Below are 56953 nucleotides of genomic sequence, written 5' to 3' on the forward strand. Positions count from 1 at the left end.
CGGCGGCCTTTGGCGCGAGCGCCGTGTTGCTGGACGCGCCGTCCTGCGACCCGCTTTACCGGAAGGCGATCCGTGTTTCGGCGGGCGCGGCGCTGTGGCTGCCCTTTGCTCATGGCGGCACGGGCGCGGGCCTGATCGAAGCGGCAGAAGCGACTGGACATGAAGTCTGGGCGCTGACCCCGCGCGCGGACGCCGCCCCCCTTCCCGCGCTGAAAGTACCTGACCACGTTGCGCTGCTGATGGGCGCCGAAGGCCCCGGCCTGCCGGCAGACATGATCGCGCGGGCGCGGCCAGTGCGCATTCCGATGACGGACGGGTTTGACAGCGTGAACGTGGCGACGGCGGCGGCGATAGCGCTGGCACATGTGTTTGCGGCGCGGGGCAGCTAGATAGCCCGCCATCCTTCGACTTCGCTCAGGATGAGCTCAGCAGCGGCGCGCCCCACAAGCAAAGCGCAGGCTCAGCAACAGCCGTGAGCAATTCAAATCAGAAAACCCGCGGCCGCTCGTTGCGGTCCACGTGCAGTCCGCACTCGGTCTTTTCCCGGCCGACCCAGCGACCCGAACGCGGATCATTGGGATCAGCGGCGGGCTGCGTGCAGGGCCAGCAGCCGATGGAGGGATAGCCCTGCGCGACCAGCGGGTGGCGCGGCAGGTTTCTCTGCTCGAGGTAGAGATCGACATCCGCCTGCGTCCAGCTGGCGAGCGGGTTCACCTTGTAGCGGCCATCTGCGTATTCAAATACGGGCAGGTTCATGCGGGCGCCGCCATGGAAGCGTTTGCGGCCCGTGATCCAGGCACCGAATCCTTCCAGCGCAGGCTCAAGCGGACGCACTTTGCGCAGGCCGCAGCAGGCGTCCGCGTCGGTTTTCCAGAGCATGTTCTTGGGATCGAGCACTTTGCGCTCGGTCTCGTTCGGCGCAATCGTGCGCACGCCGGTCAGGCCGAGGCGGTCGATCACCTCGTCCTTATAGTCCAGCGTCTGCGGGAAATGCATGCCCGTATCGATGAAGAGGATCGGCAACGAGGGATCAACTTCGGAAATGAGGGAGAGCATCACGACGCTTTCGGCGCCAAAGCTCGACACGTAGGTCAGTTGGCCCGGCCATTCCCGGATGATCGCCGCGCGCAGCACGGTCTGGGCCGAGGCCTGGCGCAGCTCGCCATTGAGGCGTGCCAGCCGGTCTTTCGGCTCTTCGATCGTTTCAGTTTCAAAGGCCATGGGCCGGGCTTTCGTCAGATGTTGCGTCTGCGGAAGGCCGGAACGGCAGCATCAGCGGCGGGCTGGTAAACGACGCTGTATTCGCCCAGGGCTTCCAGCACCTCAGATAGGCCAGCGCGTCGTGTCTCGTAAGCATCGAACCCTGAACGGTTCATGTAGAATATCTGATCCCTAAGCACATGACCGACCGCGCGCAGCTCGCCGGTAAACTGGAAACGTCGGCGCAGGAGCTGGGCATGGCTGTAGCCGCGCCCGTCAGTGTATTTTGGAAAATCGATCTCAATCAGCGACAGCTCGCTCAGGAACGGCTCCAGATCCTCGACATTGTCTGCCGGTTCCAGCCGCACGCCATCGGGCAGCGGGCCGTTCTCCCGCCCCTGCTTCAGGCTGAGGAAACGAGCGAGCGATACAGAAAACCTGCCATTTTCGGGCAACACCGCGCCGTCGGGCACGAAAGTCCAATCGTTGGCGATCTCGGCGCCGTTCTTAATCAGCGGCATAGAGCGCCTCCTGGAAGGGCTGGTGGCCAAGGCGTTCCAGCGTGTCGATGAACTTCTCGTCCTTGGATGTGCGGTTGGCGCGGTAATATTCCACCACGCGGTGGATGGCGCCGGGCACTTCTTCAGCCTTCAGGCCGGGGCCGACGATATTGCCGAGCGCGGCTTTCTCGTCTGCGCGGCCACCGAGAAGGATCTGGTAGAATTCCTCGCCCTTCTTGTCGACGCCGAGGATCCCGATATGGCCGACATGATGGTGGCCACAGGCATTGATACAGCCTGACACATTGATATGCAGGCGGCCGATGTCTTCCTCATAGGCGGGGTCCGCGAACAGCTTGGAAACCTCAAGCGACACCGGAATTGAACGGGCGTTCGCAAGGTTGCAATAGTCGAGGCCGGGGCAGACGATCATGTCCGTGATACGGCTTTCATTTGCCGTGCTGAGGCCAGCAGCGTCCAGCGCGGCATAGATTTCCGGCAGATCGTCCAGCGCCACATGCGGCAGGATCAGGTTCTGCGCATGGCTGACGCGGATGTCGCCATGGCCGAACTTCTCGGCGAGGTCGGCGACCAGCTCCATCTGCGTGTCGGTCGCGTCGCCGGGCGCTACGCCCTGCGGTTTCAGGCTGACCGTGACGGAGGCGTAGCCGGGCGTCTTGTGCGGATGCAGGTTCACGCGCGTCCAGCGGGCAAAGGCCGGGTCTGCAGTCTTCGCCGCTTCGAGGCGTTGGGAAACAGCGGGTTTCCCTGCCAGCTCTGGCGGGGTGAAATAGGCGTGAATGCGCGCAATTTCTTCTGGGGACAGATCGATTTTCTCATGCGGGCGCTGGGCCGCATACTCTTCTTCGACCTGGCGGATGTATTCGGCTTCGCCCAGCTCGGTGACGAGGATCTTGATGCGCGCCTTGTACTTGTTATCGCGGCGGCCATAGCGGTTATAAACCCGCATGATGGCTTCGAGATAATCGAGGATCTGGTTTTCCGGCACGAAGGGATTGACCAGCGTGGCGATGACAGGCGTGCGCCCCTGCCCGCCGCCAACCCAGACTTCAAAGCCGACCACGCCATCCTTCTGGCGAATGTGGAGGCCCACATCATGCACACGGATGGCGGCGCGGTCATGCTCGGCAGCGGTCACGGCAATCTTGAACTTGCGCGGCAGGGCGGCAAACTCCGGATGAAACGTGCTCCACTGGCGGATGATCTCACACCAGGGGCGCGGGTCGAGCAGCTCATCCTGCGCGGCGCCGGAGAAATGATCCGTGGTCGTATTGCGGATACAGTTGCCCGAGGTCTGGATGGCGTGCATCTCCACCTCAGCCAGCTTTTCCAGCACGTCCGGAATGTCTTTCAGCGCCACCCAGTTGAACTGGATATTCTGGCGCGTGGTGAAATGGCCAAAGCCCCGGTCATAATCGCGCGCGACTTCCGCAAGGCGGCGCAGCTGGCGCGGAGAAAGCTGGCCATAGGGAATGGCAATGCGCAGCATATAGGCGTGAAGCTGGAGATAGACGCCGTTCTGCAGGCGCAGCGGCTTGAACTCATCTTCCAGCAGCGCGCCAGACAGGCGGCGGGCCACCTGCCCTCGAAACTGGGCGACACGCTCAGCAACGATGCGGGCGTCGAACTCATCATAGCGATACATCAGGCAAGCTCCTGCGCATGGGGAATACCCAGCGCATCTTCAGTTCTATGCACCCAGTCTGCGACAGACGGATAAAGGCGAATATCAAAACCACCCTCATGCGCAACGCGCGTGTAGGCGACGAGGGCGATGTCAGCGATCGACAGGCTGTCTCCGGCAAACCAGCTGCGCCCGGTGAGGCGCTGATCCATCACGCCGAGCGCATTATTGCCGCGCACCAGAAGGGCGGGGTCGATCTCGGTGTCGGATTTCTTGAGGTAATGCTTTTGGAAGCGGCGCACGGCGATGGCCGTTTCATGCGAATACTGTTCCCAGAACAGCCAGCCAAAAGCCTCTGCGCGCGCGAAACTATCCGCCGGAATGAGGCGGGAGCCTTCGGCAAGATAGAGCATGATGGCGTTGGACTGCGGCAGCACGCGGCCATCTTCCCAGCGCGCCACGGGCACCTGCCCGGCCGGGTTGATCGCCAGGAAATCGGGGGTGCGGGTCTCCCCTTTCACCACATCGACATTTACCCACGTATACGGAATGCCGAGAAGATCGGCCGTCCATTTCGGCTTGAGGCAGTTTCCGGAAACGGGATCGCCATAAAGGGTGAACCCGCCAAGCGAGAGCGCTGGCATCAGGCGGTTTCCTGTTCTCGCTCTGACGGCTCTGCTGCCCCGCGCGAGAAGTGCGCGCGCAGGGATTCGCGCAGCATTTCCCGGCCCGTGATGGCGCCATCTGGCGTCACTTCCATGAAATAGGGATCTGTCACCTGGCCTTCCTGTTTCAGGGCTGTTGCAAGCGCGGCTTCTGCCGCGTCACCCGCGAATACGCCAAGCAGGGAGATATTTTCCGTCCACGTCTTATCAGCCTTCAGCCAGACGGCGCGACCGGTCGCCGTGTCCCAGGCGGTGACGGATTTGGGGGTTTCCGGTTTCAGTTTCGGGCGAACGGAGGTCATGCGGCAGACTCCTCGATTTTCAGCGGGTGGGAAGCGGCGCCAAACCATGGCTGACCGGAGGCTTCAGAAAGAATGGAGGCAATGCGGCCCTGCTCTGCAGGCAGGCCGGCCACTTCGCCGATGATCAGCAAGGCCGGGCCAAGAATGCCTTCTTCCTCGACCAGGAAAGGCAGTTCGGCCAGCGTGCCGAAGACGCGCAGCTCATCAGCGCGCGTACCGTTTTCGATAACGGCGACGGGGGTTTTCCCATCCCGGCCAGCGGCGACCAGCTTCTCGGCAATGGCCGGGGCGGTATCAACGCCCATGAACACGACGACGGTCTGCGCCGGACGCGCCAGCGCGTCCCAGTCCAGGTCGGGCACCCCGCCCTCCTTGGCATGGCCGGTCACGAAGGTCAGCGTCTGGGCATGGTCCCGGTGGGTGAGCGGAATGCCGGCAGAGGCCGCGCAGCCGAGCGCAGACGAAATGCCCGGCACGACATAGGCCTCAATGCCTTCGGCGCGAACCGCTTCCAGCTCCTCGCCGCCGCGGCCGAAGATGAAGGGGTCGCCCCCTTTGAGACGCACGACGCGCAGGCCTTCGCGGGCCGAGGCCACAAGGCGGGCCTGAATCTCCGCCTGCGGAACAGAATGATCGCCCTTTGACTTGCCGACCGGCACGCGCGCCGCGTCCCGGCGGATGAGGGAAAGAATATCGCCGCTGACGAGGCGGTCATAATACACCACATCAGCTTCCTGGATGAGGCGCAGGGCCTTGAGCGTCAGGAGTTCCGGATCACCGGGGCCAGCGCCGACGATATGCACCACGCCGCGCGCGCGCCCGGCCAGTCGGGCCTGCTGGCGCAGAAGGGTTTCGGCGCGGTCCAGATCGCCTGCATAAGCAGCTTCGGCCGCCGGACCGGAGAGCGCGCGCTCCCAATAGCGGCGGCGGGCGGTCTTGTCGGGAATGGCATCGACCACAAAGCCGCGCAGGCTGCGGGCGAGGCCGGCCAGATCGCCAATGCGCTGAGGCAGCAGCGCTTCAAGCTTGGCACGGATGGACTTTGCAATCACGGGCGAGGCGCCGCCTGTGCCGATGGCGGCAACAATCTCGCCCCGGTCGAGGATCGAGGGAACCGTGAAATCGCAATCTTCCGGCTGGTCGACGACATTCACCGGTATGCCGCGCGCACGCACTTCATCAAGCGCTGCGGCCCGAAGCGCAACGTCTTCCTCGGCGATGATCGCCAGCCGCGCGCCCAGCAAGGCCGCGCCAACATCGGCGCGCGCAAACGTCTCCGTCCACGCAAATTCAGCCGCCAGTGCCGCGTCCGCAAAGCCGCCAATCAGGGCGACATCCGCGCCAGACCCGGCAAACAGGCGCAGCTTGCGCGCGGCTTCCTCGCCACCCCCGAAAACGGCGATGCGGGCGCCTTCGAGATTGAAGAAGGCCGGAAACTGGCGCATGGGCGCAAACTCTCTTGTTAGGGACACTACACGAAGAACCACACAAAACCTGCTTGACGGCGCTGCAGCAACGGGCAACCCCTACAGCGATCATTTAGAGAAACTATCGATGAGCGATTCCAACGACCGCCTGCCCCCGCTAAACGCCCTGCGTGCCTTTGAGGCGGCGGCGCGGCGCCTGTCCTTCACTCAGGCGGCCGAGGAACTGAATGTCACGCCGGGCGCCATCTCGCAACAGATCCGCCAGCTGGAAGACTTTGCCGGGACCCCGCTTTTCAAGCGAACGGGCCGTTCCGTTCTACTGACCGACGCCGCGCAGGCGAGCCTGCCGCTGGTGCGCGACGCATTCGAAAAGATCTCAGAAGCCGGCCGCGTGATGCAGGCCCCTGCCCGCAAAGGCCGGGTGATGATCTCGTCTGCGCCCTCTTTCGCCGCCAAATGGCTGGCGCCGCGGCTGGAAAGCTTCCACCGCGCCAATGAGGGCATCGAAGCCTGGATCTCGGCAGACATGTCGCTGACCGACTTCAATACCGCCGATGCCGATATCGCGATCCGCTATGGCCGGGGCAATTATGAAGGCCTGAAATCCGAGAAGCTGCTCGACGAAATGGTCCTGCCGGTCTGCTCGCCGCGCCTGCTGGAAGGGCCCGACGCCATCCGCAAGCCGGAAGACCTGCGCAACCACACACTGCTCCACGATGAAAGCTCCGAGAACGACCCCTCCTGCCCCGACTGGGCAAGCTGGCTGCGTGCCCACGGCGTCAACGGCGTCGATGGGACACGCGGGCCCCGCTTCAACCAGGGAATCCTCGTAATCGAATCCGCCGCCGCTGGGCGCGGCGTTGCTCTCGCCAAACAAGCGATTGCATCCGCTGATCTTGAAGCTGGCCGTCTCGTCGCGCCGTTTGCAAACGGATCGATCCCGATCGATTTCGGCTATTGGCTGGTCTGGCCGAAGGGCCGTCACCTTTCGAGCGATGTGCGCGCCTTCATCAAATGGATCAAGGACGAGGCGATGAACAGCGAGGTGGTTGGCGTCTGACCGGCTGCCCCTTGCCCGCACTGCTTCAGAGCGCGGCATCCAGCAGCAGATAAGCCGCCAGGCGCGGGCTCGCATTGCGGCTCGTGCTTTGGGTCTGCTCCAACGCGGCCAACGCGTCCGTCCGCTCGAACTTTACAAAGTGCTTGGCCATTTCCGACAGCCGAGGATCGCCGCGCAGGCGCTGCACCACCCGGTCGAACTGCTTACCGCCCTGCTCGATCGTCGCGGCGTGGCGATCCTGCTCGCCCCGGCGGGCAGCGTCCGCGATACGGCGCTTGGACTTCGGCTTGAACACATCCGACAACGGAATGCCCGATGACTGCAGGCGGTCGATCACGGCATCGGCAATGGACTCCCGGTCCGCCTGCGGCGGCGCATGGTCCTTGCTGATATCGGAAATGATTTCGCGCCAGGGCGCCGGGCCGCCATTCGGCGCCTGACCATTTCCATTGCCGACACTGAGGCTGCCATTGATGGCAGTGTGGCCATTGGCGCTGCCATTCGGCGCGGGCTGGTAGTCACTGGCGCGGCGGCGCGGATGCTCCGGCGGCTGATCGTCATGCCGGCGGCGAAGGGTCGCTTGCGGCGGCTCCGGATCGCGCGGCGCGGGCGCAGCCGGCGTGCGGCCAAACACCATAGGCTCGTCGTCGAGCAGATCGTGCTCATTGCCCACAGACCGCGCCGCCGCGATCATCGCGTCGGCACTCGCCTCGAAGAGGTCGTCATCCATGTTCTGCCGGGGCGCGGGCGCAGCCGGCGGGTTCGCCGCGCTAGTCCCATAGGCCGAAGGCCGGGCCTGGCTTGGCCCGCTCTGGAAGGGTTGTGCCTGTGGCTGCGGCGCAGAAATTGGTGTGCGGACAGTTGGCGGCGTCAAAGGCGCCGCCGCAGCAGCAGACCCAGCCGGCATATAAGGCCCGGCCAGCCGGTCGAGCGCTTCACTTTCAAGCCGCGCAGCAAGGCCAGCAGCGCGCAGGGCGTAGGCCGCCTGCTCGCCCGTTTCGCGCAGCTTCGTCAGCGCGCGGTTTGCTTCATCGGCGGCCGCGCGGGTCGCGGCATTGATCTCGGCATTCGCCTGACGCGCGCCATCAATGGCAGAGGATACCGCATTCTTCAGCGCGTCGCCGGTCGTTGCGGCGGCGGCGGCGGCCACTTCGCTGGCGCGCACGGCAGCGTCCACCGTGCGGCGGGAATGCTCAAGCTTGTCCTCGACGCGGCTGATCGAGAAGGTCAGCGCGTCCGTGCGGCCCGACGCATCGCGCGCCATCTCGTCGAGCGAAACCATCCGGCGGCTGAGGTCATCGCCCGCTTGCTGCATGGCGATCAGGCGCTGCTCCAGCGCGGCGTCGGCCTTGCCAACTTCGTCGCTCGCGGTGCGGGCGGCAGAGACCATCAGCTGGGCCTGGCGCGGGATCGCCTCGTTCATGGCGGCCACCTGAGTACGCAGGTCGCGGGCGAGCGATTCCAGCGCGTGGCGTTCTTCGCTCAACCGCTCGGCCAGGTCGCGTGCATTGTCGGCGGCGGCATAGGAAACCGATTCCAAACGCAGGCGCTCGTCGCCGATTTCGCCAGCCATTGCCTTCATTGCCGACAGCGCATGGGCCATCGCCGTGTCGATCTCGGAGGCGGATTGTTTCATCTGTTCGGCAAAGGTGATGCCTTCGCTGCCGGCTTCGCGGGCCGGCGCCATCAGGCGGGCGGCCGCAGCCAGAACCAGCGCATTGGCCGCTGCGGCGCGGTGGCTGGCGCGCGCCATGTATCCAGCGGCAACCATCAGGATGGCGGGGATCAGCGCGCCGATACCAACTGCGGCAACAAGCGCAGGATGATACTGGCTGGCTAAACTGATGCCGCCGAGCCCGATGAAAGCTGCCGCAAGTCCACCAAGCCACAGAAGGGCGGAGACAAAAGCGAGGCCAACCATCCAGCCGCCGCTGTGCTGGGCTGCTTCAAAATTCTGCGATGCCTCGTGACGGACGAGGTCGTCCCGGCCTGACCGGCGCGCAGAGGGAGCATCTGTCATGATATGTGTATAACCCGCATTGCGGGTTCCTGCGAGTGCTGATTGCACGGCGTCAGAGCGCTAACACCCTGATTTTTCGAGTCAGGGCAGGACCGACCGGATTACCGATGCGTCACGCTGACCTTCCGGCGCCTTCTCGGGCGCCTGCGGCGCAAATTCCAGACCCAGGATCGCGAAGATCGCTGCCAGCACCACATTGCGGATGAGGATCAGAAAGTTGGTCATGGTCGGTCATTCCGGATAGGGATGAAGGGCCAGATCGCCCAGATTGAGGGTAAATACCAGAAATATGACGCCCCGGCAATGTGCCGCCCCGGAAAGAATCTACCGGTACTTGGGGTTAACGCGGTGCTAACCGCACCCGCGCAGGCTGGCGCGCAAAGTGTGGAGTCCCGCCTGATGCCTTCCGAAAGCCCCCTGCCCGTCCTCGATCTCGCCCACCTCTCAGCCATGACAGGAGGAGACGCGGAGCTGTCACAGGAGGTGATCGGCATCTTCCGGGAACAGGCGCAGATCTGGTCCCGCCTGCTCGATCCACTGAGCGAGGCCCGGCAATGGGCAGATGCGGCCCATACGCTGAAAGGCGCCAGCCTGGGCATCGGCGCGCTGAAACTCGCCGCCGCCTGCGAGCGCGCCGAAAAGGCCGGCCGCGCCGAGACGCCGCCCAGCCCGGCGCATGCCTCGGTCCTCATCAGCGAGATCAAGGATGCCCTGGGCGAAACGCTGGAAGCAGCCGCCCGCGCTGCTTACGACTTGGCTTCAGCGGCCAAACGCAGCGCATCATAGCTTTCAAATTCATAGGCAATGCAGCGGTCGATCAGGGTCCGCCAGACCGGCTCGGCGATCGCAGGCGACAGGCCGCGCCCGGCGCATTCGGCCTTCACCTTGGCAACCACGTCTTCGATCCGGGCCCGGTCGTGCACCGCGGCGCGCGGCCCCTTGATGCGGGCCGCCGCATCCATCATCGACTGGCGCTCCGCCAGGATCTCCACCAGCAGGCGGTCGATCCGGTCGACCTCATAGCGCACATCCGCCATGGTTTCGCAGGTCGCAGCCGTGTTGCGGCGCGGGTCAGAAGTATAGGTCGTCATGCGGCCTCTCTAAGCTTTCGCCTGCCCTATATGGCCCCTCGCCCCTCCGCAAGGGAACAGGGCGCGGCGACGCAGCTCAGCCCTTGAGTTTGGGTAGCCCACACTCGGCCCGCTTCCGGTCGATCATCCTGGGAACGTTGCGCCCGGCGACATAGCCCCACGGGGTTTGCGCCGCATGGCTGCCAATGGCCGTCAGGTGCGGCTTCAGGCGCGCCTTGTCGGCAAACAGCACGAACAGCACCGCAAGGTTGTTGTGCGCGAAAGACGCCTCCGCAAAGCTCAGCTCCGGCCCGTTGTTGAACCGCTGGCGGAATTCATCGTCCAGCGCACCGACTTCGGCCTTGAAGGCATCGGATTTCACCTTCGCGCGGAAGGCGGCGATCTCGTCCGCCTCGTCATTCATGGCAGTCTGGTAGAGCCATTCCTCGATCCAGGCGCGGGCTTTCAGCGCCAGGAAGGAAGCGTTCGGCGCGCCGTCCATTGCCGTTTCGGCGGCGGCATGCATCTCGCCGACGCTGCCATGCCATTTGGGCGCGAGGTAGTTCATCCGCGCCAGCTCTGCCAGCACATTGGCCTCGCCCGAGGCGCGCAGATCGGCGGTCACGGCATCGGCCTCGCCTTCCCGCCCGCCCGTCAGTGTCAGCCGGCGGAAACGAAAGCCATGCAGGGCGCTGTCGCGCGGGGTAAACTCTACGGCGGCGTCCAGCAGGTCCTCGGCGACAGCGGCCATCTCGGCCATGTTCATCACCTGGTCGTGGCTAGTCCGGTCTGCGGTCGCAAAGCCGCGCAGCCGGTGTGCCCACACATAATGCAGGCCCCCCGCAATCGCATATATTGCCGGATGCGAGTCGAGTGCCGGCAGCGGCGCCCCGATTTCCGTTAACTGGCCGACGCCATCCAGGAAGTGCAGCCGGTCAGCCGGCGGCAGGCCTGCATAAAGCTCGCCCAGCCCCTGCCCGTTCCCGGCAGCGACCAGCTCCAGCCCCGGCGCCACATGCCGGTTGCCTTCGGCGACATCAAACGCGGCTTTCTTCTTCCCGAACAGGCCCAGCACGCTCAGCTACCCGCCTGCAGCTTGTCCTGCGTCTTCGTGTCAAAGTCGCTTGCGTCATGGCGTTCCCAAAGCTGGGTTTCCGGCTTGCCGAAGGTGCGGTTCACCATTCGGCCCCGCTGAACCGCCGGACGTTCGGCGACCTGTTTGGTCCAGCGCTGCACGTTCTTGTAGGCCTCGACCTCCAGGAACTCGCCTGCCTCATAGAGGATGCCCTGCGCCATCGCGCCATACCAGGGCCAGATGGCCATGTCGGCGATCGAGTATTCATCGCCCGCCATGAACTCATGCTCGGCCAGATGACGATCCAGCACATCCATCTGACGCTTGGTTTCCATCGCATAGCGGTCGATGGCATATTCGATCTTCAGCGGCGCATAGGCATAGAAATGCCCGAACCCGCCGCCCAGGAACGGCGCAGACCCCATCTGCCAGAACAGCCAGCTCAGCGCTTCGGAGCGCTTGGGATAAGTCTTCGGCAGGAAGGCGCCGAATTTCTCGGCGAGATACATCAGGATCGCGCCGGACTCGAACACCCGCACCGGCGGATTGGCCGACCGGTCCAGCAGCGCCGGGATCTTGGAGTTCGGGTTCACCGACACAAAGCCCGATGAGAACTGGTCGCCCGAGCCGATATTGATCAGCCAGGCGTCATACTCGGCGCCCGAATAGCCCAGCGCCAGCAGCTCTTCGAGCATCACCGTCACTTTGACCCCGTTGGGCGTGCCCAGCGAATAGAGCTGCAGCGGGTGTTTGCCCACTGGCAGTTCCTTGTCATGCGTCGGGCCGGCGATCGGGCGGTTGATATTGGCGAAACGTCCGCCAGAGCCCTGTTTCCAGGTCCAGACTTTCGGCGGGATATAATCGCTATCGCTCATGGCGTTCCTCCGGATGTGTCCGCTTTGTGCGCGTCTAAGGTCTGGTTTAATCGGCATTTTACAAGGCGGAAACACTAAAGCGTACGATCACCTCTTGCCGCGCTCGGGGCGGCATCATAACTGGAAGCTATATCTCGTAACTTTTGGAGCTACATATGCGCCGACCCGCTTCACCAGCCTCCGCTCCGGCGCCGTTCGATGAAGCTCACGCAAAAGTCTATGACGATCAGTTCGCCGCGCTGAACGCGCTGAAGGATTGCTTCCACCTGCTGATGGAGGGCTATTTCAGCGGGCTGCCCGAAGATGCCCGCATCCTGGTGGCGGGCGCCGGCACGGGCGCGGAAGTCCGCTATCTCGCGCCGCGCCATCCGGGCTGGCGCTTCACGCTTGTGGACCCGTCTGCTCCAATGCTGGCGGTTGCCCGGCGCCATGCAGAGGCTGGCGGCTATACTGACCGCTGCGCCTTTCATGCCGATTATGTTTCTGCCACGCCGCTTGCCGCACATGACGCAGCCACCAGCCTGCTGGTCTCACATTTCCTGACAGATGCCGTCGCCCGGCAATCCTATTTCGCCGACATTGCCGCGCGCCTGAAATCCGGCGGTCGGCTGATCAATGTCGATCTCTGCGCGGACGATACAGCCCACTCATTCGAAAGCGTGATGAGCCTCTGGCTCAGCCTCATGGGCCTCAACGGGCAAAGCGAAGACTCCCGCGCGCATTACCGCAAGGCCTATGGCGTCCAGTTCGCCGTGCACGGGCCAGACGCCGTCGCCAAAATGATTGAGGCGGGAGGCTTCTCGCCCCCCGCCCCGGTATTTCAGGCTGCACTAATGCGCGGCTGGACCGCGCAAAAGGCCTAGACCTCGAGCAGCAGGCGCTCAGGATCTTCCAGAGCTTCCTTGACCCGCACAAGGAAGGTCACTGCTTCCTTGCCGTCAACGATGCGGTGGTCATAGCTCAGCGCCAGGTACATCATCGGCTTGATGACGATCTGGCCATTGCGCACGATCGGGCGGTCCTCGATGCGGTGCATGCCCAGCACGCCCGATTGCGGCGGATTGAGGATCGGCGTCGACATCAGTGAGCCATAGATACCGCCATTGGAGATCGTGAAGGTGCCGCCTTGCAGGTCGCCGATGGTGAGGGCGCCGTCACGGGCCTTCTTGCCAAGTTCGGCAATGCCCTTCTCGATGTCAGCCAGCGACATCTCGTCAACGCCGCGAAGCACGGGCGTAACCAGGCCCTTGTCGGTGCCAACAGCGACGCTGATATCGTAATAGTTCTTGTAGATGATGTCCTGACCGTCGATCTCGGCGTTCACTGCCGGGATTTCCTTCAGGGCTTCGCCGACTGCTTTGACGAAGAAGCTCATGAAGCCGAGCTTGATGCCGTGACGGGCAACAAAGGCCTCCTGGTACTTCTTGCGCAGGTCCATGATCGCCGACATGTCGACATCATTGAACGTGGTCAGCATTGCGGCACTGTCCTGAGCTTCCTTCAGGCGGCGGGCAATGGTCTGACGCAGACGCGTCATCCGTACACGTTCTTCACGGGGGCCGGTTTCACGCGGCGGGCGCGAGGCGCTTTCAGACATGGTCGATGTGCTTGCTTTCGGTTGATTGACATAGGCCAGGGCGTCGGCCTTGGTGGCGCGGCCATCACGGCCCGTGCCGGGAATTTCTGCGGGGTTGACGCCGGCTTCGGTCGAGATGCGGCGCACCGACGGGGAAACCGGGCGGTCGCCGGTGGCGGCCGGCTGGGTTGCCTTTGGCGCTTCGGCCTTAGGCTCAGCGGCAGCCTTGGCGGGCGCAGCCCCTGCCCCGCCGATCCGTGCAATGACGGAGCCTGGGGTTACGGCGTCGCCTTCCTTGACCAGCCACTCGACAAGCACGCCGTCTGCTGGCGCGGGCACTTCGAGTGCCACCTTGTCGGTTTCGATCTCGGCGATCGTCTCGTCTTTCTTCACCGCATCGCCGACCTTCTTGGAGAAGTTGGCGATTGTGCCTTCGGCAACGCTTTCGCCCATCACCGGGACTTTAACGTCCGTGGTCGCCCCGCCGGCAGCAGGCGCCGCGGCAGGGGCGGCTGCCGGAGCAGCAGCAGGCTTCGCCGCTTCCTTGGCAGGGGCCGCTTTTGCCGCGCCGCCCGAAGCGTTCAGTCGGCCGAGCACTGCGCCGATGCCGACGGTGTCGCCGGCCTTCGCCACGATTTCCGAGAGAACGCCGTCTTCAGATGCGGAGACTTCGACCGAAACCTTGTCGGTTTCGAGTTCGACGAGCACCTCATCTTTCTTCACGGCGTCGCCGGCCGATTTCAGCCATTGGCCGACGGTGGCTTCAGTGACGCTTTCGCCCAGTGTGGGAACAACGATGTCTGTCATGGGTCCGTGTCCGGCTCTTCTTCTTGGTTATTACGGCGAGACGATCCGGTCATCGACCGGGTCGGGCGAGAGGGCGGTGTTGATCAGCGACTTCTGCTCGGCATTGTGCTTCGACAGGAGGCCCGTTGCGGTCGCCGCAGACGGCGGACGGCCTGCATATTTCGGGCGCGGCTGCTTGCTGCCGGCCTGGCCGGCACACCATTCGAGTTCGTCGCGGATGAAGGTCCAGCCGCCCATGTTGCGGGGCTCTTCCTGACACCACACGATCTCTGCCTGCGGGAAGCGCTTCAGCTCCGTCACCAGCGACTTGCGCGGCACCGGATAGAATTGCTCGACACGCAGCAGGTACACATCGTCCTGGCCGGTGGCTTCGCGCGCTTCGAACAGGTCGTAATAGACCTTGCCCGAGCAGAGCACCACGCGGCGGACCTTGTTGTCCTTGACCAGTTTCACCTTGCCTTCCCGGCCCGGCGTTTCCGCGTCATCCCAGAGGATACGGTGGAAGGTCGATTTCGTGTTCAGGTCGTCCAGCACCGAGGTCGCCAGCTTGTGACGCAGCAACGACTTGGGCGTCATGATGATCAGCGGCTTGCGGAACTCGCGGTGGATCTGACGGCGCAGGACGTGGAAATAGTTCGCCGGGGTCGTCAGGTTGCACACCTGCATGTTGTCTTCCGCACACATCTGCAGGAAGCGCTCAAGGCGGGCCGAAGAGTGTTCCGGACCCTGACCTTCATAGCCGTGCGGCAGAAGGACAACGAGGCCCGACATCCGCAGCCATTTGCGCTCTGCCGACGAGATGAACTGGTCGAAAAACACTTGCGCGCCGTTGGCGAAGTCCCCGAACTGAGCTTCCCAGCAGGTCAGCGTGTTGGGATCGGTCAGCGAATATCCGTATTCGTAACCCAGCACTGCTTCCTCGGAGAGGAGCGAGTCGATCACTTCATACGGCGCCTGGCCGTCGCGAATATTGTTGAGGCCGGTATAGCGGTCACCGGTCGTCTGATCGACGAGGTGGCTGTGGCGCTGCACGAACGTGCCGCGGCCGCAGTCCTGGCCGGAGAGGCGAACCGGGAAGCCTTCATCGAGCAGGCTGGCGAAGGCCAGGTGTTCTGCGCCGCCCCAATCGATGTCCTTGCCGGTCTCGTAGCTTTCGCGGCGGCGCGTGATCACGCGCTCCACGGTCTTGTGCGCATCAAGGCTATCCGGGATCTTGGTGATTGCGTCGCCAAGTTCCTTCAGGCGTGCCTTGGACACGCCGGTCTTGCCCCGGCGATCATCGTCGAGCGGCAGGCCAAAGCCAGACCATTGGCCTTCCAGCCAGTCGGCCTTGTTGGTCTTCAGCGTCTTGCCCGCTTCGAAGGCGCGGTCGAGGAAGTCCTCGAACTCCTTCACCTGCGTGTCGACTTCCTCTGCCGTCAGCAGGCCCTCGGAAACGAGGCGCTGGGCATAGAGTTCACGCGTGGACGGACGATCCTTGATGACGCGGTACATGACCGGTTGCGTCATCGTCGGGTCGTCGCCCTCGTTGTGGCCGAAGCGGCGGTAGCAGAACATGTCGATGACGACATCTTTCGCAAACTTCTGCCGGTATTCGGTCGCCACTTTCGCGGCGTAGACCACAGCTTCCGGATCGTCGCCGTTTATGTGGAAGATCGGCGCCTGCACCATCAGCGCCACATCCGAAGGATAGGGCGAAGAGCGCGAATACATCGGGCTCGTGGTGAAGCCGATCTGGTTGTTGATGATGAAGTGGATCGTACCGCCGGTGCGGTAGCCTTGCAGGCCCGACAGCGCGAAGCACTCGGCCACGACGCCCTGCCCTGCGAAGGCCGCATCCCCGTGCAGCAGCAGGGGCAGCTTGTGGCCGCGGTCCAGGTTGCCGGTCTCGCGGGCTTCCATGAACTGCTTGGCGCGCGTCCGGCCGAGCACGACCGGGTTGACCGCTTCAAGGTGGGACGGGTTGGCGTTCATGGTGAGGTGGACGACATTGCCGTCGAACTCACGGTCGGATGAGGCGCCAAGGTGGTATTTCACATCGCCCGAGCCGAATTCGCCGGCGCCCTGCGTCGAGCCGCCCTGGAATTCGTGGAAGATCTTCTCATAGCCCTTGCCCATCACGGCGGCGAGCATGTTCAGGCGGCCCCGGTGGGGCATGCCAACGACGATCTCGTTCACGCCGAGGGCGCCGCCGCGCTTGATGATCTGCTCCAGCGCCGGCACGGCCGCCTCGCCGCCATCCAGGCCGAAACGCTTCGTGCCCGGATAACGCTTGTGCAGGAAGCGTTCGAAGCTTTCCGCTTCGATCAGCTTACGGAGGATCGCCAGCTTGCCCTCGCGGGTGAAGGCAACGCCCTTGTCGGGGCCTTCCATCCGCTCCTGCAGCCAGGCTTTCTCTGCCGGGTCGGAGATGTGCATGAACTCGATGCCGAGCGTCGAGCAATAGGTCCGGCGCAGGATGTCCAGCATCTGATGCGGCGTTGCGCGTTCGAGGCCCAGATAGCCGTCGATATAGATGCTGCGGTCCATGTCTGCCGGGCCGAAGCCGTAGCTGGCCGGGTCAAGTTCGGGCTGGTCGCCAAAGCTCGAAAGGCCGAGCGGGTCGAGCTGGGCTGCCAGGTGGCCGCGGATGCGGTAGGCGCGGATCATCATCAGCGCGCGGATCGAATCGGTGACCGCGCGGCTGAGGTCTTCGCCACCCATTGCGGGGGCGCCGGCCTTGATCTTCTTCTCGATCTTGGGTTCGAGCAGCGCCCAGTTGCCATCAAAGGCGGCGATCTGCTCATTCTTGGGCGGCAGAGGCCAGCCCTTGCGCTTCCAGCTTGCGCCGTCCGCATTCTTGGTGGCGCTCGCCGCTTCATCGCCGAGCTCGGCGAAAAAGGCGCGCCAGCTTTCCGGCACGGAGGACGGGTCCTTGGCATAGGCCGCCTGCATCTGCTCCAGCCATTGGGCGGAGCCGCCGTAAAGAAACGCAGTTTCCAGCATTGCCGCATTCCCGCTGCTGCGCGGGCCGTTCACCGGGCTGCCATCGTCTGCCATTGAATGTCCATCCTTCCAGAGCTGCCGCCCCCGGCGACTAATATAGGGACGGACTAAACCCCCTGCCCCTACGTGAAGCAGGATATGTTGCAACGCCCGCCCCAGGATATACGCCGGGAGCGGGCGTCACGAATCTATAACACTATAAGGTCTTTCTAACCCTTTAGCACCTCGACAAGTGTCGTACCCAGGCGCGCCGGGCTGGGGCTGACGCGGATACCCGCCGCTTCCATCGCCGCGATCTTGGATTCGGCATCGCCCTTGCCACCGGAAACGATAGCGCCGGCATGGCCCATCGTACGGCCCGGAGGCGCCGTGCGGCCCGCGATGAAGCCCGCCATCGGCTTCTTGCGGCCCTTCTTGGCCTCGTCGATCAGGAACTGGGCAGCCTCTTCTTCCGCAGAGCCGCCGATTTCGCCGATCATGATGATCGATTGGGTTTCGTCGTCAGCCAGGAACATTTCCAGCATGTCGATGAACTCGGTACCCTTCACCGGGTCGCCGCCGATGCCGACAGCCGTGGTCTGGCCAAGGCCTGCGTTCGTGGTCTGGAACACGGCTTCATAGGTCAGCGTGCCCGAGCGCGACACGATACCGACCGAGCCCTTCTTGAAGATGGAGCCCGGCATGATGCCGATCTTGCACTCATTGGCCGTGATGATGCCGGGGCAGTTCGGGCCGATGAGGCGCGACTTGGACTTTTCCAGCTTCGCCTTGACGCGGACCATGTCCATCACAGGCACGCCTTCGGTGATGCAGACGATCAGCGGGATCTCTGCGTCGATGGCTTCCTCGATGGCAGCAGCTGCGCCAGCCGGCGGAACATAGACAACAGACGCGGTGGCGCCGGTCTTTTCCTTGCCTTCGGCGACGGAGGCGAAGATCGGCAGTTCCTGGCCGTTATCGGCCTTCCACATCTCGCCACCCTTCTTCGGGTGAATGCCGCCCACCATCTGGGTGCCGAAATAGGCCAGCGCCTGGTTGGTGTGGAACGAGCCGGTGTTACCGGTCATGCCCTGCGTCAGGACTTTCGTGTTCTTGTCGATCAGAATGGACATGGAACTTAACCCCGCACCGCTTTGACAATTTTCTGGGCTGCATCATCGAGATCGTCGGCCGGGATCACGTTCAGGCCGCTCTCGCGGATGATCTTCTTGCCGAGGTCAACGTTGGTGCCTTCGAGGCGAACCACCAGCGGAACCGCCAGGTTGGTCTCTTTCACGGCGGCGATCACGCCTTCGGCGATGACGTCACATTTCATGATGCCGCCGAAGATGTTCACGAGGATGCCCTTCACGTTGGGGTCCTTCATGATGATCTTGAAGGCCGCTGCCACCTTCTCCTTGCCGGCGCCGCCGCCGACATCGCAGAAGTTGGCTGGCTCTTCGCCATACAGCTTGATGATGTCCATCGTCGCCATGGCCAGGCCTGCGCCGTTGACCATGCAGCCGATGGTGCCATCGAGGGCGATGTAGGCAAGGTCCCACTCAGCCGCTTCGAGTTCCTTGGCGTCCTGTTCGGTTTCGTCCTTCAGGGCCTGGATGTCGGGGTGGCGGAACAGCGCGTTGCCGTCGAAGGAGACCTTCGCGTCGAGAACGCGCAGATGGCCGTCCTTCATGACGATGAGGGGGTTCACCTCCAGCATCGACATGTCTTTCTCGGTGAACGCCTTGTAGAGGATCGGCCAGAGTTTCAGGCCGTCTTCGGCTGCCGTACCGGTCAGCTTCAGGGCGTCGTTGATCTTGGCGGAGTCGTCTGCCGTCACGCCGGTCAGCGGCTCGATGCCGAGGGTCAGGATCTTCTCGGGCGTTGCGTGGGCAACTTCCTCGATGTCCATGCCGCCTTCGGTCGAAACGACGAAGGAAACTTTCGAAGTCGCGCGGTCGACGAGGATCGAGAGGTAGAGTTCTTTCTCGATGTCGGCGCCATCTTCGATGTAGAGGCGGTTGACCTGCTTGCCCGAAGCAGCGGTCTGCGCGGTGACGAGGTGCTTGCCGAGCATCTGCTCAGCGAATTTTTTCACGTCGTCCTTGTTGAAGGCGAGGCGAACGCCCCCCTTCTCGCCGGCTTCCGGCTCGATGAATTTGCCTTTGCCGCGGCCACCTGCGTGGATCTGGCTTTTCACGACCCAGAGCGGGCCGGGAAGTGTATCGACTGCCTTCTGCACATCGGCGAGCGAAAGCACAGGCACGCCTTCTGCCACAGGCGCCCCGAAGGATTTGAGCAGCGCCTTGGCCTGATATTCATGGATGTTCATGGAGTGGTTTCCCTGTCCGGCCTCACGGCCCGCCAGCATCCCTGCTGGTTACCGTTTCCGTTCCTCTTTGACAGGGGGGCTATATACACGCCTGAAGAGAGGCTGCAACAGGCTGAGTACCGGTTGCCGGACTTAGCTTTCTTCGCCTTCCGTGGGGTCACGGGGCACGATTTCAGCGCTGGCCAGCGGGCTTGGCAGGATCGGGCCACGTTCACCCGCCGTCAGAGGCTCGGCCGGCGCCCGCTGGCGCACCCGCACGATCATGTAGGCGGCCAGCAGTCCAAGCACGATACCTGCGAATCCGAAGAGGCCGAGCGCCCCGGCCAGACGCATCGCGAGGCCAGAGATCAGCGGCCCGGCGATCGAGCCGGCAGCCCACACGAATAAAAGTCCGGACATAACCTGTGGAACCTGTCCGGGCGGGGTCCGGTCGATGGCGTGCGACACACAGACGCCATAGAAACAGAGCGCCCCTGCGCCCCAGAGACCGATCAGCGCCAGCACGCCGGCTTCCGGCATCACCTGCCCGAACACGGCGATCAGGATCGCCGCCGCGCCCGCCACGCTGGTCAACCCGGCGATCACCAGGCGCCGGTCGATCGCGTCAGACACCCGGCCCGCCGGCCATTGCACAATCAGCCCACCAAGCCAGGCTATGGCAACGGCAATCGCGGCCGCTGCCGTGCCGCCGCCCGCCAGGTCGAACTTCTCGAAATACACCGGCAACAGCGCCAAAGTGCCGGTATTCACAAGGCCCGCCCCGATCACCCCGACCACCGCCGCAGGCGCAATATCGAAGAGCTGGCTCAGCGGCATCGATTTGCGGTCGGGTGGCGGAGGCTCCTTAAGCGTCGTCAGGCAGGTCGGCACCAGCGCCAGCGCAAGGAATATCCCGGCCCAGACATAAGACCGGCTGTCGAGCGGAGAGAGCCCCGCCAGGAAGAACGGGCCAACAATCAGCGAGAGCTTGGAAGCGGTGTGATAGACACCCATCACATTTCCGCGAGTGCGCGCCGGAACCGCCTCCCCCAGCCAGCTTTCGATGCTGGTGAACATGTAGGCGAAGCTGATTCCCTGCAGAACGCGGATCAGCGCCCAGAAGGGCGGCTCCTGAATAAGCGACAGTGACAGGATGCCCGCCGCGCTCACCCCTGCCCCGGCCGCAAACAGGCGAATGTTCCCCGCCAGTGCCAGCGCCCGGGGCGCCGTCCATGCGCCCAGCATGAACCCGGCTGCATTCATCGCCGCCACGAAGCCGATCAACGAAGCGTCGACGCCCAGCCGTTCGAGCCCGAGCGGTGTCAGGATGCCGGTCAGCCCCCCTGCCAGTTGCAGGATCATCACCGACAGGATCAGCGCAAGAACAGAGCGTGTATCGGTCATGGCCTCGTCCGGGCCGGCCCCGCCGGGCCGCGTCAGTCAGGGTTAGTTGGCAGCCGGCGTCCGGAAAGGCACAACCGTCTCATTCACCGTTTCGCCGGTGTCACCCTTGATGGCAAGACGAACCGTTCCGTTTTCCCAGTCAATCTCGATGGCCCCAAAATTGTCCGGCGCGTAGCCTTCGCCAAGCTGGGCGCTATCGATCTCCGCGTTTGTCTGCGCGAAAGAGACGTTGATAGAGGACGCGGTGATTTCCGACACCGGATAGGGTAGCGCCGTGTCGCTTTGGTAGAGAAAAGCCGTGTGCCTGTCGCCGGATACGAAGACCACACCCTCCGCCTCGGTCTCAGAAATCAGCCCATACAGACGCTCCTGCTCTGCCGGCAGACGGGACCAGGCTTCGAAGCCATGGCCATCGGTCGGCAGGATCTGGATGGAAGAAACGACCAACCGCAGGTCGGCTGGCTGCTGCAGCTGGTTTTCAAGCCAGGTCCACTGGTCATTGCCCAGCATGTCCTGCCCCTCGGAACTAGACGGAACGTACCGCTCCTTACCTTTCTTGCCCCATTCATCGGTCGGCGTAAGGGGTGAGCGGAAGAATCGCGTGTCCAGCATGATCACCTGAACCCGCTGCCCCTCCGGCCCGAAGGTGCGGGCGTAATAAGTACCCGGCCAGGCGCCGACATCCTCGTTCTCGAGGCCCCAGAAGCGTTCATGGATACGCTCTGCCAGCCGGCGGAACGGAAATTCGCGGCCCGCATCATTGGCGCCGTAATCATGGTCGTCCCACGCTACCATCATCGGCAGCCGGGCGCGCACGGCCTGAAAGTCAGCGCGGGCGGCAAGATCTGAAAAACTCTCGCGCAGCTCGTCCAGCGTCGCCTGATTGCTGATATAGCCCTTCCCGTTCATGTCGCCATACACATTGTCGCCGATCATCAGGAAGAGGTCGGCTTGTTCTCCGGCGATGGTCTGCATGACCCGGCTTTCGGGGCGTTCTTCATCAAGGCAAGAGCCGACGAGGATGCGGGTCAGGATGTCCCCCTGCCCTGGCAGCGACACGCCCCTGGGCGCGCGCGGAAAAAAGTCTTCCGGGAGGGTGCGGTAATAGAGTTCGAGGGCCGCTTCCGCGCTCGGGGGCGAGAGCAGTTCAGTGGGGAGCACGGCGACCTGACCAGCAGGATGTTCTGCCTCAGGGTCCGGCGCCGGAGTCGGCGTCTGACAGGCCGCCAGAATGAGAATGGCACCAGAAATAACCCCAAACGCCCCGAACTGTCCCATTCCGTCCTCCTTTTGACACAGAATGACACCCTAACGACACTTCATGACAGGTATATGCCCCGCTTCGCTCATACCGTGAAGAACAGGTGCCACATCAACCGACCCGGCAGGAAGGTGAACAATCCGGCCACCAGCATCGCGCCGATGAACATCTCCGTCATATGCTTCCGATGCACTGCAATCTTCTTCCGACGGGCTGCGGCTACGCCTATCGGCAGCATGATAACAGTCCAGGCCGACAGAGCATGAATAAAGCTGAAGCTGCCGGGATTGATGGTCTTCAGGAAGAATGAGCTGATCGCCGTCACCGCCATCGTCACCACCCAGACATAGCCGAGCGTGCGGTGCATGGTGCGTCCCTTCACGCCCGCCAGCAGGATGCAGCCGATCACAAAGGTGATGATGGCGCCGGCCACATGGGTCTGCAGGATTAGTGGCGATTCCAGCAGCGGCGTGAAATCCACGCGGAACCGAACATCACCCCTTTCCCGCAGGATGATGTGGCTGAGAACCACGTATCCTGTAATGGCCGCAGCAATTGTCAGCTTGTTGCCATGCCGGGTCCGCAGGCGCTTGAACAGGCCTTCACGGTTCGGGGCGGCTGGCAGGGTGTCGGTCGTTGCGGTGTTCATGGGAGGGCTCCTGTTCGGGCATCCGGCCTCGCCCGGCCGGCTCTGATGCCCCCAATTTGCCGAGCCTCAGAAAGCTCGCCACGCAGAGTGCGTGTCCGGTCTGGAATCCTTCGCGAAATGCAGCCAGAACGGCTCACGAAGCGCGAAATGCGAGGGGTTTTTCGTTTGCGAAACGCAGCTGAATGGGCACGGCGCGGCCGGGAAATCGGGATCTACGCCCTGATCGGCGGATTCCTGACAGTAATTCGCCCCTATAACGGGTCCGGCAACCTGCCCCTCTGGGCGGCGTACCTATTCTGGACCGGCCTCGTCATCGCCGGCAGCTACACCGCAGAGATGACCCGGATCACCCTGGAGCGCAGCGGCGCCCGCCTGCCCCTGCCGATCTTGCTCGCGGTGGTCTCGGTGACCTCGGCGCTCACGGTTACGGCGCTGATCATCCTGCTCGAATACATGGTATCAGGACGCCTATTCTCCGCCGGTCAGCTACCACATCTGTTCGGCCTGGTCTGGGTGATCGCCGCCGCCATGACTGCGGTCGGTTTCATGATAGAGCGCACGGTTCTCGCCCCGGTCTCCGAACCCGTGCCGGGCGCCAGCCCGGAGGAGACGTTCCTGTCACGGCTGCCAGTGAAATACCGGACGGCGAAGCTCTACGCGGTTTCCTCCGAAGATCATTACCTCAGGGTCCATACCAGCCATGGCGAGGAGCTGATCCTGATGCGGCTGGCCGATGCGATGCGGGAGCTTGCCGGCGCAGACGGGCTTCAGGTTCACCGGTCCTGGTGGGTGGCAAAGGGCGCCGTTACCGACACGCGCAAACAGGGCGGCAAGCTGAGCCTCGTTCTCGCCTCCGGCAAGGAAGCGCCTGTTTCCAGGACATTCCTGCCCGAGGTAAAAGCTGCGGGCCTCGCGGCCTAGAGGGCGATATCGGTTACCGGCTCGGTCGAGCTGAGCAGTCGCTTCACGAACTCGATATGGCTGCGCAGCTGGTAGAGGTCTTCATTGTAAGACAGCGGCACTTCCAGCTTGCCGACCTCCACTTGCAGCTTTTCCAGTGACCGGAGCACGCCGGAGCGCGCCTCGCCGGGCGCAAGCGCCCTGCCCTTCTCTTCCAGCTCCCGCAGGTCTTCATACCAGACGTATATCTTCCGGCGGACGCGCCAGCGATAGATCGGCGGGGCGGCCCGCACGAGCGGAATAGCGAGCGTCAGCAGCGGGATTGCGAGCACCCAGGCCCGGTCCAGAAAGTTTGCGACGCTGAACGGAAAGTAGCGCCTCAGGAAGGAAGGCCCATCCTGATAATAACGGGCAACCTGCTTGCTGACCGGCAGGTCGACATTGACCATGTTCGGAAACTCGCCGCCCTCGGTGAACACGCTCGGCTCGGAATGAACCAGCACGGCCGAATCCAGCAGCAGGGCCTCAATCGCCGGATGGACATCCTTGCGTACGGTCAGCTGAGCGATCGCGGCCACCAGTGGCACATCCTCAGCCGGAATGTCGGCGCCAACATCAATCACGCCGCGGATCAGCGTTACCGAGGATAGTGCCTCTTCCCGCCGGGCAAGCGCCTCGGCCCGCTCGAATGACAGCAGGCGAACTTCATTCGAACGCATCAGCGCCTGAATGTAGGGCGCATCTGCCGCCGCCGCGAAAGCGGCTGCGTCAATCTCCCCGGCAAACAGGGCTGCCTGGGAATCCGTGCTGCCAAGCTTCTGGCGAGCCGCCTCCGGCCAGGCGCCGCCATATTGCTGCTGGATCGAGAGCGCCAGCGCGCGGGTGCCCGAGCCTTCGGCGCCAATGGAAAGACGCGCGCCCCGAAGGTCTGAAAAGCTCTGCGCAGGATAATCGGCCCGGACGAATATCCAGAAGGGCTCCTCAAAGATACCGCCGGCAGAGCGGAGGATTTCTGCGTCTTCTGAGCGGGCGAGGCCGCCCTGAACGATGGCCACATCGGCCACCCCCTCTTCCAGCAAGCGCAGATTATCGATGGAGCCGGCCGTGTCGACGAGTTCGACTTCAATGCCCTGATCTTCGAGCAGCCGCTGATAGCGCTCCGCATAGGCATGATACGCGCCGCCTGGCGCGCCAGCGGCAAATTTGATCTTTCCGGGAGGCGCCGGGTCCATTGCCGACAAAGCCCATACGAAACCGATGAGCGCGACCACGATCAACGGCCCATAGATTTTCCAGAAGTCCCTGCCCGGCATGCCGCCTCGTCCCTGCTATTGCTGCCCCAGTTCCAGCCGTCGCCATTAGAACTGCCGTGGGCGCAGTTGCAACCGGCGCCGCGGGGAGAATGAGGCTCATGCCTTGTGATAGGGCGTTCCGGCAAGGATTGTCATCGCGCGGTAAATCTGCTCGGCGAGCATCGCGCGCACCAGCCTGTGGGGCCAGGTCTGCACGCCGAAGGCCAACGTTTGGGGCGCCGCAGCGCGCACCTCCTGCGAATATCCTTCAGCCCCACCAATCAGGAAACAGGTGTCGCGCAAGCCATCATCGCGCAGGCGAGAAAGGCGCGACGCGAATGCCCCAGAGGTCAGGTTCTCGCCGCCCTCGTCCAGGCGAATGATGCGGGCGCCGTCCGGGATCCGCGCAAGCAGCCGCGCGCCCTCAGCATCCATGCCGCCGCCACTGGCAACTTCCGCCTCGTCTGGTCCCTTGAACCCCAGACCGCGCGCCATGGCGCCTGCGCGTCGCAGATAATCATCGGTGAGATCGCGTTCCGGCCCGTCCTTAAGGCGGCCGACGCCGAGAATCTGGAGGCGCATGCCTCAGGTCGCGTTGGAGCGATGGGCCGATTTGTCGGACGCCCAGATCTTCTCGAGATTGTAGAATTCACGCACTTCGGGGCGGAACAGGTGAACAATCACATCGCCTGTATCGATCAGCACCCAATCAGCATTGGGCATGCCTTCGACGCTCGGCGTACGCCCGGTCAACTTCTTCACTTCTTGTGCGACATGGTCTGCGAGCGCCGCAACGTGGCGGCCGGAGCGCCCGGATGCGATGATCATGAAGTCAGCAAGGGACGATTTGCCCTGCAGTTCCACAACGATCAGATCCTCGGCCTTGTCGTCTTCGAGGAGTTTGGAGAGCGCGTCAGCAATCGACCTGATCTCGTCGAGCGTGGCGTTTTTCGGGGGTTGGACCCGTGAGGTGGCGGATGACAGGGCAAGGGCTCCTTATTTGGTTGGTCGTTGAAACTACCATGTATGGGCGATTTCAACCAGCAAAAAGCCTTTATCCACCTGCTGACCGGGCAAGATGCAGCCGGTTAACCGCACGGCCACGTTCAGACAGGATACAGGGATTTAAATGTAAGTTGCCAGAAAATCGCCGTATCTTGCAGCGATGTAATAGGTTCCCCGCCTTCCCAAAGTCAGGATCTGTATGATGCGTGCCCCTCTCTTGCTTCTCCCTCTGATTGCTCTCCTGCCGCTTAGCAATTGCGCGGTGGCCGCGATTGGAACGGCAGGCGCCGTCGGGCTCGCCGCCAGCAAGGACCAGACGATCGGCCAATCTCTGGACGACACCGCTGCCTCAAACCAGATCAAGACCTGGCTGCTGACCGAAAGCACCGCGCGTTTCAGCGAAGTGGATGTGGAAGTCGCCGGTGGCCTCGTCCTGCTCACCGGCCGGGTCTACGGGGCCGAGGATCGCACCCTTGCCGAAGGTTTCGCTTGGCGCTCGGCCTACACCCAGGATGTCGCCAATGAGCTGAAGATCGAACAGCCGGGCGGTTTCTTTGCCAACGTCTCGGACGAGGTGATCTCGGGCCGGGTACGCGCGCGCCTGATCGGCTCCAGCAAGGTGAAAAGCGTGAACTACAATGTCGAGACCTATGACGGGGTCGTCTACCTGATGGGCGTTGCTCGCACGTCCGAAGAACTGCGCAAGGCCGCCGAGGAAGCGAGCCTTGTTGGCGGCGTGAAACAGGTGGTCTCCTATGTTCGCGTCGTTGAAGAAGTGCAGCGTCCTGCAGCGCCAACGACGCAGATGCCGCCTGCCCCCTCTTATCAACCGCAGCCAGGCAGCGCATATGAAAGCGAAGCGCTGCCCGAACTTCGCGGCGTAAGTTATTGAGCCGGAAGCGGGCGGGGCCGGTCCCCCTCCACTGACCTTCCGGCAAAGCCGGAAGGAAAGACCGCGTGACGCTTCGTATTGCCATCCAGATGGACCCGCTGGAGCGGGTGAACATCGACGGGGACACCACATTCGCCCTGGCCGAGATCGCACAGGCGCGCGGCGCCGAGATATTTGTCTATGGCCCGGCGGATTTGTCGATGTCGGGCAAAGGCCGCATCACGGCCTGGGCGCGTCCGGCAAAGGTGCAGCGGGTGCGCGAAACCCCCGGTATCTTTGGCGAATATGTCCGCCTTGATCTTGCGAGCGATGTAGATGTCGTCCTGATGCGGCAGGACCCGCCATTCGACCTTGCCTACATCACGGCCTGCCACCTTCTGGAGGCCATCTCCGGACAGACGCTTGTGGTCAACGACCCGGCAGGTGTCCGCTCAAGCCCGGAGAAAATTTTTCCGCTCATGTATCACGATCTGATGCCGCCGACGCAGGTGACGCGGGACAAGGCAGTGATCGATGCGTTTCGCGACGAGTACAGAGACATCATCGTCAAGCCGCTCTACGGGCATGGCGGCGCCGGAGTATTCCGCCTGACGTATGAAGATCCCAATCTCGACTCCCTGTTGGAACTGTTCCTGTCAAAATCGCCTGAGCCGGTGATGGTGCAGGCCTTCCTGCCTGCCGTGTCTGAAGGCGACAAGCGCATCATCTTGATCGATGGCGAGCCGGCTGGCGCCATCAATCGCAAACCGAAATCCGGCCAGGTGCGGTCCAATCTTGTTGTTGGCGGAACGGCGGAAGCCACTGAGCTGTCTCCGGCAGACCTGAGAATCTGCGAGGCGATCGGACCGGAGCTGCGCCGCCGCGGCCTGACCCTTACCGGCATCGATGTGATCGGCGGGCGCCTGACAGAGGTGAATGTGACATCGCCGACGGGACTTCAGGCCCTGAAACGCCTCTCCGGCATTGATGCTGCTGCCAAATTCTGGGACGTTGTGCAGGCAAAGCTTGCTGGCGCCTGACGCCTGATCCATTCTTGGGGAATGCTTATGAAACCGCTGACCGCCCTCCTCTTCCTCACCATCGCCGCAACCGGTGTTGCATGTTCCGATGCCGTGAAATCGAATGCGGAAGCCGCCCCTGCCCCCACCGGCAGCGAGCCGCTTCCCGTCGACACATCGACCGCTACGTCCGAGACTGAACTGGGCGGCACGCTCAACCTGAATATCGGCGGCAGCCAGGCTTCGAGCTCCGGCCGCCTTCTGGGTTCAGGCGGGCTCAGCGGCAGCAGTGATAGCGGGATCGTCCTTGGCTCCGGCGGGCTCGCTGGTGGCAATTTCGGGTCCGGGCCTGATCTGGGCATCGAGCTTGAGGAGGATGATGCCTCTTCGCTCCTGACTGCGCCGGGCGATCAGCCCAAGACCCCGGCTTCTGACGAAGACGACATCGTTCGCCTGCCGAACTGACGCAGCACCGCGTCAGCCGGCGAGGCTCTCGCCTTCCATCCAATCGCTACACACTTTCACCGCCTCGGGCAGAAGCTCGGGGCGTTCGATGTAGTAATGGTCCGCGCCCTTGATATCCTTGTAGACCTTCCGGTCGTGGCTGACGGCATCAAACAGGCGTTGGGCATGGCTGGGTGTGCAGGCCAGATCGGCCGTGTTGTTGAGCACCAGCACCGGGCAGGAAATCCGGCCCGCATTGCCGAGGCCGTCCGCGTTGGTGGTGTCGAAGCCCCATTGCGAGAGCCAGGACCGGAGCGTGGTGAAACGGGCAAGGCCCACAGGGCCGTCATTGGCGATACGTGGCTCCCCCAGATAACAGGTATAGGGTCGCCGGTCTGAAGGCTCCTGCGTCGGATCAGTCCAGCAGACATTCGCCATCGTGCCGTGAACGGTGAAAGCGCGCTCCATGTTATGGTCGCCCTTACGGCGGAAATCTTCCAGCGTCTCCCGAACCCAGGCAGTGATCCGCCGGTTCCGGTCCAGCTGGGCGGCACGAAACTTTGCGACGAATGCCTGCGTATAGGGCGGCTGGTCGGGGCAGGACGGATCGTAGATGTTCAAGGCCGGATCACGATCGAATGGCCGTGTTTCGTCAGTGATGGAGGGATCCATCCATTCGGTCAGCGTCACCGCCCGGCTGACATGCGCCGCGAGCAGCATGATCCCATCCGCGGGCGGTAGGTCCTTCTTGGTGAGATCGTATGGATCGCCTGCTGGCGTCTCCGTCAACGTCGTCTTCTCTGCCTGATCCTGATAAAAAAGCGAAAGCGAACCACCACCAGACCAGCCGCCGAGAATAACACGTTCATATCCGAGTTTCGTGCGCGCATGCGCCACGCATGCCCCCAGGTCAGCAACGCATTTCTCCATGATCAGCGCTGTGTCGTTTCCACGATATCGCGTGTTGCAATAGATCACATGATGGCCAGCATGAGCGAGCGCAGCCACAAGCGGCAGAAAAGAACCGCCGCCGATCGGATGGGAAAAAATGACAACGCTGCGCGCGCTGGTTCCCGCACGGAAGATACGCATGCACTCGACGACAACCCTCTCTCCTGCCCCACCGTAAACATCCTTAAAGCCGGATGTTTCCGAGTGCAGAACCACATAAGGCTCGCGGACCAGTCTGTGCTGGTTTGACATCGGCGCCTTCCTCCTTGCCCCGATTGAAGTTGAGGCACATTATACGTTCGGAGCGCCGGGGCAACGGCGCCGCAAGGTCAAGGCCAAAGCGCCAGGGGAGACAAAGTCATGATCAAGGTGAACGGCATCCATCACATCGCCATCATGGCGGCAGACATTCGCGAGCATATTGCTTTCTTTTCGGATGTTCTTGGCTGCAAGCTGTCGGCAATCTTCGACATGCACGGCGTGCCCGGCGGTGTTCACGCTTTCCTGCACATGGACGATCATTCCTACTTTTCAGTGGTGGAGCTGCCGCAGGTGAAGGACATCCCGATCCAGCTGGGCATCACCCATGCAGGCACGGGCGCGGCTCCCTCTGCCCCCGGAACAATGCAGCATCTTGCCTTCCGGGTGGATACAACCGACGAGCTGCTCGCCATTCGGGACCGCATCCGCAAGAAAGGCGTGAACGTCATTGGGCCCCTGGATCATGCAATGTGCCAATCCATCTATTTTGCGGGCCCCGACCAGCTGACCCTCGAAGTGGCATGTTCGGATGAAGCCATCAATCCGGAAGCCTGGATCGATCCTGCCGTGATTGCGCGCCTTGGAATTTCCGACGCGGATTTGGCACGCTACAAAAGTCCCGATCCCTATGCTGGCGAAGGCGGCAAGGTTGCCCAGCCACCCTTCGACCCGGCAAAGCCACATCAAGCTTATCCCGAGCCAATGTATAAAGCGATGCTGGCCGCGCCGGACGAGATGATCACCAAATCGGCGAAGTTCGAACCACCTGTAAAGGTCGGCGCCTAGCTGCTGCGCGCGATATCTTTCAGGCGGTAGACCAGGTCCAACGCCTCGCGTGGTGTCAGATTGTCCGGGTCCGCCGCGGCAACGGCCTCCGCAAGCGCAGAACTTTCCTGCGAAATTTCCGGGGCCGGATCTTCTGCAACCATGGCAAACAGGGGCAAATTCTCTGAAGCAGAGGGCCCCGCCTCCAGCTTCTTCAGGATCTGGCCCGCGCGGGAAACGGCTGAGCGTGGGAGGCCCGCGAGCTTGGCGACCTGCACCCCGTAAGACCTGTCTGCAGGGCCGGGTTGAACTTCATGCAGGAAGATCAGATCCTGCTTCCATTCCCGCGCCTTGAGCGATGCGTTGGACGCTGCCGACAAACGGCCCGCAAGATCAGTCAGCTCATGATAGTGTGTCGCAAAGATGGCGCGGCACTTGTTCGTGTCGTGAAGATGTTCGGCAGCCGCCCAGGCGATTGCCAGACCATCCCAGGTTGCCGTGCCGCGGCCAACTTCATCCAGAATCACAAAGCTTTCAGGCGTCGCCTGATTGAGGATTGCGGCGGTTTCCACCATTTCGACCATAAAGGTCGACCGCCCGCGCGCCAGATCATCGGACGCGCCGACGCGGGAGAATACCCGGTCAGCAAGGCCGAGCCGGAATGACGAAGCTGGTACGAATGCGCCAGATTGCGCCAGAATGACCGCAAGCGCCGATTGGCGCAGATAGGTCGATTTACCGGCCATGTTCGGTCCGGTAACCAGCAGGAATCGCGGCGCAGATTGACCGTCGGCGTCCAGCACTAGATCGTTTGCGGTAAAGCCCTTGCCATCCCTCCGAAGCGCCGCCTCGACGACCGGGTGGCGCAGCCCCTTAGCCTCGAAAACCGGACGCGCATCGAGTTCCGGACGCACGGCTCCCGATTCATCAGCCCAAACAGCATTGCTCGCGGCCACATCAAGTTCAGCCAGCGCTGCCGCTACGATAGCAAGCGGGCCGGCCAACTCTTCCGTCCGGGAACAGAGCGCTTCAAAGATGGCAATCTCGCGGGCCTTGGCCTCATCATCCGCACGGCTGATCCGCCCGGCGATATCTGCGAGTTCATGAGTAGAGAAACGTACCGCGCCGGCCATGGTCTGGCGATGGATGAAGTCCGAAGACAGCGGCGCCCGCATCATCGGGTCAGCTTTCGCAGCGGGCACCTCGATGAAATAGCCCAGCACGTTGTTGAACTTGACCTTGAGCGCAGCAATACCCGTCTGGTCAGCATACTTAGCCTGCAGCTCCGCAATCACGCGGCGGCTGCCGTCCCTCAGGGAACGGACCTCATCGAGCGACGCGTCCCAGCCTTCGGCCACAAACCCGCCATCCCGGGCGAGCATCGGCGGCGCATCACTGATAGCGCGCGCAATATCTTCCGCCAACGCCCTAACCGACGGCGTATCGGAGAGGCCGAGCGTTCTGGCAACATCGGCAAGGCGCGGCGGCAGGTTGGTGCCCAGAACCCCGGACGCTTCGGCGCCGGAAAGCACCGCCTTCGACAGCGCCAGAAGGTCGCGCGGACCACCCCTGCCGAGATTAAGGCGCATGCACGCGCGCTCAAGATCTGGCGCAGTCTTGAGCTGCAGGCGGACATCTTCCAGCAGACGCATATCTGCCAGCAGGTAAGAGACGGCATCATACCTGGAGGTAATCTCGGCTATGCTGCGCGAGGGCCGACCCAGCCGCGCGCCGAGGAGCCGGGCGCCCGGCGCAGTCACGGTGCGGTCGATCACAGCCAGCAAAGTACCATCCCGGCCTCCGCTGATGCTGCGATCGATTTCAAGGCTGGCGCGCGTCGCAGGATCAATCAGAAGAAGGCCACCTGCTTCAGGTCGCCTCGGCGCCCGCAATCGGATAGGCGCGCCCGCCTGGGTGAGGCGTACATAATCAAGCAGCAGTCCGGCAGCGGCGAGTTCGACGCGGGAAAACTCACCAAGTGAATCAAGCGCAGCGATGCCGAACACGTCTTTCAGGAGCGCTTCGCCCGCTTTTGCCGATGCGGCGCGCCCCGGTCGCTCGGTCACCGGCGCACTGAGGAAACCGCGTGCTTCTTGTACGGCGGGCCGGTCAGCATCTTCCTGCGCCACGACGAGTTCGCTGAGCGGCCAGGCAAGGAGTGCCTCCCCGAGACGGGCGGCGGGGATCGCAGCAAGATCGAATGCGCCGGTCGAGACATCGCAAACTGCAATCGCCGCGTCCCCTGCTCCGGAAAAGGCAATCGCAGCAAGCGCCTGCCCCTGCCTCGCCGGCAGGAGCGCATCCTCGGTCAATGTCCCCGGCGTCACGATACGGACCACGCCGCGCTGCACGATCGACTTCGAGCCGCGCTTCTTCGCTTCGGCCGGAGACTCCATCTGCTCGCAGACGGCGACGCGGCAGCCCGCCTTGATCAGGCGGGCCAGATAGCCCTCTGCCGCATGAAAAGGCACGCCTGCCATAGGAATGGGCTGGCCGTCATGTTCGCCCCGCGCGGTCAAGGTGATGTCGAGGATGCGGGCGGCCTCCACGGCATCTTCGAAGAACAACTCATAGAAATCCCCCATCCGGAAGAACAGGAGCGCATCGGAATGCTGCGATTTGATCGACAGGTACTGCGCCATGAATGGCGTCGGTTCTGCGGCGGCGGGGGGGCGAGCGGTATCTGGCATGGCGCGGCAAGCTAGCCCGGCTGCCGCGGATTCGCAAAGCAGTGCGGCACCTGCGCACGGAATTCGCTGTTGGCAGGGCGTCCGGCGCGGCCTAGACGGGACGGACTAAGATAAACACCGACAAAAACTGTCTGAGCGATCCCGAAATGACCACGCAGCGTCCGAACTTCACCGACCAGGAAGCCCTAGATTTTCACTCCCAGCCGACCGCTGGCAAGATTTCCATGGCGCCGACCAAGCCCATGGGCACCCAGCGAGACCTCTCCCTTGCCTACAGCCCCGGCGTTGCCATTCCGGTGCTGGCGATCGCGGAGAATGCCGACAAGGCGTATGACTATACGTCGAAAGGCAACATGGTGGCCGTCATCTCCAACGGTACGGCGATCCTGGGCCTCGGCAATTTAGGCCCCATGGCATCGAAGCCGGTGATGGAGGGCAAGTCGGTCCTCTTCAAACGCTTCGCCGATATCGACAGTTTTGACATCGAAGTTGACACGACCGACGCCAATGATTTCATCCGTACAGTCCGCAACATCGGCTCCACCTGGGGTGGCATCAACCTCGAAGACATCTCCGCACCAGATTGCTTCATCATCGAGAGCCGCCTGCGCGAAGAACTCGATATCCCGGTTTTCCATGATGACCAGCACGGCACCGCGATCATTGCCGCTGCCGGCCTGATCAACGCTTGCGAGATTACCGGTCGCAAGATGTCGGATGTGAAGGTCGCCGTTTCCGGCGCCGGCGCCGCCGGCCTCTCGGTTGCCGGCCTCATTCGCCATCTCGGCGTGCCCGCCGAGAACATCCTCATCTGCGACACTGCCGGCGTCGTCTATGAAGGCCGCACGGAGAAGATGGACCAGTTCAAGTCCGCCTTCGCCGTGAAAACCAAGAAGCGTACCCTGGCTGAAGCCATGGACGGCGCGGACGTGTTTCTGGGCCTGTCGGTGAAAGGTGCCGTCACAAAGGAAATGGTCAAGGCGATGGCGAAGAACCCCATCATCTTCGCCATGGCCAACCCGGACCCGGAAATCACGCCGGAAGAAATCAAATCGGTCCGCGACGACGCGATCATCGCCACCGGCCGTTCCGACTATCCCAACCAGGTCAACAACGTACTTGGCTTCCCCTATATCTTCCGCGGCGCGCTGGACGTGCGGGCCCGGAGCATCAATGAAGAGATGAAGGTTGCCTGCGCGCGCGCTCTTGCTGAACTTGCGCGCGAAGACGTGCCCGATGAAGTTGCCGCCGCTTATCATGGCGCCCGTCCGAGCTTCGGCCGCGACTACATCATCCCGACGCCGTTTGACCCGCGCCTGATCAGCTTCATTCCGCCCTTCGTCGCGCAAGCCGCAATGGACACCGGCGTTGCCCGCAAGCCTATCGCGGACATGGACGCCTACCGCCGTTCACTGGCGCGCCGCGCCGACCCTTCGGCGTCCTTCCTTCAGGGCGTGCAGGCCCGCGCGCGCGATCTTCAGCGCCGTATAGTCTTTGCCGAAGGCGAAGAACCTGCCGTCGTGCGCGCCGCATTCAGCTTCAAGAACCAGGGCCTCGGCCATCCAATCCTGATCGGCCGGGAAGCACAGGTGGAGCGCGCGATGGAGCAGATGGGCATCCCGCTCGGCTCGCTCGATATCATCAATGCGCGCCTGTCCGACAAGAACCCCGTTTATGTCGACATGCTTTACGAGCGTCTGCAGCGTCAGGGTTATCTGAAGCGCGACGTTCAGCGCCTCGTGAACCAGGACCGCAACATCTTCGGCAGCTGTATGCTGAAGAATGGCGATGCTGACGGCATGGTCACTGGCGTCACGCGCAGCTACGACGCTGCGCTGCAAGACGCGATGATGGTGCTAGACCCCATTCCGGGCCAGGCGGTCATCGGCATGTCGATGGTCATCAATCTCGGCAAGACGATCTTCATCGCCGACACCAGCGTGCACGAGCTTCCTGATGGTCCAACACTGGCTAGCATCGCCATGGAAGCGGCTCGCGCCGTTCGTGGCCTCGGCTTCACACCGCGCGTCGCGTTCCTTTCCTACTCGACCTTCGGCAATCCGATGGGTGAGCGCGGGGACCGTGTGCGCGAAGCCGTCGCCCTCCTCGATCAGCGCACGGACATCGACTTCGAGTATGAAGGCGACGTCAATGCCGATGTGGCGATGAACCCGAACCACCGCCTGCTCTACCCGTTCTCGCGCCTCACAGGCCCGGCGAACGTGCTGGTGATGCCGGCGATCCACTCGGCGTCCATTGCAACCAACCTGCTCGAGGCGATGAGCCGCTCGACGGTAATCGGACCCATGCTGCTCGGCCTCGAAAAGCCCGTTCAGATCGCATCGCTTGGCGCAACCGTCGGCGACATCGTCGACCTCGCAACGATAGCCGCCTACGATACCGATCGCGTCTGAAGCGGCCGACGAATTTGGAACATCAGGCTCCGGCTGCTTCTTCGGCAGCCGGAGTTTTTATTCTGGCCTGCCGCATCCATTCCAGAACGGACAGCAACACAGCGACACCGCCGAGCCAGAATGTGACCAGGAACACCGTGTAAAAGCCCTGGCGCTCAATCATTTCGCCAAGCCAGGGACGACCGAGCGTCCCGATCAGCATACTGAGCGATCCGAGCAGGGCGTACTGGACTGCCGCAAAGCGGGGGTTCACCACGGATGTGAGATAGGCGACAACCGCTACACTGGCAAAACCGCCGGCAAGATTCTCGCCGGCGATTGCCAGCATCAGGCGCGCCATCCGGGCTCCGGCTTCCGCGCCCTGCCCCTCCGGTGAAATGGAAGCCGCCCAGCCTGCAAAGGCGCGGATCGGGTCTGCCAGCATGGTCCACTCAAGGAAGGCATCTATTGCCGCGCCGCCGCGCGAAAGATCGGCAAACAGGAGGTTGGTCGCCGCAGCAAGGATCGCCCCGATGACCAGCACCGGCATACGCCCGATAGCGCTGATGATGACCACGCCAATCGCGGCGCCAGCCATCGTCATCAACACGCCGAAGAATTTCGATGCGACAGCAACATCTGCCATCGAGTGGCCAATCGCGCCATTCTCCGTCCCTAGATAGAACGGATAGGCAAACGCACCCCAGACAGAATCGGTAAAGCGGTAGGTGAGCGCCAGCAACAGGACCAGCAAAGCGCCCCAGCCAAGCCGGCTGATAAGCTCCATCAGAGGATCGAAGATCGCCCGGAACAGGGACCGCAGCACTTTGGGACCAACGCCATCTCCCACTGCATCGGGCAGGCTTGTGCCAGGGGTTCGGCCATGGCGCAGAAGCATGATTGTCGCCAGAAGGGCGGGCAACATTACCGTCAACCCGACGATCAGCGACCCCTGCTCTCGCACGAACGCGCTGCCGCTGGGCGGGGGCACGAACGTCAAGGATGCAAAGACGTGCCAGGCGATCAGCGCGATGGCAATCGCCCAACCAAGTGATACGGCAATCGTGTAGCCCTGCAGCGTCTTGTCCGGAACGGACGATTGGAAACTCTCGCGGGAGCTTGATGGTTCTGCCGACAATTCCGGCTCCGGCGCGATGAAAGTACCAGAAATCGCCAAAACCATCATCAGGGCGATAAGGCCATACACAACAGCCCAGCCGAGCCATTCCGCCAGCAGAAGCGCAAGGAACCCGGTGACAAAGGTCGAAGCGCGATACCCGAACTGGTAAAGCGCTGACATCAAGTCCTTGTCTTCCTCGTTGCGGGCAACTTCGATCCGCCAGGCATCCAGTACCGTGTCATGTGTGGCTGAAAGGAGCGCAACTCCGAGGGCAATGATCGCGATCAGGCCAATGTGGCTGCCAGGGTCGGAGAAGGGAAGAACCAGAAGCAATACGGCAATCGGGACCTGGAGCGTCAGAAGCCAAGTTCGCCGCGGGCCAAGCAATGGTTTGGGATGGCGCGCCGTCTGAAACGCAGGTGACCAGAGGTATTTGAACGCGTAGCCAAGTGTGATCAGCGAAAGCGTACCGATGGTTGAGGGCGTAACCCCCTCAACCGTGAGCCAGGCATTGAGCGTGCCGAGCACGGCGCCATATGGCAAGCCGGCTGCCAGCGCGAGCAGGAGCATCGCAGCCATCCGCCTGTCCCGAAGCGCGCGCATGGCGCGAATGAAGCGCGGGGTTCCCTTGACGGCTTCCGTCTCTGCCGCCCCTGTCATGCAGCGCCCGCTACGGCGCCCGGCCGCCCGGTCCAGCGAAGCGCGAGACGGCGCAAGGCTTCCGCGTCGAGCGGCTTGGCGGCGACACCATCTGCGCCCGCCTCCCGCGCCCGGCGTTCGATCTCGGGATTGATCTCCGCAGACACGGCAATCACCGGTCGGTCAAATCCGCCGGCCCGAAGACGGCGCATGGCTTCAAATCCATCCATGACCGGCATTCTCAGGTCCATCAGCACCAGGTCCGGCTCCATCCGCTCAGTTGCTTCGAGGGCTTCGCTGCCCGTTGCCGCAACTGTTACGGTAAATCCTGCCGATTCCAAGGCGCGCCGTGCAATCAGCGCATTAACGGGATTGTCATCCGCGATCAGCACGCGGCCCACCCCGGCAGAGGCCTCAACCTCGTCAATTGCATCACGTCCGGCCCGGGCGAGTTGGATGCGTTCGGCCACAGAGGTCATCCGCAACGGGCGCACGAGCCAACCGATACAGCCGAGCGCGCGGAACCGCGAAATTGCGCCACGATCTTCCGGCCGCAGCACGACCAGGGAAGGCACACGTCCCGCCATCGCCGCGACCGCCGCTTCGGGCAGATCGGCCCCGATCAGCAACATGTCGATCCCGTCGGGAAGCTGCCCGGTCGCCATATCCACCTGAAGCGCTTCAGCTCCCATCGCCGCCAACCCGGCTGAAAGCGAAAGGCCCGTTCCGGGCGGAAGGCCCGCAAGCCCGACCCGTCCTCCGATCAGCGGCAGCGGATCAGCCGGCGGCTTGGAAGAGCGCTCCAGCGGCAGGTAGACGCTGAAACACGCGCCTTCCCCTGGCGCCGAGGTGACTTCAATACGCCCGCCCAGAAGGTCTGTCAGGCGCTTTACGATAGCCAGCCCGAGGCCAACCCCGCCATCACGGTACGCGTCCCCTGCAGCGGTCTGCCGGAAGGCATCAAACAGGCGGGCCTGATCGGCCGGGGCGATGCCTGGGCCAGTGTCGCGGATGTGGAAGGCAAGCCCCTCCCCTATCGCCACTGCATCAACAAGCACAGCGCCGCGCGTCGTAAACTTAAGGGCGTTACCAACGAGATTGAACAGGATCTGCCGGATGCGGCCTGCATCCCCCATGAATGATGGCATTGGCGTCGGCAAAGCGCGCACGGCAAGGTCCAACCCAGCCGCATGGGCCCGCGGGCTCAGCAGTTCGATCACCTCGCCGCAGAGCCGCGCCGGGCAGAAATTCTCCGCCTCGATCTCAACTGCGGACGCGTCCAGCCGTGCATAGTCCAGAACGTTGTTCAGGAGATCGAGCAGACGGGCGCCGGACAGTCGGATCGTCTCGGCATATTCGCGCTGCGCCGGCGACAGCTCCGTCTCAAGCAACAGCGAAACCGTGCCGAGAATTCCGTTCAGCGGCGTGCGGATTTCATGGCTGGCTGTCGCCAGAAAGGTTTGCTGAGGCGACTCGGGCGCCGGCATGCGTGAAGAATCCTGTGTCATGGCGCCGGAGCCTATCGCAAAGGCTTAAGAAGAGGCTTAACCGCCACACCGTCGGCCTAACCTATCGGGCAAGCGCCCCTTCGCCCGGACGGGATACTTCGCTGGCGGGGCGATGACGGTAACTCAACGCTTCAGCCAGATGCACGCGCCGCACATTCTCAGCGCCATCAAGATCGGCAATTGTTCGGGCCACTTTGAGCACGCGCGTGTAACCGCGCGCCGTCAGACGCAGCTTTTCCGCCGCCTCCGACAGGAGCGCAGCGCCGGCGGCATCAGGCTGGATCATCCGGTCAAGTGCGCCGGAGGGAATATCGGCATTGACCGGCCGCAATCCTTTCTCACCTACCTCCGACAGCCGCTCTGTCTGAATCTCCCGCGCCCTCGCCACGCGCGCGCGCACTTCAGCGGTGCCTTCCGGCGGCGCAGGCAGGGACAGGTCAACCGCCGTCACCGGCGGCGTTTCATAGAAGAGGTCGATCCGATCGAGGAAGGGTCCGGAAATCCGCGCTTGATAATCGGCTGCGCAGCGCGGCCCCCTGGCGCAGGCCGCCGCCCCGGTTCCGCCACCACACCGGCAAGGGTTCATCGCCGCAACCAGCTGGAAGCGCGCAGGGTACCTCACATGCCGGTTTGCCCGTGCAATCATCGCCTCGCCTGCTTCCAATGGTTGGCGCAGGCTGTCGAGCACCGAGCCAGAAAACTCCGGCAACTCGTCTAGAAACAGAACGCCGTGATGGGCCAGCGAGACTTCGCCAGGCTTTGCCTTGATACCCCCGCCCACAAGGGCCGCCATTGAGGCCGAATGGTGCGGCGCGCGGAACGGCCGGCTGCGCGAGAGACGCCCCCTCTGCAATAGTCCGGCAACTGACTGAATTTGGGAGACCTCCAGCAACTCCCGCGCTGAAAGCGGTGGCAGGATACCGGGGAGACGCTGCGCAAGCATCGATTTTCCCGATCCGGGTGGGCCACAGAAAAGAAGGTTGTGTCCACCCGCCGCCGCAATTTCCAGAACGCGCTTGGCGCCCTCCTGCCCTTTTACATCGCGCAGGTCCGGCCCAGTCTCTGTCTCGTCGAGTTCGCCTTTCTCCGGGGGCCGCAATACGGCGCGGCCAGAGAAGTGATTGACCAGTGAAATCAGGCTGGGCGCGGCTAAAACGTCCCCGCCCGACCAGGCTGCTTCCGTGCCGCCTGCGGCAGGGCAGATCAGGCTGAGCCCCATCGCTTCGGCAGCCATCGCTGCCGGGAGGACGCCCGCTGTTTCTCCAAGCCGGCCATCCAGTGACAACTCTCCGATCGCTGCGTATCGCTCCAGCTGATCCTGCGGAATGATTCCCAGGATGGCGAGGAGCGCAAGTGCAATCGCCAGATCGTAATGGCTGCCCTCCTTGGGCAGGTCCGCGGGCGCAAGGTTGACGATCACCCGTTTGGGCGGCAGCGCCAAACCGAGCGACATCAGCGCCGCGCGCACGCGCTCCCGGCTTTCGCCAACCGCCTTGTCAGGCAGGCCGACCACCTGGAACGCCGGGTTACCGCCTACCAGCTGCACCTGTACATCGACAGGCTGGGCTTCGACCCCCTCAAAGGCAAAGGTTGTTACCCGGCTGACCATTCCCGCGCTCCCCATCTCCCAACAGGGAAATCGTTAACACGCGAATACGAACAAATAAAGAACAAATTTAACCGGCGGGCGCAGCTGCCTCAACCGATCCGAGCGCGGCCCGCAGCACGTCGAGCCCCGCGCCTTTCTTCACGCCCAGCTCCGAAAGTGTCCGCCGCCACTGCCGGGCGCCAGGTTTGCCGGCAAACAGGCCGAGCATATGCCGCGTCATGGCATGCAGATTTGTGCCTTCTGCCAACCGCGCTGCAATGTAAGGCTCATACGCGCGCACCGCGTCGCCCGGCTCCACGATGCTTCCCTCGCCAAAGAGTTCCGCATCGACATGGCCGAGCAGGTCCGGCGTCTGATAGGCCGCGCGGCCAAGCATCACGCCGTCAAATCCACCAAGATGCTCCCGGCACTGATCGATGGTTGAAATGCCACCATTGAGGATGATCGTGAGGTCCGGACGCGCGGCTTTCAATTCGGCGACCAGCCCGTAATCAAGTGGCGGTATCTCCCGGTTCTCCTTGGGGCTGAGGCCCTTCAGCCAGGCTTTGCGAGCATGCACCGTGAATACAGAGCAACCTGCCGCAGAGACTTTGTCGATGAAGGTAAACAGGGTCTCTCGCGCGGGAAGATCATCGATTGCAATACGGTTCTTCACTGTCACCGGAATGGAGACGGCATTTCGCATTGCCGCGACACAGTCAGCCACCAGATCGGGCTCCGCCATCAGGCAGGCACCAAACGCGCCCGATTGAACCCGATCGGAAGGGCAGCCGCAATTGAGGTTCACTTCATCATAGCCAAAGCCTTCAGCGATCCGCGCGGCCTCGGCAAGCTTTGCTGGATCCGAGCCGCCCAGCTGCAGCACCAGCGGATGCTCCCGCTCATCATAACCGATCAGCCGCGCGCGATCTCCGTGAATCACGGCGTCTGCCGTCACCATTTCGGTCCAAAGCAGCGCCCGCTTCGACAGCACACGGTGAAACGCCCGGCAATGCCGGTCCGTCCAATCCATCATCGGCGCGACGGAGAATCTGTAATCGATCATCTTCTGCATACCGGTGCCTGCCCGTCCGCGGTGCCGGAATGCCGGCGCCCGTGCGCACCCATCTCCTCACCCGCCTTCAGGATCAAGCCTTTCTGAGCATTTGGGGCGGGTCTTATCCCGTTCAATCGCCCAAACCCAACCCTTGTCAGCCTGCCAGAGCGAAGCCCCGTTGCGGCGTCAGGCCGTTCAGCGTCTCGCGCAGGTCACTGCCATCGGCCGCTTCAGGCGTCTGCACCAGAACGATCCGCGCCGGGCGCCCATCCAGCCCCAGGATCACACGTCCCCGCTCCAGAACAATGGCCCAGAGGCCGGAAGGCAACCGGATGCGGATGCGATGTTCGATATCCTGCTGCGCCCCATCCAGCATCGCCTGATAGGTCTCGCGCGCAGCGTCCTGATCGTCCGGATGGATCCGGGCAATCCATTCAAATACATCCTCAGAGGCAGGCTTGTTCCCGCGGGAAAACATCTCGGCCCAACCGTCAGAATAGGACAGGCGTCCATCGGTCACCGACCAGTCGATCACGCCGGCATCCAGCAGATCGCAGCTTGCCCGAGCTTGAGCCAGCACAAGGAAGGCATCTTCGCTTGCAGTATCTTCGCGGCGCCATTCATTCTGGATCAATGACAAGGCCAGCACGAGCGCCATCGCCGAAGCGCCAAACAGTGCCATGAACTCCAACCTCCGCGCAGCCATCACGGAGATGAGGGACGGCGCCTCTCCCAAATAGGCAAGCTGCAGCTGACCGCCATCCACACCGCGAATTTCCAGCAGCGCCTCGCTCCCACGCAGCGCCGTGCGCCCGGGCGCCGAAACTTCGTCCGCATGCACCGGTCGCCATCCCGACGCAGCAACCATCGCCGCGACATCGCCGGCTGAAAATGTACTTGCCACGCCGCCATTCGCCCGCACGATCTCTCCGTCGAGGTTGAGCAATACCGCGCGCGATCCTTGGCCTGCCGCAGCCCCCGCCTCCAAAGCCGCCTGAAACGCGCTGGCGCGAAGCACGAAGATCAGCGTCTGCCGCTCGCCTCCCACCAGCACGATGTCCTTGTAATATGCCGCGCGTTGGCCCGATACCGGAACAAGGTTCAGGCTCAGCAATTCCTGCCCGGCCCTGCGGCTGGATGAAACCGGCGCAATGCGTCCAGCCGCATCCGCGGGCATCTGTCCGAACACGGATTTCAAAGATCCTTGCGCATCAAGTGTCGCAACGGCCACAACAGGCGACCCCGCCAGCACACGCGCGACATCCGCCCGCGCCTCGCGTTCCACCTGCGCCGTCCGGCCGTCTTCCAATGTTCCGGCAATTAGCGGCGAAACCCTGTCGGCGGTCGCCTCAATACGCGCTAGCTCTGCCTCCGCAGCGATCTGCCCGGTGGCGGCGGCTTCGGCGAGACTGCGCCGCGCTGCACCTGCTTCACTGCGCACGGCCAGCCACACATACAGCACCAGTCCGAGCAGCGCGCCACACAGCGTCATTGCCTGCAGCGCGCGCGCCAACACGGGATCGTCATGCGCCTGCCGCTTTGCTTTGGGGGAGATGGAAGTTTCGGTCATGGTCTGATCCAGGAGCCTGGTGAGAAAGGGTCTGTTGAAAGGTCTGTCGGCACAAGACCTGCGCGGCCACCCGGCACCCAGATGAAGCCGATACCTGCGCGCAGGTCTTCAAATGCCTTGGAGGCTGTCGCCGAGAGATTCGCAGAAATGATCACCTCGGGGCCGATCCGGTGGGCCAGTGCAACATCGATTGCCCCTGCGACGCCAGAGCTGCGACCACCGCCGAAGCGCGCGCCCCCGCCCGATTCCAGTGGGAACTCAAACGCGCTACCTTCCCGAACGGATTCGAATGCAACGGCTGCGTCAGCCTTCACCAGCCAGTCCTTCAGCGGCTCGGTGCGCGCATTGACCGACCAGCCGGCTCGGTGGAACTCCTGCGGGCTGAAATAGCCGCCATGCCCGGCGCTGAAGAAGTTGGTGTTCCGGTCATAGGCCTGGAACTGATAGAATGGCCCGGTGACGAGATACGCAAAGCCATCCTTCTTGATCGATTGGCTCGCAGAGACACCGGTTGAAATCATGTCATTGTCCACGACGCCGCGGCCATCCAGGCGTGAGACTGTAACGTCAGCCTGCACCGCGCGGCCGCTGCCAACATCCAGGCGGCCACGCGCCGACAGGCCCGTTTCCTGAATGCGCCCGGTGTCCCCGCCAGCAAAAGCTAGTGCGCTGTCCGTCCTTGGCCGGACGAATGCGCGCGCCTCGCCGCTATGCTTTCCGAAGTTCCGCGCCGCGGCGATTTCCCCGGTGACTGCCGTATCCGCTCCGCCACCGATCGGCAACAGGCCGACGCGCGCTGCAAGGCTCGTCTTCCCTTCCCGGCTCCAGCCAAGATAGGGCGCCGCAAAACTTTCCCGTCCGGCGCCACCGGCCGCGCCCGTATCGAGCTTGTACAGCGTGAGGCCAATCTCATACCGGCTGACACCGCGCACCATTTCGATAGAAGAAGTCGCCGCATAGCCGGTCAGCCGGTTCTCCCCGCGCGCGCCATCTTGCTGGCGCATCGAAACCGTCTGCCTGTAGATCGTATGATCAACACCGTCGAGCGCTTCGTATGTGTCTGGCGCCAACGCGCGTGCCGTCAGATAGTCGCCCGCATAGAACGCCGTCGCCGCATACTGCGCTTGAACCTTCGCGCCCAGCGGCCCGCCAACAGCCCTGGCAATTGAAGCTGCCGAATCCAGTGTTCCGGTTTTCTGCGCCGCAAGTGCAAACCCTTCCGCAGACTCATTATCCGGGATCGCAAGGTAGAGCTGACTGAAGCTCGCAGACGCCAGCTCCGCCTCGCCGTCCTGCAGCGCCGCCCAGGCCATTCGCATCTCCGCCGCGCGCCGAACCGCCGGATAGCCTGCCGCCTGCTGCGCGAGTGCCCGCGCTCCGGCAAAATCGCCCGCGTCATAGGCCTGCCCCGCCGCGTCCAGCAAGGCGCCGCCACCAACTGCTTCCGCCTCGGACTTAAGCGCGGGATCCAGCGCCATAGCCCGGCCAGCAAGATCGACCGCCTGTTTCCAGTTGCCGTCCTTGCGGGCAAGGCGCGCTTCACCCAGATCTGCGCGCGCAGAAAGTGAGGAGAATTCTGCTGCTTGCGGCGCGCCCGCAATTGCCTGCCTTGCTGCACCGAAGTCTTCTGTGGCAAGCGCTGCTTGCGCGAGGCCGCGCCGGGCGCTTTCGGTTTCTTCCAATGCAAGCGCTGCTTGAAAATAAACGGCAGATTTCCCGGCATCTTCAGCGAGGAACAACCATCCGGCCTGCGCCAGCACACGCGTATCCGCAGAGTGCTCCGCAATCTGCGCTGCGCTGGCCAGATCGCCTGCCGCCTCCGCAGCGACAAAGTGCTGCCAGGCTGCTTCGCGCGCAAGCGCCGAATAGGCCGCCATTATCCCCGGTTCATTGCTTGCCGCGAGCGCCGGAATGCGCGCCGCTGCTTCAAGCCCGTTTGCATCCAACACGCTCAAAGCCCGCTGAGCCAAAGCGGCAGCCAATTCCGGCGCACGGCAATTCGTCAGCTCCCGCACATAAAAGTCCTGCAGCGCAGATGGCTCCCCCTGCCCTTCGAGCGCTTCGGCGCGCGCCCAAAGCTGGGAGGCCGGCTCGCAGACACCCGGCTTTTCCGCCGGCAGGAGGGCCAATGCGCCCGCCCAGTTCTTTGCGCCCAGCGCGTCCTGTATTCTCTGTTGGCGCAGGCCGGTCGACACATAGCCCGCCAGATCAGCAGGCGCCTGCCAGCCGGGGTGTCGCCCCCGCAGCGCGCTTAACTGGCTTTCCGCAGCGCCCCAGTCCCCGGCTGCACCCAGCGCCCAGACTGACTCAACATCGGCGCCCGATGGCCCCGGAGATGCCTTCAGAGCTGGCAGGGTGGCCATGTCTGCGATGTCATGCTCTGCGGCAACCGGTATGCCGATGGAATAGACGCCCTCCCGCCCGGTTTCCGGCGCAGCTTCGGCGTTCATGCCCAGAAGGAGCATGGCGCCAACGCTGACCAGTGCCGCGTTCAGGAAGGCAGCCGCCTTCTTCATTTTCCGTTGATCCGTGTCCGCATATACCGCGCGATCAGGGCGAGGCCGGCGGCCATCGCAAACAGAATTGCGGCGATTGAGACGATCCAGCCCCACGAGGTTGCCCGCGCCGTCTTGCGCGCGCCCAGCGCCTTGTCGCCCACAGTGAACGTTGCATCGGCCGCTTTGGAGACGATGGTCGCGGCATTCTCCCGCCACACGGCGGCGCCGCCGCTCAGCTGGCTCCAATGGCTCGGCTTCACCAGCGCACGGATCGACCCGATGAGTTGTTCTTCGGTCTCCGCCGTCACCAGCATCACGAGGCGGCCCGCATATTCTGGCGACTCGCCTTCAATTATGAGGCCGTTGTCCCCAAGATCGACAAGGTTCAGCTCCCGGCTGAAACCGCCCGTTTCCGGCAGGCTGAATTTCTGCAGCGGCAGGAACCCGCCAAGCTGCGGCCGGGTGCCGACAAGAATTGTATTGGCATCGGCCAGCTCCGGCCCGATTCCAAAATCCGCCTCGGTAAAGACAGTCCCGTTGATCTGGCCGAGACGTGCCGCAAGCGTCCAAACGCTTTCAATCGTCTCAGGCGACGCGTCGACCGCGCGGATCGCCATCGGCGCGCTTTCGAGACCAGAGAAAGGATAGCCTGCCTCCTGCAACAGCGAGAGGCTCGGCAGCTCCGCGAACCGGCCCGCAGCTGGCAACGTCAGCGTTGAAGTGTCTTTCAGCGTGAAGGCGAGGTTGCGAGAATTGCGCGCCGCGCAAGCCCCCTGCTCAGGCGCCGACATCTCGATCTGGAAATCCACTGTGTTCCAGCCGGGCCGCAGGGAGCGCGCCGGCAGGTCTATCTGGTAACCAGGAACCACCTCGCCATCAGGATTGGTCATCCGGACTGCCCGCTCGAATGATCCATTCACGAGGATATTGACGACCGAACGCCCATCGAGGCCCGCGCCATAAGCAAAGTCGAGCATCATCACGAGATCATCGTCATCCCGGAAGCGCACGTCCGCAGGCAGCGTAAAGGAGAGCTGCGCCCGCCCCTGCTCGCGGCCGAGCACCGAAACCCCGCCGAAGCCAAGATCCCGGAACACATATTTTGCATCCGTGCGCAGCGGCTGGCGCTTGGCGCTCACGATGGTTGCCGGCACTTCGCTTTGCGCAATGACAGCCGAGGATGCCGCCGCCAGCGGAAAACCCTCGGAGGCAAGCGCACGCAACGCGCCGTCAATCGCTTCAGGCGTACGGCCTGCGGCGAGGATCAGGAAATGGGTCGGGTCGAACGGCGACGGGCCGATCGACAGCCAGGCATCGCGGTCCTCGAGTCTTGCAAGCCCATCGGGCGCAAAGGCGGCCAACTCTTCGGGCGTCCCGATGGCGATCAGGTCGCGCCCCTCTGTGGCCTCGCCAGGCGCCATCTCGGTCAACTGGGTAATTTCGGGCAACCGGTAGCCAAGACGGTTACCCACAGCTTGGGAGGCCAACGCGCCCCGGCGCAGCGTGTCGGCATCGCCCTGCCCCGCAAGGATGCCCAGCTTGTCGACCCCGCCAATCCCGGCAGACAGCACCGCGCCCAGATCAGCCAGCGTTGCCGCCAACGGGCGGCGCGCATAAGTCACTTCGATATACGAGCGCGCCGTATCGATTTCCGTCCACAGCTCTGCGGCGTCTGCGTCCTGGCAATCGAGTGTATAGCGCTGCACCGCGTCGATGCGCAGCGTGTTGTATCCTGACACCAACGCGGAAGGGTCGAGCACGATCTCGTTGATGGCTGCGGCCCGCTCCGTCACGCCGTCGAGTTGGCCGATAAAGAAACCATTCATCCCCAGCCGCAATTGCGGCTTCAGGCCCTCCTGCGCGCGTCCGCTCACATGCCGCAGGACGATCCGCGCTTCAGTTACATCCGCCTGCGGAGCGATAGCAAAGGAAATCTCTTCGCTCGCGCTCGCGCCGTCGAGATGGATTGCACCCTGGCTGCTGCGCAGCGCCGCCAGAGGCAGGCGCGCGCGCCACAGGCCGTTCTCCAACTGCTCGGTGGAGATGTTCGGGTTCTCCCGATACCGGGCATAAATATCCAGCGCGGCTTCAGCGGTCGGCGCCTGTTGCGCCGCCGCCGGCGCAGGGCCGACCGCAAAGGCCGCTGCTGCAGCGGCAACCATCAGGCGGACGAAGTATTTCATGAGCGTGCTTCCCGTGTAACGGCGCGAATGTGATTGCCCGCCTGCGTCAGGCTTGAGCGGAGGAGCCGGGCGATTTTCGCGCCCATATGTTCAGAGTTGGCGCGCGCATCGCGGAACTGCTTCCAGTTCTCGCTATGCCCGTACATGAGCGTGACAACCGCCGCCCATTGCTCCCGCGTCTCGATAACGAAGCTGAGACCCAGCTTCTGGCCATCTGGCGCATCGGAGGCGGACAGCACTTTGAGGGTCAACACGGCAGCATTGCTTGCGCCTAGCTCCCGCGCGTCGACCGTCAGCGTGTCACCGGCCGCGAATTTGCGCGGCGCGCTCTTGCCCACAGAACACCCCATGCCGGTGATCGAAACGTCCGACATGTGCGCGGCAACCGGCTCGCCCTGATGCGTCAGCAAAACATCACGGTGCAGGTCAAAGCGCGGGAAAGCCCGTTGCTGCGAGCGCTCATAAAGGACGCCCAGCGAAGAAACGAGCAATAGCAGGTGAAACGTGTTCCAGATCAGCAAGACCGAGATGACCCCCGCTCCCACCGGATCGGTGAAGAGGCGAATGAGCCCGGCAATCTCGCCCAGCCCCACCAGTGCAATCAGCACATAAAATGGACGCGCCAGCGGCGAGATAAAACTCTCGCTCAAATTTTCGCCCTTCGGCGTCACGGCAAAGCTCGGCGCGCGCGGATTCCGGAGCACTTGCAGGATTGCACCCGAACAGTGGATCGACTGGACGACCTCATAAAGCTCGGATGCGAACGCCCAGCGCGTATGCCCATAGAGGATCGAGGACAACATCAGCGCCCCAACAATGTGCGGCAGGCCGTACATCAGGAAGTCGGACAAGTCGCCGACATACACCTGCACGCCCAGCAACAGGTAAAGCAGAGGCGCCAGAATGAAGGTCAGCCGCGCCAGCGGGAAGAACCAGTAGAAGCAGGAATTCAGATAGCCGATCCGCTGAGACAGGCTCAGCCCCTTCTTCAGAAGGGGGTTCTTCAGCAGGAATATCTGGATCATCCCCTGCGTCCAGCGCATGCGCTGCACGATGAAGCCGGAGAACGTTTCCGGCGACAACCCCGCCACCATGGGCCGGTCCACATACACGCTGCGATATCCGCGCGCATGCAGTTCCAGCGCAGTTTCAGCATCTTCGGTGATCGTGTCGCCCTGCAGCCCGCCAATCTCCATGATATGCGCCCGCCGCAGCACCGCCGCCGAGCCGCAGAAGAAGGAGGCGTTGAGCCCATCAAGCCCGCGCTGGATCACCGAATAGAACATCTCGTTCTCGCTCGGCATTTCTCGGAACGTGCCAAGGTTTCGCTCCAGCGGGTCCGGGTTCAAGAAGAAGTGCGGCGTCTGGACGAGGAACACTTTGGGATCATCGACAAAATGCCCCACCGTCCGCACAAGGATATCTGTCGAAGGCACATGGTCGGCATCAAGGATCAGGATAAGCTCGCCATCGACCTTCTGGAGCGCCGAATTGATATTGCCCGCCTTGGCATGCTCATTCTTCTCGCGCGTGATGTAGTGCGCACCGAGGCGTTCGCACATCGCCTGCAACCGCTCATGCCGCGCCAGCGCTTCAGCCGCCTTCGCTGGATCGGCCTGATTGCGCTTGGCCAGCGTGCCGCCATCGTCGAGCAGATGGACCTTCACCCGCCCCGCGGGATAGCTGACATTCAGCGCCGCCGTCAGCGTCACCTCCAGCAACTCATCGGGCTCGTTATAACTCGGCACCAGAATGTCAACCGTGGGCGAGCGCGCCGCCGACACCGGCGCAGGCTTTGGCGCACGTTTGTAAACGTCCACCGAAAGGAACGTCGACAGCAGCAACAGCACATAGCCATAGCTCTCTGCGCCGAGCAGGAAGATGCCACCCGCAATCGAAAGCGCTGAGTCCGTCGGCATCGTCTCGGTCACGCGCCAGATCATGTAGCGCGTGCTGGTAAAGATGATCAGCAGCGCCACGAACACGCGGAACGGCCCGCCCGTGGGGCGTAGCCAGCCCATCAGGAAATAGGTGGCAATCGTCGCAATACAGAGCTGCACCTGCAGCGCGTCGGAAACGGGCGCCGCCGCAATCACCGCGATCAGCGCAAGCGACAAGAGTCCGCTCACCGTACGCAGCGGCGCGAACCGAAATATGGGCAGGGACTCCTGCCGGGATGCATCGCCGTGCGCCATTGCCGGGCCCGCCTGGTAACAAAAACAATTACCAGCTAGTGCACGTCAGGAATGAACTTTGCGATAAACTTGGGCGCTTACGAAACCGCCGTCCGTAAACTTCCACGTCCTATTTGTATACGGAGTAAACAGAAACCCCCTGATCCTTAAGGTTCAGGGCACTTTAGTGCCCGCCCTTGAGGTGGGCTGACTTGATCTTCTTCGCCAGCGACCATTTATGAACCTCGGTCGGGCCATCATAGATGCGGAAGGCGCGCACTTCGCGGAACAGCTGCTCCACAATCGTGTCGCGCGTCACGCCCATCCCGCCCATCGCCTGCACGCAGCGGTCGGCCACGCGGAACAACGCTTCGGAAACCGCCACCTTCGCCATCGAGCTTTCGACATTGCCATTCTCGCCCGCGTCCAACGCGTCGGCGCACCAGTCGATCATCAATTCGGCCTGTTTCAACTCGATCTGGTTTTCCGCCAGCATGAAGCCAACGCCCTCATGATCGATCAGCAGCTTGCCGAACGCCTTGCGCGTGCAGGCATACTCTGTGGCGATTTCCTGCGCCCGCGTCGCCACGCCGTGCCAGCGCATGCAGTGGGAAAGCCGCGCCGGGGCCAGGCGGATCTGCGCATAGCGGAAGCCTTCGCCCGGATTGCCCAACATGTCCGCCTGCGGAACATGCAGGTTCTCGATCATCACCTGCGCATGGCCGCCCGGCATGGAGCTGTCGATGGTGTCGAGCAGGCGCTCGATGCGGATGGCCGGGTTCGGCAAGTCCACCAGGAACATGCACGCCCCTTCTTCGGCTTTCGCCATGACGATGCCGACCGAAGCGCCGTCTGCCCCGGTGATGAAGGTCTTGCGGCCATTGATCACCCAATGGTCGCCCTCCTTCACGGCTGTTGTCTTCATCATCGACGGGTCGGAGCCTGCGCCGTCTTCGGCCGCCGGCTCTGTCATGAAGAATGCCGAGCGGGCCTCCCCAGAAACCAGCGGATCGAGGAAACGCGCGCGCTGCGCGTCCGTCGCCACCTTGCCGAGCAGGAACATGTTCCCCTCGTCCGGCGCGCCGGTGTTGCACGCCACTGGCCCCAGCGGAGAAAGCCCCGTCTTCTTCAGCACATGGGCCGTACCGCGCTGCGACAGGTGCGTATGATCAGGCAGGATGTGCGGCGTCATTACGCCGGCGGCGCGGGCTTTCTCGCGCAGCTCTTTCACAAGTTCCGGCGCCGGCCCATGTTCTTCAAGGCGTGGGTCACGCTCATAGGAAGCAACCACATCGCGCACGAACTTCTCGACCCGTTCGCCAATCTCGATGGCGATTGCCTGATCGGGGTACGCAAGATGGGTCATGGCGCCGTTCCTTCTGCCGGTAAAGTCGGCGACACCTATGGCATCCCCCGCCCCGTATTTCACCCCTCAGAGTTGTCGCGTGCCGCGACGTTAGGCGCCCTGCAAGTCGTTATCCCGTGGAGACGCCCTCCCCTGTCCACGCCGCCTGCGCCCGCTCCGCAGGGAATTGCCCTTCCCTATCCGGCGGGGCCGGTGATGCCTTCACACTGGCCGCATGATCAAGGCTCGCCCTCTTCGTTCTGCCAGCCTGCGCCCGCGCGCGGCAAAGTCGCCCTGGCGGCTGGCCCGGCGGGTGCTCCTGCTACTGAAGATTATTTATGCAGCTGCCCTTTGTCTGGCGCCGGGCCGGATGCGCAGCCGCCTGCTCCATTTCGTGCACAGCCGCGCAGGCCAGCTTGAGCAGATCTTCCGCCGCCTGCTGCTCGCTATGCGGGCCGCCCCCGCCGCGGTCCAGCCGCCACCATTTGAGCCGCGCGGGACGCGGGCGCCCCACGCCCGCCGGGCCGCACGCAAACATGGCTTTTCGCTCAGCCTTAAAGGCATCCTCCCGGACGCGGCTTTTGCCACCCCTTCCCCTGTCTCCATCTCGGAAGACTCTTCCACGGCCACGCTCGCAGCGCTTCCGCGCGAAGAGGCGCTCGCCGCCCGCCTGAAAAACCTCCAATCCGTTTTGGAGGATTGTTGGAGTTTTTCCGCAAAACTCCAACGACGCCTTGCCCGCTATGGCCTGCGCCTGCGCGCGCCAAAGGCGCAGCGTCCCGCCACAGAAGTTTGGGCTCTGGTCTCACAGATCGTCGCGGCTCAGCCCGGCTTGCCCTGCACAGTCTTCGCGGACACTTCCTGATCCACTCTTAAAATCAGCCCATCCCGCCGGACGCGCCCTGCGCTCCGGCCGCCCGTGCTGGCCGCTTGAGTATTTGGCGGGCTCACAGGTCGCCGATCCGGTCTTCTGAATGCATCGCGCGCTTGAGCCCGTCGCGGGCCGCTTCCAGATCCGCCTGCCGCGCGGCCAGCTCTGCCCGCTTCCGGGCAAGTTCAGCCACCAGCCTTTCGGCCCCGCCATGGCGCCGCGCCAGGCTGGCGGCATCATAATCCGTGCCCGGCTGATCCAGCGCGATCATGGAGGCTTGCACCGCCTCGATCTCGGTTTCGATCCGGCGCACATCCTTCTGGATCACCAGCATATCCTGCTCCGCCTTCTGGCGTTTCAATCCCACCAGCGAGCGCAGCTGCGCAGCTTGTTTTTCCGGCAAGCTCGCCATTATTGCCCGCTCCTTAGCCGGTCGACGAACTGGATGGCTGCCGCAACGGCGGCGAAGTGTTCAGGCAGGATTTCCTCGTCCACCTCAACCATCGAATAGATCGAACGTGTCGTCGGTGGATCGGAATAAATCGGAATGTTGTTCTCGATTGCCAGTTCCCGGATCTTCAGCGCCAGATTGTCCACGCCCTTGGCCACGCAGACAGGCGCCTTATGGCTCGTAGGGTCCCATTTCAGCGCCACGGCATAGTGGGTCGGGTTGACCATCACCACGGTCGCGTCCTTCACATTCTGCATCATCTGGCCGCGCGAAATCTTGGAGGCCCGCTCCCGGCGCTGGGCCTTCATATGCGGGTCGCCTTCACTTTGCTTAACCTCCTTCTTCATCTCCTCGCGCGACATCTTCAGCTTGTTGGCATGAATGCGCCACTGAAGCGGAAGGTCTATCGCCGCCAGCAAGAACTGGAAGGCAAAGAAATAAAGGATCAGCCGCAAAACCTGGTTGAAGGTGAACTGGTAGAAGTCCGCCGTCTCAACCGCCGATGCCCCGTAATAATCGCGCGTGAACTGAACAAGGAACAGCGTGCCGAGCAGACCGGCGAACAGCATCTTCGCCGTATCCTTCAGGAAGTCGGTGATGCCCTTGGTGCCGTACTTGTTCTTGATATTGTCGACCGGATTGATCTTCTTCATGTCCGGCTTGATTTTCTTTGTGGAGAAGGAAATCGCCCGCTGCACGATCAATGACACCAGAACGATCGCCGCCATCACCAGAAGAATTGGCGAAAGCGCCAGCAGCGTCGTCGCCAGCCACGCCCAGGTCGCCCCGCCATCGCCATTGAAGATGTCTTCGGCAAAGGCATCGCCATGATACAGCAGAGAGGAGAAGTCACTGAACAGTTTCTGCCCGACCACCGCATTGAGCAGCAGCGCGCCGATCAGGATGCCCAGGATCAGCGCAAAGGCATTTGCCTCCTTCGACTGGGGAACGTTGCCCTCCTGCCGCGCCTCTCGCAGGCGCTGCTCGGTGGCTTCAAATTCCTTTTCGGCGCTATCTTGGTCCTGCTCGGCCATGGTCCGTCCTCACAACCAGCCGATAACCTGAAGCGCCCGGTCTTTCCAGACGATCAGCATGCCGCCAACCGTGATCGCGAGCAACATGACGCCCGCGCCCACCATGAACGGCGCGCCGACAAACGCCACCATCAGCGAGGGCAGCGCCTTGTTTATGAAGCCAAGGCAGATGTTGTAGAGCAGGTTTGCCGCCACAAAGGGCCAGGCGAGCATCAGCGCGAAGCCAAAAGCCTTGTAAAAGCTGTCCATCACCATCGGCCAACTCACCTGGCTTAGCTGACCAAGCGGAATATCCACATAAAGCCGCATCAACCCGTCGACCGCTGCCACATGATAGTTCGCCGTCAGCAACACAGTCGCTCCGGCAATCGACAGCATGTTCGCCGTCACCGTTTGGGCTTCATGCTCCAGCGCGACGCCGAGGAATTGCGCCAGCCCGATCGCCTGCGCGATGATCGTGCCGGCGATCGTCAGCATCCACATCGACAAACGTAGCAGAGCGCCAAGGCCAAGGCCGATGATCACTTCACTGCCGAGCAGTTGCACCAGATCCGTCAGGCGGCTGGCCGTCGGCGCCGGAACCACGCCCGTCGAGGCAATCGCTGCCGACATTCCCAGCAACACGAACAGCCGCGTGCGCACCGAGATGACCTGATCTCCAACGCCCGGCATCATGAACACGACGAAGGACAACCGCGCGATCACGGTCATGAACAGAACGATCCACGGGCTCGCCTGCCCCAGATAGGGGGCCAGCGCCTCCATCAGGCAACGCCGATGATGTAGGGCTTGCTCTTTGAGTTGATCTCTTCGTAAGCGACGACGGCATTGCGAATGCCCTTGCTCGCAAGCACGGTCTGCAGGAAGCGGCGCCGGCGCGAGGAGGTGGCGACCGCGGCAATGATCCCCTTCTGGGCCGTTTCGTTGAGCTTCGTCTGAACCGAATTGATCAGCTCGCCGAACACTTCGGGCGGCAGGGCAATATCCGATCCGCCGCTGTCATTGTTGACCTCATATTCGGCAAACTTCTGTTCCCAACTCGTCGCCAGCTGGATCAGCGGTAGTCGGCCCTGATCGTCCTGCAGACGGTCCACAATCTGGAAGGCCAACCGCTGGCGGACAAGCTCAACCACCCGCGGCAGCGGAAGCCCTTGCGGCTTCGCTTCGGCCACCGTCTCGATGATGAGGAACAGGTTCCGGACCGGAACGCGCTCGGCCAGCAACATCCGCATCACGGACAGCAGCAGCTCCGGCGTCACCTTGCCCGGAATGTATTCGTCGAGGAAACGCTTGTTGGCGCCAGCACGATCCGGATCGCTGATCGCGGTCAACGCGTCCAACGTTTCCATCATCACCATGCGCGTGAAGACCAGCGAGAAGTTCGATTGGATCACTTCCAGCATGTGTGTGGCAAGCACTTCAATTGGCTCGACCACCGGAACAGCCGCCGCTGCCAGTTCCTGCTTGCGCGCCGAAGGCAGCCAGCGCGCAGCAGCCTTGTAAACAGGCTCGCGCACTTTCTCACCAGCAAGATGCGGCAGCTGATTATCTTCCAGTAGCGCCAGAACCTGCCCCGGACGGAGGAAGCCGGAATCGACCCGAACGCCCTGAATCCGGATACGGTATTCGTTCTTCTTCAGGGTCGGATTGTCCGTCATCCGGATCGGCGGCAGCACAAATCCATATTCTTCGGCAATGTATCGCCGGATCTTCTCGATCCGGCTTTCAAATCCGTTTTCGCCAACCAGAACCATGTTGACGAGGTCGGGCGAGACTTCGAGGTGGATCTCATCGGCATAGATCGAATCGCCAATCTTGGGCGCGGCTGGTTTTGCGTCTGCCGGCTTCTCGCTTTCGGCTGCCTTCTTCTCTTCCGCGGCCTTGCGGATGAAGTAGCCACCCGTCGCAAAGGCGGCTGCAGCAAGCATAAAGGGCAGGAACGGAAGGCCCGGCAGAACGGCAAAGACGCCGAGGATGCCGGCAACGATGAAGAGGATGGTGGCGTTGCCTGCGAGCTGAAGGCCAATGGCGCGGTCGATCGCGCCTTCGTCCTTGCCCTTGGAAAGCAGGAGCGCAGCGGCGACCGAAACGATGACAGCGGGGATCTGCGAAACGAGACCATCACCGACCGTCAGGATCGAATAATTGCTCAACGCTTCCACAACGCTCAGCTGGTGCGCCATGACGCCAAAGCCGATGCCGGCAATCAGGTTCAGCGCCGTGATTAGCAGGCCGGCGACCGCATCGCCTTTGACGAACTTCGAAGCACCGTCGAGCGAGCCGAGGAACGAGGCTTCTTCCTGTTCCCTCTGCCGACGGATCTTGGCTTCTTCATGCGTGATCGCGCCAACGGCAAGGTCAGAGTCGATTGCCAGCTGCTTGCCGGGCATCGCGTCCAGGGCAAACCGCGCACCGACTTCGGCCATGCGTCCGGCGCCTTTGGTGATGACCATGAAGTTCACGATCACCAGAACGCCGAACACGACCAGGCCGACGAACAGGTTCCCGCCCATGATGAACATGGCGAAGCCTTCAATCACGCCGCCAGCAGCGTTGGTGCCGGTGTGCCCCTGCCCGATGATCAGCTTGGTCGACGAAACGTTGAGCGCCAGACGAAGCACGAGCGAGGCGAGAAGGATCGACGGGAAGGACGAGAAGTCGAGCGGCTTCTCGACAAAGATCACCGTCGTGAAGATCAGGATCGACAGTGCAAAAGACAGCGTCAGGCCCACGTCCAGCACCCAGGCCGGCATCGGCAGAACCATGACGAGGATAATCGTCATCAGGCCGATAGCCAGCAGCGCTGTCGGTTTGGTGAAGTTCAGGAGTTTCTGAAACGGCATGGGCGCGCGCTATCCGGCTATGATCGGCAAGACCCAGTTATTGAACAGATCAAGGATCACCTTGGTCATGTAACCGAGCGAAAGAAAGAAAACGATGATGACGGCAAGAATCTTCGGAATGAAGGTGAGCGTCATTTCCTGAATGGATGTCAGCGCCTGAATGAGACCGATGACGAAGCCCACGACAAGGGTCACCGCAAGGATCGGCAATCCCATCATCGCCGCGCCCCAGATATGAGCCCGCAGAACCTCGAATATCTCACCTTCAGACATGTGTGCTCCCGGCGATCAGACCGGCATCCGCAGCAGTTCCTGATAGGCTTCCACCACCTTGTCGCGGATCGTGACCACGGCATCGAGCATCAGCTCGGCGTTGGTCAGTGCCTCAACCATGGCGTGCGGATCTGCGCCCGATACAGCGGTCTGGATAGCCGTCTGCTCGGCCTGCTGCATCGTCGTGCGAAAATCCGACACGGACTCCGCAAACTTGCTGCCAGCCGCTTCGGGCGCATCAGTCGCCGTTTTTGCGCCTTCCGTCGGGCGCGGCGTGTTCAGGATGGTATACGGATTAAACCCAAGCGTAGACATCTACTGCCCTCCTCAGCGGCGCAGGATGTCCAGAAGCGACCGGTACATTGACCGGGCTTGCTGGAAAGAATTGAGATTGGCT

General features: G+C 62.9%; 50 protein-coding genes (2 of these 50 cut by a window edge). 11 read left to right on the forward strand and 39 right to left on the reverse strand.

Annotation, left to right across the window (positions count from 1 at the left end; translation table 11 throughout):
* Positions 1–389: the 3' portion of a TrmH family RNA methyltransferase gene (locus tag K1X12_RS02205; protein WP_225907839.1), read on the forward strand. Its footprint begins 433 nt before the window's first position; the window shows 389 of its 822 coding nt (coding positions 434–822); the start codon falls outside the window, past its left edge; its stop codon occupies positions 387–389.
* A gap of 97 nt (positions 390–486) precedes the next feature.
* Here K1X12_RS02205 and K1X12_RS02210 read toward each other — a convergent pair whose 3' ends face one another.
* Genes K1X12_RS02210 through cysG form a run of 6 tightly spaced genes read right to left on the reverse strand, consistent with a single transcriptional unit; the run spans position 487 to position 5757 of the window.
* Positions 487–1221, reverse strand: coding sequence for a phosphoadenylyl-sulfate reductase (locus K1X12_RS02210; RefSeq protein ID WP_220986009.1), 735 nt, complete (start codon positions 1219–1221; stop codon positions 487–489).
* Positions 1222–1235: 14 nt separating this feature from the next.
* Positions 1236–1721: a DUF934 domain-containing protein gene (locus K1X12_RS02215; RefSeq protein WP_220986010.1), complete on the reverse strand. Its 486-nt coding sequence runs from the start codon at positions 1719–1721 to the stop codon at positions 1236–1238.
* A complete protein-coding gene (locus tag K1X12_RS02220; RefSeq protein ID WP_220986011.1) occupies positions 1708–3366 on the reverse strand; it encodes a nitrite/sulfite reductase in 1659 nt (552 codons plus the stop codon). The genes K1X12_RS02215 and K1X12_RS02220 overlap by 14 nt, the downstream gene beginning before the upstream one ends.
* Positions 3366–3989: a glutathione S-transferase family protein gene (locus tag K1X12_RS02225; RefSeq protein ID WP_220986012.1), complete on the reverse strand. Its 624-nt coding sequence runs from the start codon at positions 3987–3989 to the stop codon at positions 3366–3368. Before K1X12_RS02225 ends, K1X12_RS02220 begins: the two co-directional genes overlap by 1 nt.
* Entirely contained in the window at positions 3989–4312 is a 324-nt protein-coding gene (locus K1X12_RS02230) for a DUF2849 domain-containing protein (RefSeq protein WP_220986013.1), read from the reverse strand. The genes K1X12_RS02225 and K1X12_RS02230 overlap by 1 nt, the downstream gene beginning before the upstream one ends.
* Positions 4309–5757 (reverse strand): siroheme synthase CysG, encoded by a 1449-nt coding sequence (gene cysG, locus K1X12_RS02235; RefSeq protein WP_220986014.1) that lies wholly within the window; start codon positions 5755–5757, stop codon positions 4309–4311. The genes K1X12_RS02230 and cysG overlap by 4 nt, the downstream gene beginning before the upstream one ends.
* A gap of 109 nt (positions 5758–5866) precedes the next feature.
* Here cysG and gcvA point away from each other — a divergent pair, with 109 nt between their 5' ends.
* Entirely contained in the window at positions 5867–6799 is a 933-nt protein-coding gene (gene gcvA, locus K1X12_RS02240) for a transcriptional regulator GcvA (RefSeq protein WP_220986015.1), read from the forward strand.
* A gap of 25 nt (positions 6800–6824) precedes the next feature.
* On the opposite strand, the gene K1X12_RS02245 is transcribed toward gcvA, so the two are convergent.
* Together K1X12_RS02245 and K1X12_RS02250 are read right to left on the reverse strand one after the other, a co-directional pair.
* The gene (locus K1X12_RS02245) at positions 6825–8819 is read right to left on the reverse strand and encodes a hypothetical protein (protein WP_220986016.1); all 1995 of its coding nucleotides are present in this window, start codon (positions 8817–8819) and stop codon (positions 6825–6827) included.
* Positions 8820–8900: 81 nt separating this feature from the next.
* Complete coding sequence (locus K1X12_RS02250; protein WP_220986017.1) at positions 8901–9044, reverse strand: hypothetical protein; 144 nt, start codon at positions 9042–9044, stop codon at positions 8901–8903.
* Positions 9045–9218: 174 nt separating this feature from the next.
* Between K1X12_RS02250 and K1X12_RS02255 the strand changes: the two genes are divergently transcribed.
* On the forward strand, positions 9219–9605 hold the full coding sequence (locus K1X12_RS02255; protein WP_220986018.1) for an Hpt domain-containing protein: 387 nt from the start codon (positions 9219–9221) through the stop codon (positions 9603–9605).
* On the opposite strand, the gene K1X12_RS02260 is transcribed toward K1X12_RS02255, so the two are convergent.
* The 3 genes from K1X12_RS02260 to yghU form a co-directional block, all read right to left on the reverse strand.
* Positions 9566–9910 (reverse strand): chorismate mutase, encoded by a 345-nt coding sequence (locus tag K1X12_RS02260; protein ID WP_220986019.1) that lies wholly within the window; start codon positions 9908–9910, stop codon positions 9566–9568. The genes K1X12_RS02255 and K1X12_RS02260 overlap by 40 nt on opposite strands.
* 76 nt (positions 9911–9986) lie before the next feature.
* Entirely contained in the window at positions 9987–10964 is a 978-nt protein-coding gene (locus K1X12_RS02265) for a hypothetical protein (protein ID WP_220986020.1), read from the reverse strand.
* Positions 10965–10966: 2 nt separating this feature from the next.
* The gene (gene yghU, locus K1X12_RS02270) at positions 10967–11839 is read right to left on the reverse strand and encodes a glutathione-dependent disulfide-bond oxidoreductase (protein ID WP_220986021.1); all 873 of its coding nucleotides are present in this window, start codon (positions 11837–11839) and stop codon (positions 10967–10969) included.
* 155 nt (positions 11840–11994) lie between these two features.
* Between yghU and K1X12_RS02275 the strand changes: the two genes are divergently transcribed.
* Positions 11995–12702 (forward strand): class I SAM-dependent methyltransferase, encoded by a 708-nt coding sequence (locus K1X12_RS02275; protein ID WP_220986022.1) that lies wholly within the window; start codon positions 11995–11997, stop codon positions 12700–12702.
* Here K1X12_RS02275 and odhB read toward each other — a convergent pair.
* The 7 genes from odhB to K1X12_RS02310 all read right to left on the reverse strand — a co-directional run bounded on the left by odhB (position 12699) and on the right by K1X12_RS02310 (position 22811).
* Entirely contained in the window at positions 12699–14222 is a 1524-nt protein-coding gene (odhB, locus tag K1X12_RS02280) for a 2-oxoglutarate dehydrogenase complex dihydrolipoyllysine-residue succinyltransferase (RefSeq protein WP_220986023.1), read from the reverse strand. The genes K1X12_RS02275 and odhB overlap by 4 nt on opposite strands.
* A 30-nt stretch (positions 14223–14252) precedes the next feature.
* Positions 14253–17261, reverse strand: a complete 3009-nt coding sequence (locus K1X12_RS02285) for a 2-oxoglutarate dehydrogenase E1 component (RefSeq protein WP_220986024.1) — start codon at positions 17259–17261, stop codon at positions 14253–14255.
* 155 nt (positions 17262–17416) lie between these two features.
* Complete coding sequence (gene sucD, locus K1X12_RS02290) at positions 17417–18319, reverse strand: succinate--CoA ligase subunit alpha (RefSeq protein ID WP_220986025.1); 903 nt, start codon at positions 18317–18319, stop codon at positions 17417–17419.
* Between the two features lie 5 nt (positions 18320–18324).
* Positions 18325–19518, reverse strand: a complete 1194-nt coding sequence (gene sucC / locus K1X12_RS02295; protein WP_220986026.1) for an ADP-forming succinate--CoA ligase subunit beta — start codon at positions 19516–19518, stop codon at positions 18325–18327.
* A gap of 132 nt (positions 19519–19650) precedes the next feature.
* Positions 19651–20901, reverse strand: coding sequence for an MFS transporter (locus K1X12_RS02300; RefSeq protein WP_220986027.1), 1251 nt, complete (start codon positions 20899–20901; stop codon positions 19651–19653).
* Positions 20902–20943: 42 nt separating this feature from the next.
* On the reverse strand, positions 20944–22179 hold the full coding sequence (locus K1X12_RS02305; protein WP_220986028.1) for an alkaline phosphatase D family protein: 1236 nt from the start codon (positions 22177–22179) through the stop codon (positions 20944–20946).
* Between the two features lie 68 nt (positions 22180–22247).
* Entirely contained in the window at positions 22248–22811 is a 564-nt protein-coding gene (locus K1X12_RS02310) for a DUF2306 domain-containing protein (protein WP_225907840.1), read from the reverse strand.
* A gap of 165 nt (positions 22812–22976) precedes the next feature.
* Between K1X12_RS02310 and K1X12_RS02315 the strand changes: the two genes are divergently transcribed.
* Positions 22977–23732 (forward strand): LytTR family DNA-binding domain-containing protein, encoded by a 756-nt coding sequence (locus K1X12_RS02315; RefSeq protein WP_220986029.1) that lies wholly within the window; start codon positions 22977–22979, stop codon positions 23730–23732.
* On the opposite strand, the gene K1X12_RS02320 is transcribed toward K1X12_RS02315, so the two are convergent.
* The 3 genes from K1X12_RS02320 to rsfS form a co-directional block, all read right to left on the reverse strand.
* Complete coding sequence (locus K1X12_RS02320; RefSeq protein ID WP_220986030.1) at positions 23729–25024, reverse strand: TAXI family TRAP transporter solute-binding subunit; 1296 nt, start codon at positions 25022–25024, stop codon at positions 23729–23731. The two genes, K1X12_RS02315 and K1X12_RS02320, sit on opposite strands and share 4 nt — an antisense overlap.
* 96 nt (positions 25025–25120) lie before the next feature.
* Positions 25121–25585, reverse strand: a complete 465-nt coding sequence (gene rlmH, locus K1X12_RS02325) for a 23S rRNA (pseudouridine(1915)-N(3))-methyltransferase RlmH (protein WP_220986031.1) — start codon at positions 25583–25585, stop codon at positions 25121–25123.
* Positions 25586–25588: 3 nt separating this feature from the next.
* The gene (gene rsfS, locus K1X12_RS02330; protein WP_439649732.1) at positions 25589–25924 is read right to left on the reverse strand and encodes a ribosome silencing factor; all 336 of its coding nucleotides are present in this window, start codon (positions 25922–25924) and stop codon (positions 25589–25591) included.
* 286 nt (positions 25925–26210) lie between these two features.
* Here rsfS and K1X12_RS02335 point away from each other — a divergent pair, with 286 nt between their 5' ends.
* From K1X12_RS02335 to K1X12_RS02345, 3 genes are all read left to right on the forward strand, one after another.
* Positions 26211–26900, forward strand: coding sequence for a BON domain-containing protein (locus K1X12_RS02335; RefSeq protein WP_225907841.1), 690 nt, complete (start codon positions 26211–26213; stop codon positions 26898–26900).
* Between the two features lie 65 nt (positions 26901–26965).
* Positions 26966–27919, forward strand: a complete 954-nt coding sequence (gshB, locus tag K1X12_RS02340; protein ID WP_220986033.1) for a glutathione synthase — start codon at positions 26966–26968, stop codon at positions 27917–27919.
* 27 nt (positions 27920–27946) lie between these two features.
* Complete coding sequence (locus K1X12_RS02345; RefSeq protein WP_220986034.1) at positions 27947–28363, forward strand: hypothetical protein; 417 nt, start codon at positions 27947–27949, stop codon at positions 28361–28363.
* 12 nt (positions 28364–28375) lie between these two features.
* Here K1X12_RS02345 and K1X12_RS02350 read toward each other — a convergent pair whose 3' ends face one another.
* Positions 28376–29545, reverse strand: coding sequence for an alpha/beta hydrolase family protein (locus K1X12_RS02350; RefSeq protein ID WP_220986035.1), 1170 nt, complete (start codon positions 29543–29545; stop codon positions 28376–28378).
* 108 nt (positions 29546–29653) lie between these two features.
* Between K1X12_RS02350 and K1X12_RS02355 the strand changes: the two genes are divergently transcribed.
* A complete protein-coding gene (locus K1X12_RS02355) occupies positions 29654–30340 on the forward strand; it encodes a VOC family protein (protein ID WP_220986036.1) in 687 nt (228 codons plus the stop codon).
* Here the strand turns inward: K1X12_RS02355 and mutS are convergent.
* Positions 30337–33009 (reverse strand): DNA mismatch repair protein MutS, encoded by a 2673-nt coding sequence (gene mutS, locus K1X12_RS02360; protein ID WP_220986037.1) that lies wholly within the window; start codon positions 33007–33009, stop codon positions 30337–30339. The genes K1X12_RS02355 and mutS overlap by 4 nt on opposite strands.
* Before the next feature lie 146 nt (positions 33010–33155).
* Here mutS and K1X12_RS02365 point away from each other — a divergent pair, with 146 nt between their 5' ends.
* Positions 33156–35423 carry an NADP-dependent malic enzyme gene (locus tag K1X12_RS02365; RefSeq protein WP_220986038.1) on the forward strand — a complete coding sequence of 756 codons (2268 nt, stop codon included), beginning with the start codon at positions 33156–33158 and terminating at the stop codon, positions 35421–35423.
* 22 nt (positions 35424–35445) lie between these two features.
* Here K1X12_RS02365 and K1X12_RS02370 read toward each other — a convergent pair whose 3' ends face one another.
* From K1X12_RS02370 to K1X12_RS02410, 9 genes are all read right to left on the reverse strand, one after another.
* Positions 35446–37182, reverse strand: coding sequence for an AmpG family muropeptide MFS transporter (locus K1X12_RS02370; RefSeq protein WP_220986039.1), 1737 nt, complete (start codon positions 37180–37182; stop codon positions 35446–35448).
* Positions 37179–38648 carry an ATP-binding protein gene (locus K1X12_RS02375; protein WP_225907842.1) on the reverse strand — a complete coding sequence of 490 codons (1470 nt, stop codon included), beginning with the start codon at positions 38646–38648 and terminating at the stop codon, positions 37179–37181. Before K1X12_RS02375 ends, K1X12_RS02370 begins: the two co-directional genes overlap by 4 nt.
* Positions 38649–38730: 82 nt before the next feature.
* Entirely contained in the window at positions 38731–40278 is a 1548-nt protein-coding gene (locus tag K1X12_RS02380; protein ID WP_220986041.1) for a YifB family Mg chelatase-like AAA ATPase, read from the reverse strand.
* A gap of 67 nt (positions 40279–40345) precedes the next feature.
* On the reverse strand, positions 40346–41332 hold the full coding sequence (dusA, locus tag K1X12_RS02385; protein ID WP_220986042.1) for a tRNA dihydrouridine(20/20a) synthase DusA: 987 nt from the start codon (positions 41330–41332) through the stop codon (positions 40346–40348).
* 136 nt (positions 41333–41468) lie between these two features.
* Positions 41469–42884 (reverse strand): PAS domain-containing protein, encoded by a 1416-nt coding sequence (locus K1X12_RS02390; RefSeq protein WP_220986043.1) that lies wholly within the window; start codon positions 42882–42884, stop codon positions 41469–41471.
* Complete coding sequence (locus tag K1X12_RS02395; protein WP_220986044.1) at positions 42881–45400, reverse strand: cellulose synthase subunit BcsC-related outer membrane protein; 2520 nt, start codon at positions 45398–45400, stop codon at positions 42881–42883. Before K1X12_RS02395 ends, K1X12_RS02390 begins: the two co-directional genes overlap by 4 nt.
* Positions 45397–47565 carry a cellulose biosynthesis cyclic di-GMP-binding regulatory protein BcsB gene (locus K1X12_RS02400; RefSeq protein ID WP_220986045.1) on the reverse strand — a complete coding sequence of 723 codons (2169 nt, stop codon included), beginning with the start codon at positions 47563–47565 and terminating at the stop codon, positions 45397–45399. Before K1X12_RS02400 ends, K1X12_RS02395 begins: the two co-directional genes overlap by 4 nt.
* Positions 47562–49682, reverse strand: a complete 2121-nt coding sequence (bcsA, locus tag K1X12_RS02405; protein WP_220986046.1) for a UDP-forming cellulose synthase catalytic subunit — start codon at positions 49680–49682, stop codon at positions 47562–47564. The genes K1X12_RS02400 and bcsA overlap by 4 nt, the downstream gene beginning before the upstream one ends.
* Positions 49683–49923: 241 nt before the next feature.
* On the reverse strand, positions 49924–51105 hold the full coding sequence (locus tag K1X12_RS02410; RefSeq protein WP_220986047.1) for an acyl-CoA dehydrogenase family protein: 1182 nt from the start codon (positions 51103–51105) through the stop codon (positions 49924–49926).
* A 214-nt stretch (positions 51106–51319) separates the two neighbouring features.
* On the opposite strand from K1X12_RS02410, the gene K1X12_RS02415 reads away from it, so the two are divergent.
* Positions 51320–51949, forward strand: a complete 630-nt coding sequence (locus K1X12_RS02415; RefSeq protein ID WP_220986048.1) for a hypothetical protein — start codon at positions 51320–51322, stop codon at positions 51947–51949.
* Between the two features lie 82 nt (positions 51950–52031).
* On the opposite strand, the gene K1X12_RS02420 is transcribed toward K1X12_RS02415, so the two are convergent.
* The 7 genes in view from K1X12_RS02420 to K1X12_RS02450 are tightly spaced (at most 15 nt apart) and all read right to left on the reverse strand, a layout consistent with a single transcriptional unit that may run on beyond the window.
* Positions 52032–52367, reverse strand: coding sequence for a hypothetical protein (locus tag K1X12_RS02420; protein WP_220986049.1), 336 nt, complete (start codon positions 52365–52367; stop codon positions 52032–52034).
* Positions 52367–53440 carry an EscU/YscU/HrcU family type III secretion system export apparatus switch protein gene (locus K1X12_RS02425; protein ID WP_220986050.1) on the reverse strand — a complete coding sequence of 358 codons (1074 nt, stop codon included), beginning with the start codon at positions 53438–53440 and terminating at the stop codon, positions 52367–52369. The genes K1X12_RS02420 and K1X12_RS02425 overlap by 1 nt, the downstream gene beginning before the upstream one ends.
* Positions 53441–53449: 9 nt before the next feature.
* Complete coding sequence (locus K1X12_RS02430) at positions 53450–54205, reverse strand: flagellar biosynthetic protein FliR (protein WP_225907844.1); 756 nt, start codon at positions 54203–54205, stop codon at positions 53450–53452.
* Positions 54205–56283 (reverse strand): flagellar biosynthesis protein FlhA, encoded by a 2079-nt coding sequence (locus K1X12_RS02435; protein WP_220986051.1) that lies wholly within the window; start codon positions 56281–56283, stop codon positions 54205–54207. The genes K1X12_RS02430 and K1X12_RS02435 overlap by 1 nt, the downstream gene beginning before the upstream one ends.
* 9 nt (positions 56284–56292) lie before the next feature.
* Positions 56293–56556 carry a flagellar biosynthetic protein FliQ gene (locus K1X12_RS02440; protein ID WP_011645303.1) on the reverse strand — a complete coding sequence of 88 codons (264 nt, stop codon included), beginning with the start codon at positions 56554–56556 and terminating at the stop codon, positions 56293–56295.
* A gap of 15 nt (positions 56557–56571) precedes the next feature.
* Entirely contained in the window at positions 56572–56871 is a 300-nt protein-coding gene (gene fliE / locus K1X12_RS02445) for a flagellar hook-basal body complex protein FliE (protein WP_220986052.1), read from the reverse strand.
* 12 nt (positions 56872–56883) lie between these two features.
* Positions 56884–56953: the 3' end of a flagellar basal body rod C-terminal domain-containing protein gene (locus K1X12_RS02450; protein ID WP_220986053.1), read on the reverse strand. It continues 317 nt past the right edge of the window; only the last 70 of its 387 coding nucleotides appear in the window; the start codon falls outside the window, past its right edge; it ends in the stop codon at positions 56884–56886.

This window comes from Hyphomonas sediminis (assembly GCF_019679475.1).
Lineage (GTDB): Bacteria > Pseudomonadota > Alphaproteobacteria > Caulobacterales > Hyphomonadaceae > Hyphomonas > Hyphomonas sediminis.

Bases quoted from the DNA above. Each gene is read 5' to 3' on its own strand.
- K1X12_RS02210 (WP_220986009.1), bottom strand. From the start codon at position 1,221: ATGGCCTTTGAAACTGAAACGATCGAAGAGCCGAAAGACCGGCTGGCA.
- K1X12_RS02215 (WP_220986010.1), bottom strand. From the start codon at position 1,721: ATGCCGCTGATTAAGAACGGCGCCGAGATCGCCAACGATTGGACTTTC.
- K1X12_RS02220 (WP_220986011.1), bottom strand. From the start codon at position 3,366: ATGTATCGCTATGATGAGTTCGACGCCCGCATCGTTGCTGAGCGTGTC.
- K1X12_RS02225 (WP_220986012.1), bottom strand. From the start codon at position 3,989: ATGCCAGCGCTCTCGCTTGGCGGGTTCACCCTTTATGGCGATCCCGTT.
- K1X12_RS02230 (WP_220986013.1), bottom strand. From the start codon at position 4,312: ATGACCTCCGTTCGCCCGAAACTGAAACCGGAAACCCCCAAATCCGTC.
- cysG (WP_220986014.1), bottom strand. From the start codon at position 5,757: ATGCGCCAGTTTCCGGCCTTCTTCAATCTCGAAGGCGCCCGCATCGCC.
- gcvA (WP_220986015.1), top strand. From the start codon at position 5,867: ATGAGCGATTCCAACGACCGCCTGCCCCCGCTAAACGCCCTGCGTGCC.
- K1X12_RS02245 (WP_220986016.1), bottom strand. From the start codon at position 8,819: ATGACAGATGCTCCCTCTGCGCGCCGGTCAGGCCGGGACGACCTCGTC.
- K1X12_RS02250 (WP_220986017.1), bottom strand. From the start codon at position 9,044: ATGACCAACTTTCTGATCCTCATCCGCAATGTGGTGCTGGCAGCGATC.
- K1X12_RS02255 (WP_220986018.1), top strand. From the start codon at position 9,219: ATGCCTTCCGAAAGCCCCCTGCCCGTCCTCGATCTCGCCCACCTCTCA.
- K1X12_RS02260 (WP_220986019.1), bottom strand. From the start codon at position 9,910: ATGACGACCTATACTTCTGACCCGCGCCGCAACACGGCTGCGACCTGC.
- yghU (WP_220986021.1), bottom strand. From the start codon at position 11,839: ATGAGCGATAGCGATTATATCCCGCCGAAAGTCTGGACCTGGAAACAG.
- K1X12_RS02275 (WP_220986022.1), top strand. From the start codon at position 11,995: ATGCGCCGACCCGCTTCACCAGCCTCCGCTCCGGCGCCGTTCGATGAA.
- odhB (WP_220986023.1), bottom strand. From the start codon at position 14,222: ATGACAGACATCGTTGTTCCCACACTGGGCGAAAGCGTCACTGAAGCC.
- K1X12_RS02285 (WP_220986024.1), bottom strand. From the start codon at position 17,261: ATGGCAGACGATGGCAGCCCGGTGAACGGCCCGCGCAGCAGCGGGAAT.
- sucD (WP_220986025.1), bottom strand. From the start codon at position 18,319: ATGTCCATTCTGATCGACAAGAACACGAAAGTCCTGACGCAGGGCATG.
- sucC (WP_220986026.1), bottom strand. From the start codon at position 19,518: ATGAACATCCATGAATATCAGGCCAAGGCGCTGCTCAAATCCTTCGGG.
- K1X12_RS02300 (WP_220986027.1), bottom strand. From the start codon at position 20,901: ATGACCGATACACGCTCTGTTCTTGCGCTGATCCTGTCGGTGATGATC.
- K1X12_RS02305 (WP_220986028.1), bottom strand. From the start codon at position 22,179: ATGGGACAGTTCGGGGCGTTTGGGGTTATTTCTGGTGCCATTCTCATT.
- K1X12_RS02310 (WP_225907840.1), bottom strand. From the start codon at position 22,811: ATGAACACCGCAACGACCGACACCCTGCCAGCCGCCCCGAACCGTGAA.
- K1X12_RS02320 (WP_220986030.1), bottom strand. From the start codon at position 25,024: ATGCCGGGCAGGGACTTCTGGAAAATCTATGGGCCGTTGATCGTGGTC.
- rlmH (WP_220986031.1), bottom strand. From the start codon at position 25,585: ATGCGCCTCCAGATTCTCGGCGTCGGCCGCCTTAAGGACGGGCCGGAA.
- K1X12_RS02335 (WP_225907841.1), top strand. From the start codon at position 26,211: ATGCGTGCCCCTCTCTTGCTTCTCCCTCTGATTGCTCTCCTGCCGCTT.
- K1X12_RS02345 (WP_220986034.1), top strand. From the start codon at position 27,947: ATGAAACCGCTGACCGCCCTCCTCTTCCTCACCATCGCCGCAACCGGT.
- K1X12_RS02350 (WP_220986035.1), bottom strand. From the start codon at position 29,545: ATGTCAAACCAGCACAGACTGGTCCGCGAGCCTTATGTGGTTCTGCAC.
- K1X12_RS02355 (WP_220986036.1), top strand. From the start codon at position 29,654: ATGATCAAGGTGAACGGCATCCATCACATCGCCATCATGGCGGCAGAC.
- mutS (WP_220986037.1), bottom strand. From the start codon at position 33,009: ATGCCAGATACCGCTCGCCCCCCCGCCGCCGCAGAACCGACGCCATTC.
- K1X12_RS02365 (WP_220986038.1), top strand. From the start codon at position 33,156: ATGACCACGCAGCGTCCGAACTTCACCGACCAGGAAGCCCTAGATTTT.
- K1X12_RS02370 (WP_220986039.1), bottom strand. From the start codon at position 37,182: ATGACAGGGGCGGCAGAGACGGAAGCCGTCAAGGGAACCCCGCGCTTC.
- K1X12_RS02375 (WP_225907842.1), bottom strand. From the start codon at position 38,648: ATGCCGGCGCCCGAGTCGCCTCAGCAAACCTTTCTGGCGACAGCCAGC.
- K1X12_RS02380 (WP_220986041.1), bottom strand. From the start codon at position 40,278: ATGGTCAGCCGGGTAACAACCTTTGCCTTTGAGGGGGTCGAAGCCCAG.
- dusA (WP_220986042.1), bottom strand. From the start codon at position 41,332: ATGCAGAAGATGATCGATTACAGATTCTCCGTCGCGCCGATGATGGAT.
- K1X12_RS02390 (WP_220986043.1), bottom strand. From the start codon at position 42,884: ATGACCGAAACTTCCATCTCCCCCAAAGCAAAGCGGCAGGCGCATGAC.
- K1X12_RS02395 (WP_220986044.1), bottom strand. From the start codon at position 45,400: ATGAAGAAGGCGGCTGCCTTCCTGAACGCGGCACTGGTCAGCGTTGGC.
- K1X12_RS02400 (WP_220986045.1), bottom strand. From the start codon at position 47,565: ATGAAATACTTCGTCCGCCTGATGGTTGCCGCTGCAGCAGCGGCCTTT.
- K1X12_RS02410 (WP_220986047.1), bottom strand. From the start codon at position 51,105: ATGACCCATCTTGCGTACCCCGATCAGGCAATCGCCATCGAGATTGGC.
- K1X12_RS02415 (WP_220986048.1), top strand. From the start codon at position 51,320: ATGATCAAGGCTCGCCCTCTTCGTTCTGCCAGCCTGCGCCCGCGCGCG.
- K1X12_RS02420 (WP_220986049.1), bottom strand. From the start codon at position 52,367: ATGGCGAGCTTGCCGGAAAAACAAGCTGCGCAGCTGCGCTCGCTGGTG.
- K1X12_RS02425 (WP_220986050.1), bottom strand. From the start codon at position 53,440: ATGGCCGAGCAGGACCAAGATAGCGCCGAAAAGGAATTTGAAGCCACC.
- K1X12_RS02430 (WP_225907844.1), bottom strand. From the start codon at position 54,205: ATGGAGGCGCTGGCCCCCTATCTGGGGCAGGCGAGCCCGTGGATCGTT.
- K1X12_RS02435 (WP_220986051.1), bottom strand. From the start codon at position 56,283: ATGCCGTTTCAGAAACTCCTGAACTTCACCAAACCGACAGCGCTGCTG.
- K1X12_RS02440 (WP_011645303.1), bottom strand. From the start codon at position 56,556: ATGTCTGAAGGTGAGATATTCGAGGTTCTGCGGGCTCATATCTGGGGC.
- fliE (WP_220986052.1), bottom strand. From the start codon at position 56,871: ATGTCTACGCTTGGGTTTAATCCGTATACCATCCTGAACACGCCGCGC.